This is a genomic window from Phyllobacterium sp. T2-21 (assembly GCF_055378485.1).
Genome location: NZ_AP027912.1, coordinates 2970347 through 3026044, shown reverse-complemented (window position 1 = coordinate 3026044; position 55698 = coordinate 2970347). Strand labels below are relative to the sequence as shown.

Below are 55698 nucleotides of genomic sequence, written 5' to 3'. Positions count from 1 at the left end.
CCGGCTTCCGATAGCGGCTGGCGCAGGATTTCCTCCGTCTTGCCGCGCTCGACGATCTTGCCCTCGGACATCACCATGACCGTATCCGTGATGGCCCGCGCCACGGCGAGATCGTGGGTGATGAACAGATAGGCGATGCCCAGCCGGTCGTTGAGGTCGGCGAAGAGATCGAGAATCTGCGCGCGGATCGACACGTCGAGAGCGGATACCGGCTCGTCGGCAACGATGAGTTTCGGCTCGGTGATGATGGCGCGGGCAATGGCGAGCCGCTGGCGCTGGCCGCCGGAAAACTCGTGCGGATATTTGTCCTTGTCGGCGCGCGGGATGCCGACTCGCTCCAGTGCGCGGTGCACCCGGTCGCGCCGCTCGCCGTCGGACAATTCGCGGTCGAGCAGATAGAGCGGCTCCGCGATCAGACGCTCGGCCTTGTGGCGCGGATTGAAGGAACCGTAGGGGTCCTGAAACACCACCTGCATGTTGCGCCGCACCGGGCGCAGATCGTCCGGCGTCAGCTTGTCGATGCGCCGCCCGGCGAAATGAATCTGGCCGTCGGTCGGCCGGTCAAGCGCCAGAACCATGCGGGCGAGGGTGGACTTGCCGCAGCCGGACCGCCCGACCAGTGCCGTGGACTGCCCCGGCTTGATATCGAAGGTGACGTCGTCCACCGCCCGGAAATCCGGATCGCGGCCGAACAGTCCCTTGCGGCGGCCCGGATAGGTGCGCGTGAGGTTGCGGATCGCCAGCAACGGGCCATCGGGGGTTGCCAGGGTCAGGTGATGCGCCGTGCGCTCCGGTACATGCATGGAAGCCTGTGCCAGCTGGCGCGTGTAGGGATGCGTCTGCTCGCTCAGGATCTGCGTGGTTTCGCCGGTGTCCATGACCTCGCCATGCCGCAGCACGGTGATCGAATGGGCCATGCCCGCGACCACGGCGAGGTCGTGGCTGATCAGCAGCAGGCCCATCCGTTCCTCGTCGACGAGGCTTTGCAGGAGGTCGAGAATCTGCGCCTGCAGGACGACATCGAGCGCGGTGGTGGGTTCGTCGGCAATCAGCAGGCGCGGTTTGAGTGCGCAGGCAATGGCGATCACCACGCGCTGGCGCTGGCCGCCGGACAGTTCGTGCGGATAGCGGCTGAGCGGGAATTGGGTTGAGGGAAGACCGACACGATCCAGAATAGCACGCGTCTGTTCCTCGGCGATGGCGCGGGTTGCGCCGGTATGCAGCCTGATGCCTTCGGCCACCTGTTCGCCGATTGTCTTGACCGGGTTGAGGGCGGTCATCGGCTCCTGAAACACCATGCCGATCTCGTTGCCGCGCAGGCGGCACATCTCCGCTTCGCTGGCTGTGAGCAGATCCTTGCCGCCGAAGTTGATTTGCCCGCCGGTCCGCGCGCCGCCCGGCAGCAGCTTCATGATGCTCAGCGCCGTCATGGATTTGCCCGAACCGGATTCGCCGACAAGCGCGCGGATTTCGCCTGTCCTCACCGAAAGGTCGATGCCTTTCAGGGCCTCGAATGCGCCGATGCGCAGGGTCAGCTTGCTGATTTCAAGCAGATTCATGACCGCTCCCGCCGCATTTTCGGGTCGAGAACATCGCGCAGGCCATCGCCGAGAAGATTGAGTCCGAGCACGGTGATGACGATGGCGAGGCCGGGATAGAGCGCCATGTGCGGCGCCAGGCCGATCATGGTCTGCGCCTCGAACAGCATCCGCCCCCAGCTCGGCATGGGCGGCTGCGAGCCGAGGCCGACATAGGAGAGGCCCGCTTCCGCCAGGATGCCGAGGGAGAACTGGATGGTGCCCTGCACCACAAGAATGTTCATCATGTTGGGCAGGATGTGCTCGACGGTGATGAGCAGGCTGCTCTTGCCTGCTGCGCGGGCGGCCAGAATATATTCGCGCGGCCACAGCGACAGCGCCGCACCACGGGCGACGCGGGCGAAGACCGGAATGTTGAAAATACCGATGGCGATGATGGCGTTGATCGCGCCGGGGCCGAACACGGCCGTGATCATGACGGCCGAGAGCAGGGCCGGAAAGGCGAAGACGAGATCGTTGAAGCGCATCAGGGCTTCATCGATCAGGCCGCCGCGGGCCGCTGCCCACAGGCCGAGCGGCACACCGATGCCGGCGCCGATGACGACGGACACAAAGGCAACGGCAATGGAATTGCGGCTGCCGACCATGATCATCGACAGGATATCGCGGCCGAAATGGTCGGTGCCGAGCCAATGGGCCGAGGACGACGGTTTCAGCTTGCCAAGAATGTCGAAGGAGCCGACGGCATAGGGTGTCCAGACGAAGGACAGCGCCGCCATCAATGCCAGCAGGACCGTGATCGTCAGGCCGATGACGAAGGACCGGTTGGAAAAGGCTTTGGAGATGTTGGCCTGCCATTCCGTGGGCGCGCTCATGAGCGGCCCCGCAGGCGCGGATCGACCAGCGCATAGGAGAGATCGACCAGAAGATTGACGACGATGACCGTGGCGACCAGCAGCATGACGACGCCCTGGACCACGATGAGATCGCGCTGGGTGATCGCCTGGAACACCAGGCGGCCGAGGCCAGGCAGATAGAAGACATTCTCGATGATGATCGTACCGGCCAGCAGAAAGGCGAACTGCAGGCCGAGAATGGTCAGGACCGGGATCAGGGCGTTGCGCAGGGCGTGCCGGTACAGCACCTTGCGGCGGGTCAGGCCCTTGGCGCGGGCCGTGCGGATATAGTCCTCGCCAAGCACGTCGAGCAGCGCGGAACGGGTGACGCGGGCAAGGATGGCGGCCTGCGGCAGGCCAAGCGCGATGGAGGGCAGGATCAGCGATTTGAACCCGGCCCAGACACCGGTATTCCAGCCGGGAAAGCCACCGGCGGGAACGAGGCGCAGGCTGACGGCGAAGACATAGACCAACAGCAGCGCGAACCAGAAATTGGGAATGGCAACGCCGACCTGCGCAATCGCCATCGTGCCGCTGTCAGCCATCGTGCCGCGCCGCGACGCGGAAAACAGGCCGACAGGAATGGCAATGATTGTCGACAGGAACAGCGAAATCAGCGCCAGCGGCAGGGAAACGGCGATGCGTTCGGTGATGAGGTTCAGGACGGGAACCGAATAGGTATAGGATTTGCCGAAATCGCCGACGAGAAGCCCGCCGATCCAGCTAAAATAGCGGACGAGCAGGGGCTGGTCGAGCCCCATCTGCTGCTGCAAGGCCCGCACGGCTTCCTCCGTGGCGTTCATGCCGAGCATCAGCCGCGCCGGATCGCCGGGTACGACGTCCAGCACGATGAACACGACGACGGAAGCGGCCAAAAGCGTCAGGATGCCGATCAGAATCCGCTTCGACACGTAGTTCAGCATGGAAGTACTGACGTGGTTTTTTGATGGATCATTCCGCCCATTTCACTGCGGTCAGGTCATTGGCCGGAATGGGGCCGTTTTCCCACAGTCCTTCGACCTTGGCATCCCAGATGCCGGTCTTCGGCAGCTGGAAGAGAAAGGCGACCGGGGCGTCGGCAGCCAGAATTTTTTGCGCCTGCTGGTATAGTTCGGTGCGCTTGGCCGTATCGGAGGTCGCCTCGATCTGCTTGATCACCTCGCGGAAGGCCGGGCTGGTGTAGTTGAAATAGTAATTGTCGCGGGCGAAGATGTTGAGGTCGTTCGGCTCAGTGTGCGACACGATGGTCATGTCGTAATCCCTGCCTTTGAACACCTGCTCCAGCCACTGCGCCCATTCCACTGGAATGATTTCCGCTTCGATGCCGATTTCGCGCAATTCCGCGGCAATGATCTCGCCGCCACGGCGGGCATAGACGGGTGGCGGCAGTTTCAGCGTGGTCTTGAAGCCGTCGGGATGACCGGCCTCCGCCAGCAGTTTCTTCGACAGTGCCGGATCGTAGGCGGACCCGGCCGTCAGGTCGATATAGGCGGGATGGTGCGGCGGGAAAAACGAGCCGATGGGCGTTCCCAGGCCGAACATGGCGCCGTCGATCAGCGTCTTGCGGTCGATGGCGTGGCCGATCGCCTGCCGGACCTTGAGATTGTCGAAGGGCGGCTTCTGGTTGTTCATGCCAAGGACGGTCTCGCCCTCCGTGGTGCCGATGACCACCTTGAAGCGCGGATCAGCCTGGAACTGCGGCACGGCCTCATAACTCGGGAACACAGGGAACGCCTGCACGTCGCCGGCAAGCAGCGCTGCCGTTGCGGCGGCCGGATCGGGGATGATGCGGAACGTCGCCTTGTCAAGGGCAACGGGTGTGCCCCAGTAGGCGGGGTTTTTCGAAATGACGATCTGCGAGCCCTTGGCCCAGGTATCGAACTTGAAGGGCCCGGTGCCGACGGGCTTTTCCTTGTTGGTATCGGCGCTTTCCGGCGCGACGATGACTGCGGCGGCCCAGCCCATATTGTAGAGGAAGTCGCCATTGGGCTGTTTGAGCGTGACCTTGACGGTCAGCGGATCGACGATCTCCACCGCGTCGATGGCGGCGAACAGCGGCTTTTGCGGATTGACGGATTTTTCGTCACGCGCCCGGTCGAGCGAGAATTTGACATCCTGCGCGTCAAAGGCCGTGCCATCATGGAATTTCACGTCCTTGTGCAGCTTGAAGGTATAGATCTTGCCGTCGTCCGAAACGGTCCAGCTCTCGGCGAGGGCGGGCAGAACCTCGCCCTTGGCATTGATGCGTGTCAGCCCCTCGAACACATTGGCGTAGACCACTTCACCGATCGCCGTGGCTGCACCGGCGGTCGGATCGAGGTGCGGCGGTTCCAGGACGACGCCCAGCACGAGGTCGGTTTTGGCGGCAAGGGATGCGGTGGCGGAAAGCAGGACAAGCGCGCTGGCCGCAAGGGCCGACTTCCAGAATTTGTTCATTCAACGTCTCCCAAGGACTTTGCCGTAAACCCCGTGCAGATCAGCACATTTTTGTTTTGAGAACCATGCCTAGATTGAGCCGGACAGCAGAACTTTCAGGCCGAGCGCCATGACCTTTGCCGACTCGACCATGTCCTCGATGCCCACATATTCGTCAGGCCGGTGGGCGAGGTCGAGAATACCCGGCCCGTAGGCGATACAGTCATGCAGCAGGCCGATGCGGGCGATGTGCTTCTGGTCATAGGTGCCCGGCGAAATGACATATTCCGGCTCCTTGCCGAAGACGTCGCGGATGCCCTGCGCAACGGCGGTGACCACGGGCGCATCGCGCTCGGTCATCAGCGGCTGCACCTCCATGATGTCGCGGATGTTGTAGTGGAATTTCGGCCGCTCCCATTGCAGCCGGTCGAGGATCGATGTCACCTCGCGCTTGACCTCGGCGAGGTCTTCCTCGAGCAGGAAACGCCGGTCGATGGTCAGGCGGCAGGAGTCCGGCACATTGGGCGAGGGCAGGCCGGAATAATCATCGGTCTGGCCGCCATGGATCGAATTGATGTTCATGGTGGAGCGTTTTGCGCCTTCCGGCACCACGGGCATGCGGGTCTGCTTCTTGTCGAGTGCCGGAAACAGCTCCTTTTCGAAGGCATCGAGCACCGCGCCCATGTGGCGCACGGCGCAATCGCCGAGAAACGGCATGGAGCCATGGGCAATCTCGCCCTTGGTCTCGATCTCGGCCCACCAGACGCCGCGATGGCCGAGGCAGATGCGGTCCTTGTTCAGCGGTTCGGGAATGATGACGTGGTCGACGCGCGGTTTTGAGAAAAAGCCCTTGCTGGCGAGATAGGCGACGCCGCCGAAACCGCCGGATTCCTCGTCCACCGTGCCTGAAATCTCGATTGAACCGGCAAAGTCGGGATAGACTTCAAGAAAGGCTTCGGCGGCGATGATCGAAGCGGCCAGCCCGCCCTTCATGTCGCAGGCGCCGCGCCCGTAGACTTTCCCGTCTTTTACCACGCCCTCGAACGGATCGACTGTCCAGCCTTCGCCCGCGTCGACCACGTCGATATGCGAATTGAAATGCACGGTCTGGCCATGTGTCCGGCCGTCAAAGCGCGCGACGATATTGGTGCGCGGATAGCGGTCCGTATCGCCGGGTGTGCCTTCGCCGCGAATCAGCTGGGTCTCAAAACCGCTCTTCTTCAACCGTTGCGCGATAAATTCGGCGCAGGGCGTGTAGGCTTCACCCGGCGGATTGACCGTGGGAAAGCGTATGAGATCACGGGTCAGCGCAACGAGGTCGTCACGGCGCTTTTCGATTGCACGGGAGAGCTTTTCATCCATTGGTATATCAAATCAGCCTTGGCGACGATTTGGCAAGAGGCAACTTCTTGGCAAATCATATGATGCCGTTTTCCTGGTGAGATGTCGTTAGAGTGTTTGGTAGATTGGAATTGTTCTTATAAAACAGGGATTCTGTGACAAGCGAGGCAATCACCCCATGGAAACCGAACCGTACATTGCCCTGTCGGCACCGGTGGGTGACACAATCGCCAAGACAACCTGCTACATGTGCGCCTGCCGCTGCGGCATCAATGTGCATCTGAAGGACGGCAAGGTCCGCTATATCGAAGGCAACCGCGATCACCCGATCAACAAGGGTGTGCTGTGCGCCAAAGGTTCGGCCGGAATCATGCAGCATTATTCGCCGGCGCGGTTGCGGGCGCCGCTGTTGCGCACCGGCCCGCGCGGATCGGGCGAATTCAAGGAAATCAGCTGGGAAGAGGCGCTGTCGCTCGCCGTCGACTGGCTGCAGCCGATTCGTGAGACCGCGCCGCAGAAGCTGGCCTTCTTCACCGGCCGCGACCAGTCGCAGGCCCTGACCAGCTTCTGGGCGCAGAATTTCGGCACGCCCAACTACGCCGCCCATGGCGGTTTCTGTTCGGTCAATATGGCGGCGGCGGGCATCTACACGATCGGCGGCGCATTCTGGGAATTCGGGGCGCCCGACTGGGACAAGACGAAACTGTTCGTGCTGTTCGGCGTGGCCGAGGATCATGATTCCAACCCGATCAAGATGGGTATTTCCAAGCTGAAACAGAACGGCGCGCGGTTCGTTTCGGTCAACCCGGTGCGCACGGGCTATTCCGCGGTGGCCGACAACTGGATCGGGATCAGGCCCGGTACGGACGGGCTGCTGATCCTGGCGATCATTCATGAACTGTTCCGCAACGGCCAGATCGATCTCGATTATCTCCAACGCTACACCAATGCGCCGTGGCTGGTGATTGACGACGAGGGCAAGGAGGATCACGGCCTGTTCCTGCGCGACGATCTTGGCAAGGCGCTGGTGCGCGACCGCAAGACGGGTGCGCTGGTGCGTTTTGACGAGCCGGGACATGTTGCCGATCTCAACGCCGATTTCACCACGGATGACGGCCGCAAGGTGCGCAGCGTCCTGCGGCTGATGGCGGAAAAGTACCTTGATCCGCAATATGCGCCCGATGCCGTCGCTGCTGAAACCGGCGTATCGGCAGCCACCATTCGCGGCCTTGCGGCGGAAATCGCGCGGGTGGCGTTCGAAGAGGAGATCATCCTCGAGCAGCCATGGACCGACATGAAGGGCGAACAGCACGACGCGATGATCGGCCGCCCGGTGACCTTTCATGCCATGCGCGGCATCTCGGCCCATTCCAACGGCTTTCAGTCGGCGCGGGCACTGCATGTGCTGCAGACGATCATCGGCTCCATCGATTGCCCCGGCGGCTATCGCTACAAGCCGCCCTATCCGAAACCGGCCACGGCACATCCGCGCCCGCACGGCCGGGCGGAACATGTCACGCCGGGCAAGCCGCTGGCCGGGCCGCATCTCGGCTATCCGCTTGGGCCGGAAGACCTGCTGGTCGATGCGGATGGCAAACCGCAGCGCATCGACAAGGCCTTTTCGTGGGAAGCGCCGCTGTCCGCCCATGGCATGATGCATATGGTGATCGCCAATGCCCATGCGGGCGATCCCTATCCCGTGGACGTGCTGTTCCTCTACATGGCGAACATGGCGTGGAATTCATCCATGAATACGCGCGGCACCATAAAGATGCTGGAAGCGCGCGACGAGGCGACAGGCGAATACAAGATTCCGAAGATCATCTATTCCGACGCCTATTCCTCGGAGATGGTCGCCTATGCCGATCTGGTGCTGCCCGATACGACCTATCTTGAGCGGCACGACTGCATCTCGCTGCTCGACCGGCCGATTTCCGAGCCGGAAGCCGCCTGCGATGCCATCCGCTGGCCGGTGCTGGAGCCGGACCGCGATGTGCGCGGCTTCCAGTCGGTGCTGATCGATCTCGGTGCACGGCTGAAATTGCCGGGTTTCGTCGATGCACAGGGCGGAGCGCTCTACAAGGATTACGCCGATTACATCGTCAATCACCAGCGCAAGCCGGGCATCGGTCCGCTGTCGGGCTGGCGCGATGCGGATGGAACCGGCGAGGGGCGCGGAACGCCGAACCCGGACCAGCTGGAGAACTATATCGGCAATGGCGCGTTCTGGATGAAGCACATCCCGGAGGAGGCGCTGTATTTCAAGCACCACAATGCCGCCTACCAGCAGTTCGCCATCGATACCGGCTTTTTCGATACGCCGCAGCCGGTGACGATCCAGCTCTATGTGGAGACGCTGCAAAAATTCCGCCTGTCGGCGCTGGGCACCCGCAAGCCGGTTGCGCCGGAACAATACCGGCAGCGGCTGCTCGAATGCTTCGATCCGCTGCCCCTATGGTACCGGCCGTTCGAGGAACAGGGTGTCGATACCGAGGCTTTTCCCTACCATGCGATCACGCAGCGCCCCATGGCGATGTATCATTCCTGGGGCTCGCAGAATGCGTGGCTGCGGCAGATCCACACCAAGAACCCGCTCTATGTGCCCGGCGGCATTTGCGACGAGTTGGGGCTGAAGGATGGTGACTGGGTGTGGGTAACGTCGCATCACGGCCGCATCAAATGCGAGATCGCGCGCACCGAGGCGGTGAACGGCAGGACCATGTGGACCTGGAATGCCATCGGCAAGCGCAGCGGCGCCTGGGCGCTCGACAAGAATGCGCCGGAGGCGACCAAGGGTTTTCTGCTCAACCATCTCATCCATGAACTGCTGCCGCCGAAAGCCGATGGCATGCGCTGGTCGAATTCCGATCCGATCACCGGGCAGGCGGCCTGGTACGATTTGCGCGTGCGCATCGAGAAGGCGGAGGTGGGTGAGGCGGTGAGCGAGCCGCATTTCAGCACCTTGTTGCGGCCCGGCAGCCAGCCGGAACCGGTGGACCAGCTACGTTACGGACAGGAGTGGACGGCATGACCAGCCTGCCGCAAACCCGCAGCGCCAAGAAGCTTGGCCTTGTGATCGATCTCGATGTCTGTGTCGGCTGCCATGCCTGCGTCATCAGCTGCAAGGAGTGGAACACCGGCGCCTATGGCAATGCGCTGTCGGACCAGCATCCCTATGGCGACGATGTTTCCGGCACCTTCCTCAACCGCATTCACAGCTTTGAGGTGGTGCCGGACGGCGGACAGGTGATCGGCGAAGCGGGCGATGCGCGGGTGGTGCATTTTCCGAAATCCTGCCTGCATTGCGAGGATGCGCCCTGTGTCACGGTCTGTCCGACCGGCGCCTCCTACAAACGCGCCGAGGATGGCATCGTGCTTGTCGACGAGGACAAGTGCATCGGCTGCGGTCTGTGTGCGTGGTCCTGCGCCTATGGGGCACGCGAGATGGACCTGGCTGCCGGGGTGATGAAGAAATGCACGCTGTGCGTCGACCGGATCTACAATGAGACGCTGCAGCAGGAGGATCGGGTGCCGTCCTGCGTGCGCACATGCCCGGCCAATGCCCGCCATTACGGCGATCTCGGCGATCCTACATCCGAGGTGTCGGTGATGGTGGCGGAACGGGGCGGTTTTGACCTGATGCCGGAGCAGGAGACGCGGCCGACCAACAAATATCTGCCGCCGCGCGCCCGCACATCGTTGGCCAGCGCCGCGCCGATGATTCCTTTGGCAGAAAACACCGAAGGCGCGCGCGGCTTCTTTGCCTGGCTCGACAAAACGCTGGACCGGATTTGAACATGAGTTTGTTTTTTGACACCCCGAGGATGCACTGAATGCATCCGGCCTATTCGATCATCATCTTCACCACGCTGTCGGGTCTTGGCTATGGCCTTGCGGTCATGCTGGGGCTCGGATTTCTTGACCCGTCGGCATTACCGACCAAGATCGCCTATCTCGCAGCCCTCGCACTGATCAGCATCGGGCTCCTGGCATCGCTCCTGCATCTCGGCAACCCGCAGCGGGCATGGCGGGCGCTGAGCCAATGGCGGTCAAGCTGGCTGTCGCGCGAAGGCGTGATGGCGATTGCCACCTTCGTTCCGCTGACGTCGAACGCCGCTCTGTGTCTGTTCATGAACCGGCAGGATGGCATTCTTGGCCTGATCACCGTGCTCGGTGCGCTGATCACGGTCTATTGCACCTCGATGATCTATGCATCGCTGAAAACCGTGGATTCCTGGCACACCCGGCTGACGCCACTCTGCTTCCTGCTGTTTTCCCTTGCGGGCGGGGCGCTGCTGGCATCCGGTTTCGCCAGACAGAACGGATTGCCGCTGCAACTCCTGGCATTGCTGCTTCTGCTATTGGCACTTGTGGCAAAGATGGTCTGGCGCACGCGGGCAAGGACGCTGGTTCCGCTGTCGACGCCGGAAAGCGCCACCGGACTGGGCGGTATCGGCAAAGTGCGGCTGCTCGAACGCCCGCATGCGCTGGACAATTATCTCACCCGGGAAATGGGATTTCGCGTTGCGCGCAAACACGCTGAAAAACTCTGGGCCATCGCCTTTGTCAGCGGCATTCTGCTGCCGGTTTTGGCGCTGCTGACGGCAATGGCCGTTGGCGGTGTGCCTGGCCTGTTTCTGATGGTCTTTGCTGTTCTTGCGCACCTGCTCGGGCTGTTTGTTGAGCGCTGGCTGTTTTTCGCCGAGGCGAAACACGCGGTGATGAATTATTACTGATGGGTGCGAGCGGCGGGGGCCGTCCGCTTAGGCATTCCAGCGCTTGTGGAACCACATCCATTGGCCGGGATATTCCCGCACCCAGGTTTCGACCTTGTCATTGACCAGCTGAACCGTGCGGGCGATGTCGACCGCGCCGGTTTCGTCGCGCGGTAGTTCCATCTTTTCTTCCAGCTCCAGCCGGAAACGGCCGCCGGGCAGGCGGACGCAGCGTGCGGGATAGACATCGCAATCATATTGCCGTGCCAGCTTGGCCAGAAGCGGATTGGTCTTGCAGGGGCGGTTGAAGAAGGTCGAGGCAACGCCGCGGTGGAATTTCTGGTCGACCAGCATGCCGACATTGCCGTTGGTATTGAGAACGCTGGCCAGCGACCAGGCGGCACCCGCCTTGGACGGCACGAGGTGGCCCATATTGGTGCGGCGCGCGCTGAGGATTTTCTTCGCGACATAGGGATTGTTCGGCGGGCGGAACAGCGCGGTGACGTTGAGATCGAACGTTGCGGCGCAGATCGGCAGCAGTTCGAAATTGCCGGAATGGGCCGTGAAGAAGATATGCGGACGGTCGCTCTCGTCGCGGATGCGCTCAAAGATTTCGCGGCCCTGCACTTCGATCAGGCCCGGCGTGTCGCTGTGCGGATCATAATCGAAGATTGCATCGAGAAAGACATATTCCGCGGTGAGGCGGGCCATGCTGCTCCACATGTCGCGGGCGATCAGCTGCAGTTCTTCTTCGGATTTTTCCGGATAGGCCATGCGCAGATTGGTCATGGCCACACGATGACGTCCCATCAGCGGGCCTATGCGGCGTGCCGAAGCATCGATGAAATTCGTAGCCGCCTTCGCCGGCAGCAGCCGCAGGAGGAACAGCACACCGAAAATCGCATGCGCCGACAGCCAGTAGTTGAATGTCTTCAACTTCTGGCCCCAGCGGAACAGGGCAAGTTTGAATTTCAGATTCATGCGCGGCTCAGTTGACGCGCAGGATGATCTTGCCGAAGACGTCCCGGCCTTCCATCCGCTTCAATGCCGTATCGATGTCGTCGAAACCGACTTCCGTGTCGATGACCGGATGGACCAGACCGCGCGCCATCTTCTGCATGGCATCGGCCATGTTCTCCATGCGGCAGCCGAAGGAGCCGAGCAGCTTCAGCTGCTGCTGGAACAGCATCATCAGGTTCATGCTGGTGGAAACGCCCGAAGTGGAGCCGCAGGTGACGAGCCTTCCGCCGCGCCGCAGCGACAGCATGGACCCGGCCCAGGTATCGGCACCGACGTGTTCGAAGACGACATCAACGCCCTTCTTCTTGGTCAGCTTGCGCACGACGCCTTCAAAGCGGTCTTCGCGGTAGTTGATGACGTGGTCGGCGCCGAGCGCCTTGGCCCTTTCGATCTTTTCGTCGGAACCGACGGTGGTGATGACCGTGCAGCCGATTTTTTTCGCCAGCTGGATCGCCGCCGAACCGATGCCGGAACCGCCCGCATGCACCAGGATGGTCTCGCCGGGTTCGAGCTTGGCATTGTCGAACAGCATGTGCTCGACGGTTCCGAACGTGACGGGGGCAACGGCCGCACCGATCTCGTCGACACCGGGAGGGGCGGGAACCAGCAGGCGGGCCTTGAGGTTCACCTTTTCCTGGGCAAAACCATCGAGATGGAAGCCGTGTACGCCGGAGACATGCTCGCAGAGATTGTCGCGGCCTTCGCGGCAGGGGCGGCACAGTCCGCAGGTCTGCGCGCCATAGATCGACACGAGCTGGCCGGGCAGGAGGCTGGCAACGCCGGGGCCGATGGCATCGACCACGCCGGATGCTTCCGCACCGATGGTCAGCGGCATCTTGCGCTTGGCAAATGCCATGCCGCGCCAGCCCCAGACGTCGATGTGGTTGAGAGCGACAGCCCTGATATTGACCGTTACTTCACCGGGACCGGGCGGGGGCGGGGGTGCAATGTCGACAATCTCGAGCTTGCGGTCTTCGATCAGCTGTAATGCGCGCATATTATCCGTTTTCCTTTTCGGAGAGGGATTAGTGCGGTTCTGCCGTCATGACAAGACACGTATTTTGCCCGCCGAAGCCAAAAGAGCTGGAAAGCACGGCGGAGACGCTGGCTTCACGCTTCACATTGGGCACTACATCGAGCACGATGGCGGGATCGGGATTGTCATAGTTGATCGTCGGCGGGATGGTTCCCGTCCCGATGGTGAGCATCGAGAACACGGCTTCAATCGCACCGGCAGCCGTCAGCGTATGGCCGATCATCGACTTGTTGGACGAGAGCGGCAGCGTGGAAATGCGCTCGCCGAAGACGGTCGAGAGTGCGAGATATTCCATCTTGTCGTTCTCGGGCGTCGAGGTGCCATGCGCGTTGATGTAGTTGATCGCGTCTTCCTTGATGCCGGCGTCGTCAAGCGCGGCACGCACCGCGCCGATGGCCGGCGAGCCGTCGGGCTTCGACCGGGTGCGGTGGAAATCGTCGGCCTTTTCGCCGCAACCGCGCATGATGCCGAGAATCTTGGCGCCGCGTGCAACGGCTGATTCCAGCGATTCCATCACCAGCGCGCCGGAGCCTTCGGCCATGACAAAACCGTCACGATCCTTCGAGAAGGGTTTTGCCGCCTTGTGGGCCGGATTGTTCTGGGTGGATAGCGCCGACAGCAGGGAGAAGCGGACCAGCGCTTCGGCGGAAACCGAACCGTCCGTACCGATGGACAGGACCCGGTCGCTTTCGCCGCGCCGGATGGCCTCGACGCCGAGCTGAATGGCGGTGGCGCCCGATGCACAGGCGGTCGACAGGGTGATCGGCAGGCCGCGCGTGCCGAACGTGTCGGCGAGGCGCTCGGCGATGTAGCCGAATTCGGTTGTATGGAACATGGCTTCCTGCGTTCCGCGGCGGCAGGCGGCGAGAAGCAGGTCATAGCCCGGCTCGCCCTCATTCTTCACCAGAGCGTCGAGCGCGAAGCGGTTGCGCCATTCGAGTTCCACCGGCGGCGCGGCGAGGAACAGCGGTCCGCCGAAATTCTCCGTGTCGAAACCGGCCTGCGCGATGGCTTCCTCGGCGGCAAGCGAGGCCAGTTTTTCCGACAACGCCGACGCGCCTTCGTCGCTCTCCTTGAGGAAATCCACAGTACCGGCGATCTGCGTGCGCAGATTGTCGAGGGCAAAGCGGGTGATGGTGTGAATGCCCGACGTGCCGGAAGTCAGTGCGGCCCAGTTATCCTGCTTGCCCTGTCCGAGCGAGGAGACAACGCCAAGACCGGTGACGGCAACGAGGGGGCGGCCTAGATGGTCAGTATATTTTGACATATGCCAATCTCTCAAACTTTGACGAGGCGAGCGACGCCTTCGCCCCGGGTTGCGCCGATCGAGGTCGCCAGTGCCGTATCGAGACCGCCGGAAGCGGCCTTTTCATGCTTTGCATCGATGGGCAGGAACGCCGTGCCATGAACCAGGCTGAGGGCTGCGAGGCCGACGGCGAGCGGGAACTGTGCTTCGCGCAGATGCCCGATCCTGCCGGCAACGCCGCGCACAGCGGCGGAGGCGAACACATCGAGCGCGGCCTTTTCCGTTGCTGTGATGCCGTGCGCACCGGTTGCGCCGGATACAATCAGCCCGGCGGGCTTGTCGGCGCTGGCAGCGCCAACCAGCTTGGCAATGGTTTCCTTCAGGTCTTCGCGCTTGCGGCGGATCTGCGCGCTGTAGATGCCGTCGATGGCCGCATAGACGCGGGCACCGCGCTTGGCCGCATGGTCGGCGCTTTCGAGAACGAGGAATGCGCCGCCGGAACCGGTGACGATGCCGCCGCCAGGCGTGCCTTCACGCTGCCAGAGCGGTGCCCAGCCATCGGTCTTCAGCATGCCGTTGAGCTCGTAGCCGAGCAGCATGTCAGGGTGTTCGGAATTGTAAGAGCCGCCGACGAGCGCATGCGTGCTCTGGCCGGAGCGGATGCGCGCGGCAGCCGTATCGAGGGCGGAAATGCCGGCGCCTTCTTCGCCCATGAATGTGCGCGACGAGCCGGTCACTTTATGAACGATTGAAATATTGCCGGCGAGCAGGTTGGACAGCTGCGCCAGGAACAGCGTGGGGCGCAGTTCCGTCGTCAGCTTTTCATTGAGCATGGTGCCGAGATCGTTGCGCACGCGCGCTTCGGCCAGAATCTGGGTATCGACGGTGACATCGCGCTCGCCGCCACCGGCGGCAACGACCATGTCCATGGTCGAGCAGAGCGCTTCGTTGTCCTTGATCCCGGCATCCTGCAGGGCGAGGCCGGCGGCATAGGTTCCCAGGCGCTGCCAGGTCTCCATCTGCCGCTGATCGCCGCGCTTCGGGATCTGGTTGTTCCAATCGACCTCACCGAGCGGGTGAACCGTATAGGGCTTGAACGTCTCGCTATCGACGTGCGGACCGGCGGAACCGTTCAGTGCCTGCCAATGGGCATCGGCGCCTTCACCCAGGGATGAAATCAGTCCGATGCCAGTGATAACGACGGTGTTGTTCTGCATTGTCTCGCAACACCGCTTATACGGTGCACCCGGTTAGGTGGATGGTACCACTAGAATGGATTTCCAGAAATCAGGCCTTCTTGGCGGCGACGAGTTCGTCGATCTTGGCGCACAGGTTCTTCAACACGAAATATTCCTCGGTCGGAACCTTGCCGTCATTGACTTCCTGCGTCCACTGCTCGAGCGGGATCTTGATACCGAAGGCCTTGTCGATGGCAAAAACGATGTCGAGGAAGTCAAGGCTATCGATGCCGAGATCATCAATCGTGTGGCTTTCCGGCGTGATGGAATCGCGGTCGATTTCACTGGTTTCAGCGATGATATCGGCGACCTTGTCGAATGTTGAGGTCAATTCAGTTTCCTTTTGCTTCCGGTGCCTCGTAAAGGCACTGATGTCTGATGACGCGGTATCTAGCGTTTTTCACGGCCAAGGGAAAGACCGAATTGCCCTATCCCTTGTTACTCCAGCATATTCCGCCGTCAGTCGAAAATGATCCTGCCCGCAATATGAACCGTTTCACCCGCTTCGGGAGGCGAGACCACCACCGCTTCCGTCGGGCGCGGAACAATGCCGGTCAGTGCGGTTATATTGGCACGGTCGGTCATCATTACCAGATTGCCGGAACTTTTGAATTCCGCAATCATGGCGCGAATCTGGTCAATCTGCGATTGTTTCCCCGTGTCGTCATCCGCCAAAGGTCCAAGCGCGCTGACAATTTCCATGGGCGCTGCGCCGAAGGCCAGCCGGGCGGTTTCCTGCGCGTTGCAGACGGGGCTGCTCAGAACCTTGTCGATTCGCACCGACTTTGCGGCAAAGCGGGCGCCGAGCTTCTGCGCCAGCTGATGACCGCGGTCGGACAGCGTGCGGACCTGCGTGCAGTCGGTGGAAGTGTCCGTGGAGGGGCTCAAACTGCCCGATGCATCGGCGCCCTGCAGCAGGACGGTATAGCCGCCGCGTGTCAGCCTGGCCCAGGCCGCATCGGTCGCCAATGCCGTTGGAATGGATAGGAATACGCCCAGAACGAGCGAGAGTGCCGGAAGGACGTAAAATCGCGAATGCTTCAACATTCAATCTCCTTAGCAGCGCAGATGGGGTTTTGGCCAAAAAAAATAAAGTGAAGAACTTCGATTGCCTTGCGCAGGCACTGTCGCGGGCCTATTGCGGAGACAATGGGTCTCGTTCAAACAATCATCGTGGTTTTTGGAGTGATTGCCGTGGCTTATGCCGCGGCCCACTTCAAGCTGCTCGATGAACGGGTGGGCGACGGGCTTTCCGAATTTGTTTTCATGATCGCCGCTCCCCTGCTGCTGTTCCGCACCATGGTGACGGCGGATTTTCACGGTTCGGCCCCGTGGGGCCTGTGGGCCGCCTATTTCATCGGGCTTGCCGTCGCCTGGGCGCTGTCCGATCTGGCGATCAAGGTGATCTTTGGCCGGGATAATCGCGCCGGTGTCGTTGCCGGGGTTTCCGGCGCCTTTTCCAATCTCGTATTCCTCGGCATGCCGCTCATGCTCGGGGTTTACGGTCAGGACGGGTTTGCCATCCTGTCGCTGATCGTTGCCGTTCACATGCCGAGCGTCATGGCCGCCTCGATCACCCTGCACGAGATCGCGCTGCGGCGGGACGGCGTGTTCCAGGGAGAGGGGAGCCTGCGCACGGTCGTCGTGTCGTTTTTCCGCAGCCTCCTGCGCAATCCCTTCGTTCTCGGCATTCTGGCGGGGTGGCTGTGGCGCTCGACGGGCCTGCACCTGCCATCCGTCGTCGATTCCCTGGTGCAGCTCTTGGGGAGCGTCGCCGGACCTGTGGCGCTGTTCGCCATGGGCATGGGCTTGAAGAAGTTCGGCATATCCGGCCATCTCGCCGCGTCGCTGGTCATCGCGACGATCAAGCTCTTCGTCATGCCTGCAGTCGTGCTGGGGGTCGCGCTGGCCATTGGCCTGCCGCCGTTCACCGCCAAGATCGCCGTGGTGTCGGCAGCACTGCCGGCAGGCGTGAATTCGTACCTCATAGCAACAAAATTCCGGACCGCCGAGGCCCTGGCTTCCAACTCGATGGTCATCGCGACGGCGCTGTCGGCAGTGACAATGGTGTTCTGGGTCACGATAGCGACGCGCTTTTTCGGATAGGGAAGATTGTTGCAGCTTTGACGAAAAAGGAGCAGGGTGACGGTCACGGGCGCCACTCCGGGCTGCCTCTCACGGAACTCACAAAATCAGTGGACCAAACGCTCCGCCTTACATTTCAGGGAGAAACATGATGTTGCAGAAATCCAGCCAGTTCATGAAACAGGCCAATCTGATCAATGGCGAATGGGTGGCCGCAGATTCCGGCAAGACGATTGACGTCATCAACCCTGCAACCGGCCTGAAGATCGGCACCGTCCCCAATTCCGGCAAGGCGGAAACGCGGCGCGCCATCGACGCCGCCGCCGAAGCCTTCAAGACATGGCGCAAGACATCCGTGCTCGAACGCTCCAAGCTGATGCGCAAATTGCACGATGCCATTCTCGACAATCAGGACGCGCTGGCCGAGCTTCTGACGCTGGAGCAGGGCAAATCGCTGACCGAAGCCAAGGGCGAGATCGGCATGTCGGCCGCCTATATCCTCTGGTATGCGGAAGAGGCACGGCGCACCTATGGCGACGTGGTGCCATCCCCGTGGGCCGACCGGCGCATTCTCGTGACGAAAGAACCGCTCGGCGTCATCGGCGCAATCACGCCGTGGAATTTCCCGTCCTCGATGCTTGCCCGCAAGATCGGTCCGGCGCTGGCGTCCGGCTGCACGGCCGTGGTCAAGCCGGCAACGCAGACACCCTATTCCGGCCTGGTCTGGGGCGCGCTGTGCGAAGAGGTCGGCATTCCCAAGGGTGTCGTGAACATTCTCACCGGTTCGGCCTCGGAAATCGGCGGCGAGATCACCAGCAATCCGCTGGTGCGCAAGATCACCTTCACCGGATCGACGGAAATCGGCAAGATCCTGATCAAGCAGGCGGCCGACACCGTGAAGAAGGTGTCGATGGAACTGGGCGGCAATGCGCCGTTCATCGTGTTCAACGATGCGGATCTGAACCGCGCCGTGGACGGTGCCATCGCGGCCAAATTCCGCAATTCCGGCCAGACCTGCGTGTGCACCAACCGTTTCCTCGTGCAGTCCGGCATCTACGATGCCTTCGTCGAGAAATTCGCGGCGGCCACGGACAAGCTGAAGGTCGGCAACGGTCTCGATGCGGGGACGCAGCAGGGACCGCTGATCGATGACAAGGCCGTCGCCAAGGTCGAGGAATTCATTGCCGACGCCAAACAGAAGGGTGGCAGGATTGTCACCGGCGGCAAGCGCCATGCGCTCGGCGGCAGCTTCTTCGAACCGACGGTGATCGGCGATGCCACGCCCGACATGCTCTTCACCACCGAAGAGATTTTCGGCCCTGTCGCGCCGATCTACAAATTCGAGACGGAACAGGAAGCGATCGATCTGGCCAACAACACCCAGTTCGGCCTTGCCTCCTACTTCTACACGCAGGACCTTGGACGGGTGTTCCGGGTTTCGGAAGGCCTGAAATACGGCATGGTCGGCGTCAATGAAGGCATGATCACCACGGTGGAAGCACCGTTTGGCGGCCTGAAGGAATCCGGTCTCGGCAAGGAGGGCGGACATCAGGGTATCGAAGACTATCTCGACACCAAATATATCTGCGTTGGCGGTCTGGGGCTGTAAGTCTGATGCATACGGAAATTTTCGGCCATACGCCCGATGGCGAGGCAGTTCACCGCATCACCATCTCGGGCGGCGGGCTGACCTCCAAAATCCTGACCTGGGGCGCAGTCATCCAGGATTTGCGCCTCAAGGATCACGATCACCCGCTGGTTCTCGGCTATCAGGACTTTGCCGACTATCCCGCGCATTCGCCCTATCTCGGGGCGACCATCGGGCGGACGGTCAACCGCATTCGCGATGGCGAGCTCGTCATTGACGGCCAGACCTTTGCCCTGCAGCGCAATTTCCATGGCATCCACAACATCCATGGCGGCGATGCCGGGGCGGGACGGCGCACCTGGAACGTCGTGGCCGTCGGCCCCGATTATGTCACGCTGACGATCATGCTTGGCGACGGCGAGATGGGCTTTCCCGGCAATCTCACCATCACCTGCACCTATATGCTGGAATCCAAGGGGACGCTGGCCATCCGCCTCGATGCGGTGACCGACAAGCCGACGATCTGCAATCTGGCGCATCACAGCTATTTCAATCTCGACGATGGCGGCCTGACCGACGTGCTGGATCATCAGGTCAAGATCGGCGCCGAGGCTTACCTCGCCGTCAATGGCGATCTGCTTCCCGACGGGCGCGTCCTGCCTGTTGCGGGAACGGCGCATGATTTCCGCGAATACCGGACGATCCGGCGGGAAGAGGACGGCAAGCAGGTTGTCTATGACAACAATTTCTGCGTTTCCAGCCAGCGCCGCCCCCTGCAGTGGGTGGCATCCGCCAAGGGTGCGCGCAGCAACATCGAGATGCAGGTGCTGACCACGGAGCCGGGTGTGCAGTTCTACGCGGCCAATACGCTGGGCGGGCGACCGCCGCTCGGCCTGACGGGGCAGACCTATGCCGATTATGCCGGGTTCTGCTTTGAAGCGCAGAACTGGCCGGATTCGACGCATTTCCCGTATTTTCCGCAGTCGATCCTGCGTCCGGACGAGACATACAGCCAGATGACCCGCTACACCTTCAAGAAGCACAAGGTTTAGATCGTGGTGCGTGGTTCGACAAGCTCACCATGAGGGAGGGTGAGGATTGCAGGGAGCTATATTCTGCAGCGTCTAAGATTAGCTTTGCAGCCCGTCCAGTCCCCTCATGGTGAGCTTGTCGAACCACGCGTGACAGTGCTGCCGCTTCTAGCGGCTGAAGGCCTTGCGCGCTTCCCCCATCGGCGCCAGTGCGCCATGGAACTCAACGACCCGCGCCGCGACCCGGTGGGCGCGGGCGGCGGCGTCAACGGGCTCAAGACCGGCCAGACGCGAAGCGATGTAACCGCCGTTGAAACTGTCGCCGGCCCCCGTCGTGTCCACGGCGTTGGCGCGGACGGCGGGGACGCGGCTTTGCCGGTCGTCCACAACCACGAGCGCCGGGTCGGTGCCGTCCTTCACCACGATTTCCCGCACGCCATAGCTGGCGATGCGCGCGGCGGTTTCTTCGGGCGTGGCATCGCCGAACAGGGCATTTTCATCGGGGAAGGTCGGCAGGGCGATGTCGGCGACGTGGTAGGCATCGATCAGCGCCTGTCTGGCCGTCTCGGCGTTTTCCCACAGGCGCGGCCGGTAATTGGCGTCGAAGGCGACGAGCGTGCCCTGACGGCGCGCATTGCTGACGGCGTTCAGCACGTTCTGGCGGCTCTTCGGGCTCAAGATGCCCATGGTGATGCCGGAGAAATAGATGATCTTGCGCCCATCGAGGCTGAGCGCCAGGGCCTGCGGATCGTCGCCGAGATGGCGGGCGGCGGAATCGTTGCGCCAATAGGTGAAGGATCGTTCGACACCCGTCAGCGTGATCGCATAAAGGCCCGGGCGTGCACCGGTTATAACCGGGCTATGGGCGGTGTTGATGCCGTTTTCCGCGAGGAAGGCCCGCTGCTTGAGCGAGAACGGATCGTCGCCGAAGGCCGTGACGTAATCGACGGCAAAATCGGCATCGGTGAGGGCGCGCACATACCAGCTGGTGTTGAGCGTATCGCCGGCAAATCCCATGCGCCACTGGTCGCCATTGGCTCCCGACAGCTCAATCATACACTCGCCGATGGCTGCAAACCCGCCCATGAAAACCTCCTCAACATGCATCCGGTGCGACTGATATACGAGTGTGATGCCGCTGTCATTTGTTAAAAATACCGGCTGTCATCAAGACTTAAACATGCGATGTTAGACGGCAAACGCATTTGCACGACACAGAAGGAGGTTGCGTTGTCCCGCGTTACGACAATTGATGAACTTGAGGTCATTTACGGCAATGGCGCGATAGCGGAAGCATCGACCGCCAAGGTGGCGGACCGCATCATTCCGGAATACCGGCAACTGATCGAAGGTTCGCCCTTTGTGGCGCTGGCAACGAGCGGGCCGGAGGGGCTCGATTGCTCGCCGCGCGGCGATCTGGCCGGGTTCATCCGCATCCATGACGAGCGCACGCTGATGATGCCCGACTGGCGTGGCAACAACCGCATCGATTCGCTGCGCAATATCGTGCGCGACCCGCGCGTCGCCCTGCTGTTCCTCATTCCCGGTCTCAACACGACCTTCCGTGTGAACGGCCGGGCGTTCATCGATACGGATCAGGCGCTGCTGGACAGCTTCGTCATGGATGGCAAGGCGCCGCGCTCCGTTCTCGTCATGGAAGTCGAGGAAGCCTATTTCCAGTGCGCGCGGGCGCTCATCCGCTCGGAATTGTGGAACCCGGAGAAATTCCGCTCGCCGAAGGAATTCCCGACACCGGGCCAGATGCTGGCGGCGCTGAGCGAAAACCGCGTGGGCGGTGAAACCTACGACAATGAATGGGCCGCACGCGCGGCCAAAACCATGTGGTAGACTGCATCAATCCAATGGAGGCGTTCGGTGAAACAGGTGAGTGCTTCCAATCCGGTGACCGGAGGTAGGAACTGGCTGCCGTTCCGCTCGCTTGCGGGATGGAGGCTGTCCGATCTCAACGGCGATGTCATTGCCGGCCTGACACTGGCGGCCATCGCCATCCCCGAACAGATGGCGACGGCACGCCTCGGCGGTTTTGCTCCCGAGATCGGTTTCTTTGCCTTCATTGCGGGTTCGCTGGCCTTTGCCATCTTCGGCGCCAGCCGCCATCTCTCCGCCGGAGCTGATTCAACCATCACGCCCATCTTTGCCGGCAGCCTTGCACTGCTGGCCACCAGCGGCTCGCCCGAATTCGGTCTGCTGGCGGCGGCGCTCGGCCTGATTGTCGGACTGATCGTTGTGGCAAGTGGCATCTTCCGGCTCGGCTGGATTGCCGATCTCCTGTCGGTGCCGGTCACGACGGGCTTTCTCGCCGGCATTTCCATCCACATCATCATCTCGCAATTGCCCGGCCTTCTGGGCATCGCCGCGCAGTCGGGCGATGTGTTCCAGCGTGTCTCGGCAACCATTGCCAGCGCTGGACAGATCAACGCGTACAGCGTTGCCATCGGGGCCGGTGTGTTCCTGATTGTGTTCCTGTCCGAGCGGATCAATGCGCGGATACCCGGCGCCCTGCTGGGGCTTGTCGTCTCCACCCTTGCGGTGGTGCTGCTCGGCCTGCAAAGCCGCGGCGTGACGGTTCTCGGCCCGCTTCCCAACAGCCTGCCGCATGCTGCCCTGCCGCAGATCGGTTTTGAGCAATTGCGCAGCCTGCTGCCCCTCGCATTGCTGGTCGCCGTGGTGGTGATGGTGCAAACGGCGGCCACGACACGGTCTTTCGTGTCCAAGAATGGCGCCGCGCCCGACGTCAACCGCGATTTTGTCGGCGTGGGGGCAGGCAGCATCCTGTCGGGGCTGTTTGGCGCCTTTCCGGTCAATGCCAGCCCGCCGCGCACGGCGATTGTCACGGAGACCGGCGGGACGTCGCAGGTCAGCGGCCTGATCGCTGCGGCGATTGTCCTGGCGCTGGTGGCGTTCGGCGGCCTGCTGCTGGCGAGCGTGCCGCACGCTGCCCTGGCGGGCATCCTGCTCTTTGTCGCCCAGAGGATCATCCGCTGGCCGACGATCATTGCCGTGTACCGCGAGGCGCGGGGCGAATTCGGCCTGATCCTCATCACCATGGCGGCCATCGTCGCCTTGCCCATCGAATCGGGGGTGACCATCGGCATCGGGCTGTCGCTGCTGCATGGCCTGTGGGCCGTGATGCGCGCCCGCCCCATCGAGTTCGAAAAAGTGCCCGGCAGTTCGATCTGGTGGCCGCCGAGCGCCGCCAAGGACGGCGAGAAGATACCCGGTGTGCTGGTCGTGGCGTTCCAGGCGCCGCTTTCCTTTGTCAACGCCGATGATTTCAAGCGCGGTCTGTGCAGCACCATCGATGCGAGCGGGCCGGCGCTCAACCTCGTTGTCCTCGAGGCCAGCAGCATTATCGAGATCGATTACACGGCATCGCAGGCCCTGACGGACGTGATAAACTACTGCCGGAACGCCGATGTGAAATTCGCCATAGCCCGGCTGGAATCGGTCCGGGCGCAGAATGCCCTGTCCCGGTTCGGGCTTATCGCCTCGCTCGGGCCGGACAACATCTTTCACAGTGTCGATGATGCCATCCGAAAACTGGCACCAAACCAAGGGGAACGATGATGCAGATATCCGGAACAAGAGAACCCATTGTAACGCCGGTTGCGATCAAGGATCTGCGGCCGACCCAGATCACCGTCGGCATGCGCGAAGTGGACGAAAAGCGCAAGAAATGGCGCCAGCAGAAGGGCGCGAAGGGCGGCAAGTTTCTCGGCGAACATATGATCCCCGTGGTGCTTGGACCGAACAGGCGCAATTACGTCATCGACCATCACCATCTTGCGCGCGCACTGCACGAGGAGGGGGTAAAACACATTCTTGTCACTGTCGTCAGCGACCTGTCATCGCTGGAGAAGGATGCGTTCATGGTGGTTCTCGACAATCGCGGCTGGATGCATCCGTTTGATGCCGAGGGCAAACGCCGTGACTATGCGGCCATTCCCAAGGCGATCAAGGATCTCGACGACGATCCGTTCCGCAGCCTTGCGGGCGAACTGCGCCGTGCCGGCGGCTATGCCAAGGATACCACGCCGTTCAGCGAATTCCTCTGGGCGGATTTTCTGCGGCGCCGGATAGGCCGCAAGGCCGTGGAATCTGATTTTGATGCCGCTCTCAACCGTGCCCTCAAGGAAGCCAAGGGCGATGCCGCCGGTTATCTGCCTGGCTGGTGCGGGTCGGTGACGGATTAGGAATGAATTGACGCTTGGCATTCCCATCGTGCGTGGTTCGACAAGCTCACCATGAGGGAGGTGGTTTGGCTGCATGCCAATCGCGAACGTCGCAGAATAAGGCTCCCTGCAACTCTCGACCTCCCTCATGGTGAGCTTGTCGAACCACGCACCACGCGCGATGCAATCGACTGCCGATAACTAGACCATCGACTTGCCGTCGATTGCGATCTCCATGCGGTCGGCGGCAAAGCGGCTTCTGGCATATTCAATGGGATGGCCGTCCATATCGACATTGATCGCCGTGGAGACCAGAACGATGGCGCCCGGCGACAGGCGCAGGTGCCGCAAATCCTCCGCATCCGCATGGCGCGCGGCAATGATGGTCGATTTGCGCAGATAATCGTCAATGCCGGCCGCCTTCAGGGCGGCGGTGATGGAACCTGACACCCGGTAATCCTCGACCACGTTGGGCACCCGCGCCGCATCGAACCAGGCGGTGGCGCAGGAAACGGGATTGCCGTCCGCCGTGTGCATGGAATCGATCCTGATCACCTGGCCGCCCGTCATGCCGAGGGCTGCAGCGACTTCTCCCGCCGCGTCCTCGATGCGGTGACCCAGCAATATGCCTCTGGTCTCGCGCACCTGCGTCGCCAGGATTTCGGAAAACCGCGTCCGCTCGCCGATGCGGTAGGTCAGCTTCTTGCTGTTGGCGACGAAGGTGCCGCGGCCCTGTTCAGCCCGCAGCACGCCTTCCTTGGTCAGGGCGGCAATGGCGCTGCGGATGGTGTGGCGGTTGACCGCGAAGCGTTCGGCCAGGGTTACCTCCGGCGGCAGCCTGGCGCCGCTCGGCATTTTCCCCGCCGTGATGTCGCCGCGGATCTGGTCGGCAATCTGCCGCCAGATGGCAACGCCGCTGTTGCGGGTAATGAATCGCGCGGATTTCACGTTTTGTCATGCTCCTGTCATTGACGGGATTTATAGGTGTGTTTATTGTCTATTTGTATAGATAAATAGACAAATCTGAGCGAGATGTCAATGATCAAAGAAAATATACAGTCCACGGAAACCGGCAGCGCGCCGGATCTGCAGCGCAAGGCCGCCATGGCCCTGCTGGCGCAGGCGACCGCGCCTGAAATAGCGGCCCTGTGGGCCGGATGGGGCGACAAGCCTGAGATAGAGACCCTGCGCGGCCCGGAAACCGGCCTCGTCATGCTGCGCGGCCGTATCGGCGGCGGCGGCGCGCCGTTCAACCTGGGCGAGGCGACAGTGACGCGCGCAACGGTGCGGCTCGGCAATGGTGCCGTCGGCCATGCCTATGCGCTCGGCCGGCACCGCGAGAAGGTGCGGCTTGCCGCCGTCTTCGATGCGCTGTGGCAGCAGCCGGAGTGCCGCGATGCGGTGGAGCGCGCGGTGCTTGCGCCGATTGCCGATCGTCTCGAACGCGACCGCACGTCGAAGCGCGCCGAGACCGCTGCGACCAAGGTCGATTTTTTCACAATGGTACGGGGTGACGACTGATGCGTTCCGACACACAAATCTTCGAGGGCGGTTTCAGCGACAGCGTGCTGAACGCACAAACCGTTTTCCGGGCGCTAATGGACGCCATGGCCAATCCCGGCCGGATCGTGGACGTGAGCGATCTCGCCGTGCCGCCTGCACCGCTGACATCTCTGGCCGCGTCGATTGCCGCAACCCTGTTCGATCACGACGCAACCGTGTGGTGCGACCGGGCGATCTCCGGTTCAACGGCGTGCGCGGGATGGCTGAAATTCCATACGGGCCTCGAATTGACGGATGACACGGCGGAAGCCGATTTTGCCCTGATCAGCGATGTGGCAACGATGCCCTCGCTTGAATCCTTCTGCCGCGGCACATCGGAATACCCTGATCGTTCGACGACGCTGATCCTGCAGATCGATGGTTTCGACGGCGCGGACGCGCTCGTTCTCGAAGGGCCGGGGATCAAGGATTCCATGGCGTTCTCACCCAGCCAGCTGCCGAAAATGTTCATCGATCAATGGATCGCCAACCGCGCGGCTTTCCCGCGCGGTGTCGACCTGATCTTTGCCGGCAAGGGTGCGCTTGCCGCGCTGCCCCGCACCACGCGCATCAAGAAGACGGAGGCCTGAACCATGTATGTTGCAGTCAAGGGCGGCGAAGCCGCCATCCGCAATGCGCACAAGCTTCTGGCCGACCGGCGCCGCGGCGACCGGGATGTGGCGCCCATCCAGCTCGATCAGATCGTCGAGCAGATGTCGCTGGCCGTCGACCGGGTCATGGCCGAGGGCTCGCTCTACGATCCTGAACTTGCGGCGCTCGCCATCAAGCAGGCGCGCGGCGATCTGATCGAGGCGATTTTTCTCGTGCGTGCCTACCGGACCACATTGCCCCGTTTCGGCTATACCAAGGCGCTGGAAACGGCGCAGATGCAGATCGAACGGCGCATTTCCGCCACGTTCAAGGATCTTCCCGGCGGGCAGCTTTTGGGCCCGACATTCGATTACACGCACCGTCTGCTCGATCCTGAGCTTGCCGTGGATGCACCGATTGAAGCGCCGGACCAGCGCGACGAACCGGAGGTTTTCACGCCGCGGGTCACCGACATCCTCGGCCATGACGGCATGATCGAGGAAGATGGCGACCTGCCGGAAGGCGCAGTTGCGGGCGACTTGACCCGCGAACCGCTGACCTTTCCGCTGGAACGCGATCTGCGCCTGCAGGCGCTGGCACGCGGCGATGAAGGTTTTCTGCTCGGGCTCGCCTATTCGACGCAGCGCGGTTATGCCCGCAGCCATCCCTTTGTCGGTGAAATCCGTATCGGCGAGGTCGAGGTTGAACTTGAGGTGGCAGAGCTGGATTTCCCGCTGACGCTCGGCACCATCCGGGTCACCGAATGCCAGATGGTCAACCAGTTCAAGGGATCGGCAAAGCAACCGCCACAGTTCACGCGCGGCTATGGCCTGGTGTTCGGCCAGAGCGAGCGCAAGGCCATGTCGATGTCGCTGTGCGACCGTGCCTTGCGGGCAAGGGAGCTGGGCGAAGATATCACCGCCACGGCGCAGGACGAGGAATTCGTCATTTCCCACAGTGACAATGTGCAATCGACGGGCTTCGTCGAGCACCTGAAATTGCCGCACTACGTGGATTTCCAGGCCGAACTCGATCTGATCCGGCGCATGCGCGCCGAACACGAGCGCAACCGGCTCGCCGGCGTCGAAACCAAAGAGGCAGCAGAATGACCGATCTAGCGACCTATAATTTCGCCTATCTGGATGAACAGACCAAGCGGATGATCCGCCGCGCCATCCTGAAAGCCATTGCCATTCCGGGCTATCAGGTACCGTTCGCCTCGCGCGAAATGCCGATGCCCTATGGCTGGGGCACAGGCGGCGTGCAGGTGACCGCCGCCGTTCTCGGACCGGACGATACCTTGAAGGTGATCGATCAGGGCGCCGATGACACGACCAATGCCGTGTCGATCCGGGCTTTCTTCCAGAAAGTCGCCAATGTCCGCGTGACCACGAAAACCGCGGATGCCACGATCATCCAGACGCGCCACCGCATTCCCGAAGCACAGCTGCAGGCCGGACAAATCCTCGTCTATCAGGTGCCGATCCCCGAGCCGCTGCGGTTCCTCGAGCCGCGCGAGACCGAAACGCGCAAGATGCATGCGCTGGAAGAATACGGCCTGATGCACGTCAAGCTCTATGAGGACATTGCCCGCCACGGCCATATCGCCACCACCTATGCCTATCCGGTGAAGGTCGAGGGGCGTTATGTGATGGACCCGTCGCCGACGCCGAAGTTCGACAACCCGAAGATGCATATGTCCCCGGCATTGCAGCTTTTCGGGGCAGGGCGCGAAAAGCGCATCTATGCGGTTCCGCCCTATACGGAAGTCGTCAGTCTCGATTTCGAGGATCATCCCTTTGAAATCCAGACATTTTCCCAGCCTTGCGCCCTGTGCGGGGCGAAGGGCAGCTATCTGGATGAAGTCATCCTCGATGACAAGGGCGGCAGCATGTTCGTCTGTTCGGATACGGATTTTTGTGAAGACCGGCAGGCCAAGGGGCACCGCGGTGCGCTGGCGGCAGATACGGCAGAGGCAGCGGAATAATCATGAGTGATACACCTCTCTTGAAGGTCAAGGACCTCTCCAAATTCTACGGCAGCCGCATCGGCTGCCAGAATGTCTCGTTCGAGCTGTGGCCGGGTGAAGTGCTGGCGATTGTCGGCGAATCCGGCTCCGGCAAGACGACATTGCTCAACTGCCTGGCGACACGTCTTGCCCCGTCGGCGGGCTCGGTGGAATACCGCATGCGCGACGGCCAGTTCCGCGATCTCTACCGGTTGAGCGAGGCGGAACGCCGCTTTCTCATGCGCACAGACTGGGGTTTCGTGCATCAGAATCCGGCCGATGGGCTGCGGATGACCGTTTCCGCCGGTGCCAATGTCGGCGAGAGGCTGATGGCCATCGGCGACCGGCATTATGGCAATATCCGCGCGACGGCCACCGACTGGCTGGGCCGGGTGGAAATCGCCTCCGACCGTATCGACGACCAGCCGCGCGCCTTTTCCGGCGGCATGCGCCAGCGTCTGCAGATTGCCCGCAACCTCGTCACCAATCCCCGGCTTGTGTTCATGGATGAGCCGACTGGAGGGCTTGATGTGTCGGTGCAGGCGCGTCTGCTCGATCTGTTGCGCGGGCTGGTCAGCGATCTCGGGCTTGCGGCCATCGTCGTCACCCACGATCTCGCCGTCGCCCGGCTGCTGTCGCACCGGATGATGGTGATGAAGGATGGCCATATCGTTGAAACCGGTCTGACCGACCGGGTGCTTGACGATCCGCAGGCGCCTTACACCCAGCTTCTCGTTTCCTCCATCCTGCAGGTCTAGCATCATGCCAACACCTCTCGTTGTTTCCGATGTCGCCAAGAGCTTCACCATGCATCTGCGCGACGGCATCCGTCTGCCCGTGGTGGCGAATGTCTCGTTTTCCATCAAGGCGGGTGAATGCGCCGTGCTCGGCGGTCCGTCAGGGGCGGGCAAAAGCTCGATCCTCAAGATGGTCTACGGCAATTATGCCGTCGACCGCGGCCAGATCATCGTGCCCTATGGCGACCGGCTGGTCGATCTTGCCAGTGCCGATCCGCGCACGGTTCTGGGCGTGCGCCGCGACATGATCGGCTATGTCAGCCAGTTCCTGCGCACCGTGCCGCGCGTGTCGGCGCTCGATGTCGTTGCCGAACCGCTGGTGGCGCGCGGCATCGACCGCACCGAAGCGCGCGACAAGGCCGCAGCCCTGCTTGCCGGGCTCAATCTGCCCGAACGGCTCTGGTCACTGCCGCCTGCCACCTTCTCCGGCGGTGAGCAGCAGCGCGTCAATATTGCGCGCGGTTTCATCACCGATCACCCGATCCTGCTTCTGGATGAGCCCACGGCTTCGCTCGATGCCAAAAACCGCGAAGTGGTCGTTTCGATGATCCGCAGCAAAAAAGAAGCTGGTATCGCCATGCTCGGGATTTTCCACGACGAGGATGTGCGCGAGGCCGTGGCCGACCGCATCATCGACGTGACCGCATTTGCCGTACAGAGCGAGGCAGCATGACCCGGCTTTCCCCAACACCGCTCATTCACGCGACAGCGCACGTCGAGGACAGCGAACTCGGCCGCTACACGGAGATTTCCGAGCGCTGCCGCATCAGTGAAACCAAACTCGACGATTATTCCTACATCATGCAGGACGGTGCGGTCTGGTGCGCCACGATCGGCAAGTTCGCCAACATCGCGGCGAGCGTGCGGATCAACGCGACCAACCATCCGACCTGGCGGGCAACGCTGCATCACTTCACCTATCGTGCCGGTGACTACTGGGACGATGCCGGTCCGGAAGAGTCGTTTTTCGAATGGCGCCGGACCAATCAGGTGCGTATCGGCCATGACGTCTGGATCGGCCATGGCGCGACGGTTCTGCCCGGCGTTACCGTCGGCGATGGCGCCGTGATCGGGGCGGGGGCGGTGGTCTCACGCGATGTTGATCCCTATACGATTGTCGGCGGTGTTCCCGCCCGCAAAATCCGCGACCGTTTCGACAAAAAGACGGCGGAACGCCTGCAAACACTGGCGTGGTGGGACTGGGATCATGCCCGCCTGCGTGGTGCTCTGGATGATTTTCGCGCCCTCGATATCGAGGCATTTCTGGAAAAACATTCAGGCTGACTTCTGCTTTCCCCAGTTGTCACGTAAGTGCAATAAAAGTGCCATCGCACCTTCACACTAGGGCTTTAGGACAGGGCAATACCAACAAGGATTGGCCTATGCTGAAGATTGAAAACGTGACGCGTCGTTTTGGCAGCAATATTGCCATCGACAATGTCAATGTTGAAATCCCGCAGGGGCAGATGGTCGGAGTCATCGGTCGCTCGGGTGCAGGCAAGTCGACGCTGCTGCGCATGATCAACCGCCTGATCAACCCGTCCGAAGGGTCGATCATCTTCGACGGCAAGGATGTGGCCAAGCTCAACGGCTCGGCGCTGCGAGCCTGGCAACGCGATTGCGCGATGATCTTTCAGCAGTTCAACCTTGTTCCCCGCCTCGATGTCCTGACCAATGTCCTCCTTGGGCGCCTGAACCACCGATCCACCATCAAAAGCCTTCTCGGCATATTCTCACGCGAAGAACGTGCCATGGCAATCGCCGCCCTCGAGCGGCTCGATATTGCCAAAACCGCCCTGCAGCGGGCCGGAACACTCTCCGGCGGACAGCAGCAGCGGGTCGCCATCGCCCGGGCGCTGATGCAGAACCCCAAAGTCATTCTCGCCGACGAACCCATCGCCTCTCTCGATCCGCGCAATGCGCAGGTGGTGATGGAATCCTTGCGTGACATCAATGAAAAAGAGGGCCTTACCGTCATCACCAACCTGCATACGCTCGATACGGCGCGGCATTTCTGCGAGCGCATCATCGGCATGCAGGGCGGCAAGGTGGTTTTCGATGGCACGCCCGACGATCTGACCGAGGCTGCCGCCCGCCGCATCTATGGTGCGGATGGCCTGAAGGATGCTTTCTCGGAAGCCATCACATCGACAAGCATTGCGCGTCATGCGCCGACACCAATCCCCGAATTAGAGGCCATACTGGCCGCGCGTTGAGCGCAAACGGATCGGCTTGCCCACGTAACGGGCTCAAGTCCACATAAAAAACTCTGGAAGCTTTGACAGGAGAGATAGTCATGTTGCTTAAGAAAGCCCTTATGGGTGCGATTGCAATCAGCGCCGTGTTTGCAGGCTCGATGGCTCGTGCCGAAAACCTTGAGACCTTTCGCGTCGGTATCATCGGCGGCGAAAACGAAGCAGACCGCCTGCGCAACTACCAGTGCATCGTCGACAAGCTGCCAAAGGTTCTCGGCGTCAAGGACGTCAAGCTGTTCCCGGCGACGGATTATGATGGCGTCATCCAGGGCCTGCTCGGCGGCACCCTCGACTATGCGGAACTGGGCGCTTCTGGCTTTGCCAAGATCTATCTGACCAATCCGAAGGCTGTCGAGCCGATCCTGACCACCGTCCAGACCGACGGCGCGACCGGTTACTACTCGATCATGGTTGCCCGCAAGGACAGCGGCATCAAGACGCTGGCCGACATGAAGGGCAAGAAGCTCGGCTTTGCCGATCCAGACTCCACATCCGGCTACCTGATCCCCGTTACCTCGCTGCCGAAGGACATCAAGACCTCGGTCAAGGAATACTTCTCCGAAACCGGTTTCGGCGGCGGTCATGAAAACCTCGTTCTCGCCGTCAAGGACGGCAAGTTCGATGCCGGCACGACATTCGGCTCCGGCGTCGGCAAGTTCGACGAAGGCTACACGTCAGGCAATCTGCGCAAGATGGTCGACAAGGGCCTGATCGACATGAAGGATTTCGTCGAACTCTGGAAGTCGCCGCTGATCCCGAACGGCCCGATCGTTATCCGCACCTCGCTGGATGCCGACCTGAAGAACAAGTTCAAGGCCTTCATGCTCGATCTGCCGAAGAGCGATCCTGCCTGCTTCGCAGCCACCATGGGCGGCGATTTCAAGAGCTATACTGAGGTCAACACCCAGTTCTATCAGCCCATCATCGACGCCCGCAAAGCGCAGATCGGCGGATAAGCCAGACACACATCATCACGGCCAGTTCTGCGGATCTGGCCGTGATTTTGTTTGCGGCACCTTGAAGGATGTTTGCAATGAGCAGAACCGCTTCCCCTGAGTTGTCGTCCGACGGCATCCAGATCGAACGGCACTGGCAGGAGCTTGCCGGACGCCGCCGTGCCTATAGCTGGATCATCGCCATAGGACTGCTGGTCACCATTGCCGGGTCCCTGTGGTTTGCCAATGAATCCAATGCGGGCAAGTTCTTCGACCGTTTGCCGCATCTCTTCGATTTTGCCGGTGATCTGGTTCCGCGCGACGGATGGGAAGTGTGGCGCGCCATGTTCGATCTGCCGTCGCCCTATTTCGACGGAAGCCTGAAATATGACTACCCCGAAGGGCGGGTCTATCTCTTCGGCGGGTTCTACATGCCCGAATATTTCTACAAGATGCTGGAAACGCTCAATATCGCGATCCTGGCGACACTTGCCGGTTTCATTTTCGGTTTCATGATCTGCTTTCTCGCGGCCAAGAATCTCGTGAAGAACCGGTTCATCCGGTTTGCCGCCCGCCGTTACATGGAAATCCTGCGTGCCTTTCCGGAAATCGTCATTGCCGGTTTCTTCGCGGCCATCCTGTCGCTGGGGCCGATCCCTGCCATGTTCGCCGTCGGCATCCACACGATCGGCGCTCTCGGCAAACTGTTCTTCGAAGTGGTGGAGAATGCCGATATGAAGGCGGATGAGGGGCTGCGCGCCGTCGGTGCCAACTGGTTCGAGCGCGTCGGTTTCGGCATCGTGCCGCAGGTCATGCCGAATTTCATGTCCTATGCGCTGCTGCGGCTTGAGATCAATGTGCGCGCCTCGACCATCATCGGCGCCGTTGGCGGCGGCGGTATCGGCGAGGAGCTGCGCCTGTCCATCGGACGCGGCCATCAGGCCAAGACGCTGGCGATCATCCTGCTTCTCTTCGTGACGATCATTGCCGTGGATCAGTTTTCCGCATGGCTGCGCCGCCGCCTCGTGGGCGAGCAGGCCTTTGCCGTCGGTGGTTAGGATATTATCATGAGCGCTATCACAGCCGATACCATTGCCGATTTCGAGACGCGGTATCCCGCCGTTTTCAATCCGCCGTTCTGGCGCCGTTTCATGCCTGTGCTGATTGCAGCGGGCATCGTGGCCTATGTGTTCTATTGCTGGTGGTTCTTTTCCATCGGCACCGTGCTTGCCGGCGGCCAGTGGCAACGTGCCGAACTCTATGCCCGCGATTGGGTGTCCTATGCCATCAAGACCACGGTTCGGCCGGGGCCGACGGGCGCGACCGTCAGTTATCCCCGGTTTTCCGAGCTGGGCGACAATCCGAACCCGAGCTGGGTGGTGAAGGACGGCAACAATGTCGCCATCCTCTTCGGTTCGGACAAGAAGCTCGACATCAACGATCAGCGCGTGATCGTCACGCGGGGCGGCGAGACGCTGACGGTGCTGCTGGCGGCAGACGGCGCCAAGCCGCAGGGGCCGCTGCCGGGCTGGGCAACCCTGAAGGAAGACCAGGTGACGGTGAGTTTCGGCTTTGCCGGGCAGGCCGACATCATTCCGCAGCGGGTCGTGGTGAGCCGCCGGTTCCTCGGCTGGGCGAATTTCGTCTTCGATACGAGTTCGCCGTTCTGGGGCAAGTCCTTTGGCGAGGTGGCCTCGCTGATCGTCAGCGGCGAGCGCATCAAGCCCGAGATGTCGAATGCATCGCTTGCCTTCGACAATATCTGGTTCAACTCCTCATGGCAGCACGGCGATGTCTGGACAAAACTGCTGCAGACCATCGTCATGGCCTTCATGGGCACGCTGATGGCGTCGCTGCTGTCGTTTCCGCTGGCCTTCATTGCCGCGCGCAACATCACACCGAATGTCTTTGCCAACCAGATCACCAAGCGCGTCTTCGACTTCCTGCGCTCGGTTGATATGCTGATCTGGGCGCTGTTCTTCACCCGCGCCTTCGGCCCGGGACCGCTCGCCGGTATTTCGGCGATCTTCTTCACCGACACCGGCACGCTGGGCAAAGTCTATTCGGAAACGCTTGAAAACATCGACGACAAGCAGCGCGAGGGCGTCAAGTCCGTCGGCGCGTCGCCGGCCAGTGTGCAGCGCTATGGTGTCCTGCCGCAGGTTCTGCCGGTTTTCGCCAGCCAGGCGCTGTATTTCTGGGAATCCAACACCCGCTCGGCCACCATCATCGGTGCCATGGGGGCGGGCGGCATCGGCCTGAAATTGTGGGAAGCGATGCGCACCAACACCAACTGGCACAATGTCGCCTATATGGTCGTCCTCATCCTTGTTGTGATATTCATTTTTGACGGCATATCCAACGCCCTACGCTCGCGTTTGACCGGAAAGAGCCAACATTAGAGCAAATTTTGTCTATGCGGAGTCATCCTGCCGGGTGAATAAAACTTGCTCTAAATCTCGACGTTCAAAGGCTTGTCATATTTGAAGCGTAACGCGAGACTGTTCCAGAGGAATCATCCATGCGCTATGCAATCTATTTCACGCCGCCATCGGCCGACCCGCTATTGAAAGTGGCGGCGAACTGGCTCGGCCGCAACGCCTTCACCGGCCAGCCGGTGCGGCCGCCGCAGATCCGCGATCTGGCGCATGAGGATTTTGCCCAGCTGACCGAGTCGGCGCGCCGCTACGGTTTCCATGCGACGCTGAAGGCGCCGTTCCATCTGGCTGACGGGATCGAAGAGCGCGAGCTTCTCTCGGCCCTCATGCATTTTGCCTCCTCCATCGAACCCGTCGAAATTCCAAAGCTGACGATCGCCAATCTTGACGGGTTTTTCGCCCTCGTGCCGGAGGAACCGGTGGACAGGCTGAACCAGCTGGCCAATGATGTGACCGTGGCCTTCGACCGTTTCCGCGCGCCGCCGAGCGAAGCGGAGATCAAGCGGCGGAACCCGGAAAACCTGTCGCCGGCCCAGCGCCGCAATCTGGAACAATGGGGCTATCCCTATGTTTTTGAGGATTTCCGCTTCCATATGACCCTGACAGGTCCGGTTCCCGAGCGTGACCGGCCCAAAATCGAACGTATTCTGAGTGAATTCTTGGAGCCAGTCCTCGAAGAGCCAGTCGAAATCAACAATCTCGCTTTGTTTACGGAAGCCGAGCCGGGCTTCCCCTTTGAAATTCACTCGCTGCATCCGCTGGCCGGAACCAACCGTAGAAAGACTGCCTGATCATGTCCGCCGAATTGATCCTGAACAACGCGCAAATCGTTCTCGAAGATGACGTCATCAAGGGATCTGTCCTGATCCGTGACGGCAAGATTGCCGATATTTCAAACGGGACAGCATCGGGCGGCGAGGATTTTGACGGCGATTATCTCATTCCGGGGCTTGTCGAACTGCACACGGACCATCTGGAAGGCCACTACGCGCCGCGTCCGCGCGTGCGCTGGAATCCGATTGCAGCCGTGCTTGCGCATGATGCGCAGATTGCCTCATCCGGTATCACCACGGTTCTCGATGCGCTGCGCATCGGCCTTGACCGCGATGCTGATATGTCCGCCCAGGAAATCCGCAAGCTGGCCGACGCCATCGAAGACAGCGTGCAGCAGGATCGCCTGCGTGCCGATCACTATTTCCATCTGCGCTGCGAAGTGTCGGTCGCCGACTGCCTCGACGGGTTCCATTATTTCGACAATGACAGCCGCGTGCGCCTGGCCTCGCTGATGGATCATGCGCCGGGCCAGCGTCAGTTCGTCGACCTGGAAACCTATGCCTATTACTACCAGCGCAAGCTGAAGCTGTCCGACCTCGAATTCAACGTGTTCTGCGAGCAGCGCATGGAGGAATCAGCCCGCCATTCCGCACCGCACCGGAAAGCCATTTCCGATCTGTGCCGCGAGCGCGGCATCGTGCTGGCCAGCCATGACGACGCGACGACAGCCCATGTGGATGAAGCTGTGGAGCAGGGCATCCACGTGGCGGAATTCCCGACGACGCTGGAAGCGGCGGCTGCCTCGAAGCAGGCGGGCCTTGCCGTGCTGATGGGCGCGCCGAACGTCGTTCGCGGCGGTTCGCATTCCGGCAATGTTTCGGCGCGTGAGCTGGTCGAACATGGCCACCTCGACATCCTGTCCTCCGACTATATTCCGTTCAGCCTGATCCAGTCGACCTTCTTCCTGAGCGACGTGGTCGAGGGGATTACCCTGCCGGATGCGGTGCGGCTGGTGACCAAGAACCCGGCCGAGGCGGTCGGTTTCGACGACCGCGGTGTCATCGAAGTCGGCAAGCGTGCCGATCTGGTGCGGGTCCGGGTTGACGAGCACATTCCGGTCGTCCGCACGGTGTGGCGCGAAGGCCGCCGGGTGGTCTGATGGCAGCGGCAACGATCGAACGCGCACTCAATCCGGCATCGGCGCCGTTGCGCAACGGCGTGTTTGTCGCCGTTGTCGGCCCGAGCGGGGCGGGCAAGGATACGATCATGGATTTTGCCCGCGACGCATTGCGCGGCCAGCCGGATTTCCATTTCGTGCGCCGGGTGGTGACACGGCCATCGACGGTCGATGCGGAAGACCATGACAGCCTGGGTGAGGAAGAGTTTCTGGCCGCGCAGCGGGCAGGGGCGTTCTGCCATTGCTGGGAGGCCCACGGTTTGCGCTACGGCTTGCCCGTCTCGGTGGACCAGCAGGTTGAGCAGGGCGCGGTGGCCATTGCCAATGTGTCGCGCGGTGTCCTGCCGGCGTTGCGCCAGTCCTATGCCAATTTCATCGTCGTGCACATTACCGCGTCGCCCGAGGTCCTGGCACAGCGTCTGGCCGCGCGCGGCCGCGAGGATGCCGAGGAAATCAAACGCCGCCTGATGCGGGCAGCGCCAAACCCGTGCGATCCCTCCGATGCCGTGATGATCGACAATTCCGGCGAGGTTGCCGTTGCAGGCCGTGCTTTTGTCGCTGTTCTCAGGAAATCGTCGGCATTTGCCGCCGTTTCCGAGCAAATCTGAACTAGTCTCATCCAGACATACAAAAACCGGGGGCAAGCCCCCGGTTTTGTTTATTCTTCAGTCGTTTTAGAAATTGCGCTGGAAGCGGATCGTACCGCCGAAAGCATCATCGTTGCCGCCATTGGCAAGCGAGGTGTCCTTCCGGTCGCCGTCAAACTTGGTGTAGTTCACTTCCGGTGTGATCGTGAAGCCAGGGACGAGCTCGTAAGCAACGTTCAAAGCTGCAGCAACGGTACCTTCCGATTCATAGCCGACGAGACCGTTGATGGTTGCCTTGTCGGAAACCTTGGCGGCCAGTCCGCCCCAGGCCGCCCAGTCGCCATGCCAAGGCGCGAGGAAGTTGCGGTTGACGCGGGTGGTGTCGTAGCCGGACTGATAGCCGCCCATGACGAAGGCGGAGAACGTATCGGTGAACTTCAGGTCGAAGCGCAACTTGCCGGCGAATTCTTCGACGTTGGAGTCGTAACCGCCGATTGCACTGACGCCGCCCCAACCCTGCTCGAACTTCACGCCGCCCATCAGGTGCGGCAGGTAGCTGTCGATGACATAGCCGGAATAGCCGTCATTGGTCGAACCCTGTTCGGCGGCGACGATGACCGAGAAGCCATTGCCCGCGGCATAGGTATAGCTGACCTGGTTGCTTGCCCAGCTGTTGTAGTTGATCACATCGTCATTGATGATGTTGCCGGCGTAATTGGTCCATGAGCCGAAGATTTCGTCGGCAACACCGATGCGGAAGCCGCCAAGCTCAATGAAGGCCTGGGGAATGGTGCCGCCGCTGTTTACGCCATTGGTGTATTCGAAGCGGGTCTGGATGTAGGAACGCAACGTGCCGAGTTCGGTTTCCGAGCGGGCATCGAAGCGGATTTCCGTACGCAGATGCTTGTTCCAGGTGCCGAACTCGCCGCCTCTGTAGACATTGTCACCCGCACCGACATCGTAGCGCAGATAGCCGCCGATCTTCAGGCAGGTTTCAGTACCGGGGATATAGAAGAAGCCCTTGCCATAAGCATCGCAGACGCGAACATACTCAACCGGTTCCGGCTGCGCCACCACGATAGCATCCGCTGCGCGGGCGCCAGTAACGGCAACCAACGCCGCCGCCGAGCCAAGAAGAATAGCTTTGATGTTCATCTGGAACCTCCATGCAAATCGATGAATCTGTTTTAGGCCGGTTTTTATGACGGTGTAAAACTGAAAAATGCCGAACCGGCGGTTCGATAGACTTTGTTGCGGTTTTATCACGCTACTGAATGTACCCTATCAGGCCGGGGCATTGCGGCGCGAAAGCCATGCTCCGGTGGACAAAACGGCCGCCGCGCATTATGAGGAGCGGCGCAATCTGTGACGACGGCCGGGCAAATTCGGCCGTTTGACCGTCACGTTGCCGATCACGCATTGTGCAAACGCGCCAACACCAATCGAAAGCATCCGGACGTGGCAATGACGGCTGAACAGAACAATGGCTACACGCACAACCGCTTTGCGGTTGCGCCGATGATCGATTGGACCGATCGCCATTGCCGGACGCTGCACCGCCAGTTCACGCGCCATGCCTTGCTCTACACGGAAATGATCGTGGCGGATGCGGCCATCCACGGCAATCGCGAACGGCTCCTGGGTCTTTCCAGCGCCGAGCACCCCGTTGCCTTGCAGCTCGGCGGTTCCGATCCGGCCAAGCTCGCCGAAGCGGCGCGGGTAGGGGAAGCCTTCGGTTACCGCGAGATCAACCTGAATGTCGGCTGCCCGTCGGACCGCGTGCAGTCCGGCACGTTCGGTGCCTGCCTGATGAAAACGCCCGGCCTGGTGGCCGACTGCGTCGGGGCGATGAAGCGGTCGGTGTCGATCCCCGTCACGGTCAAATGCCGGATCGGCGTCGATGATCAGGATATCGAACCGGCGCTCGACGATCTCGCTGGCGGCGTGTTCGCAGCCGGGGCCGATGCCCTGTGGGTGCATGCGCGCAAAGCCTGGCTCAAGGGGCTTTCACCGAAGGAGAACCGGGATATTCCGCCGCTGGATTATGACCGCGTCTACCGGCTCAAGCGGCAAAACCCGAGTCAATTCATCGGGATCAATGGCGGCATTCAGACGCTCGATGAAGCGCTTCAGCATTTGAATCATGTGGATGGTGTCATGCTCGGCCGCGCCGCCTACAACAATCCCATGTTGCTCGCCGATGTGGACAGGGCGATCTATGGCGATGCCCGTCCGGCCGCATCGGCCGATGCGATCATCGACCATATGTGCGCCTATGCGGATGAGCATGTGCGGCAGGGCGGGCGCGTCTCGCACATAGCCCGCCATATGGTCGGCATGTTCCACGGTGCCGCCGGTGCGCGGCGCTGGCGCCAGATTCTGTCCACGGAAGCCAACAGGCCGGATGCGGACAGCAGCGTCATCCGCCGCGCCTACGAAGCCGTGCAGGCCGGGTCGGCCGACCAGGCCGCCTGAACCGTCTAATCCGACAGGATCAGGCGATCGCCGCGCACGGAAAAACCGCTGAGGGTGTTGAGGAAATTCATGCCGAGCAGGCTGCCGTCCATGCGGCCCTCCTGCGCGACCATGGCACGGATGTTGCGCCGGAGGATGGCGCCGATCCTGATTTCGTCCAGCATCACGATCGCGGCAGTGGCTGCGCCGTTCGCCGTCATGATCGGCGTCCTGTAGGCCAGCTTGTCCGGATTGAGGCCCGCCCGCCGTGCGTCGTCATAGGAGAGCACGATGGACGATGCGCCGGTATCGACCATGAAGCCGATCGAGGCATTGTTGACCGAGCCCTTGACCTCGAAATGACCGTTTTCGGCCTTGGCCAGCGTCACTGTCACGCCGCCATCGCCATCCCTTGCGGAAATCGGGCTGCCGGGAACGAGCCCCGCCGTGACGCGGTGACCGATATCCTGCAGTTCATAGCGATACTGGTAACCGGCAACCAGAGCCATCAGAATAACCAGCCACATCGCCATGTTGCGCAGGACATGGCTGAGCGGGATGCCGGAGCCGAGCAGGCCTGCCGCAATCACAATGCCCCAGATGCTCATATAGGCAAGGCGCGCGAACTGGTCATTGGCCAGACCCAGCGTCGTGCCGCTGCCATTGTTGGCGATGAGGAGGAGGGTTGTTCCGGCGATGAGGGCGACGATGATCCAGAACAGGCGGGGCATCAGATCTCCTGTTCCTTTTCACGGGCCATGCGGGTGCGCCGGGTTTCGCGGCGCGGGCGGCGTTCGATGCTGTCGAGACGGGCGGCAAGGCCGGCCATGATCGTCCGGCGATTATCCGGCGTCATCGTCAGCCACGCACCGATTTCCTCGCGCGTGCGCCCGCAGCCGAAACAATAGCCGGTCTTCATATCGATGGCGCAGACGAGGATGCAGGGTGACTCGATGGTGCTCATATCCCAGATTTGGTACAGTTAGACCGCAATCACAAGCCCGAGCAAAAGCGAAATCGTTGCCAGTTGCTGCATGGCGCCCAATGTATCGCCGGTCTGCCCGCCGATTTTGTCGCGGCAGAGGGCTGCAAAGCCATAAAACACCAATCCCGCCAGACAGGCGGGTACGATCACGGCAAAAGGTCCCCCGGCTGCGCCATAGCCGATCACGAGGATGACCGCGCCGATGATCAGGCTGAAATTGGCGGCGTCTTCCGTCGGCGTGCCCGCGCTGTCGGCAACGCCGCCGGAGCGGGCGGAGGGGAGCATCTGCCAGAATTTGACCAGGACGGCCCGGCTTGCCGCCTCCGTCGCCACGAGAACGGCGATGGAGGCGATGGGGCTGAGATCGCTGAGAATGTCCATGTAGAAGGCAATGCGCAACAGCACGGAGAGGATCAGCGCCAGCGTTCCGTAGGAGCCGATGGCCGAATCCTTCATGATCTCAAGCCGCCGCGCGCTGGTTTTCCCGCCGTAGAAGCCGTCGGCAGCGTCGGCAAGGCCGTCCTCGTGCAGGGCGCCGGTGACAATGATCGAGGTGGTGACCAGCAGCAGCGCGGTCACGAATTCCGGCAGGTCGAGGGTGTGTCCGACAAGGATGACCACCGCGGCGGGCACGGCGATCAGGATGCCCGCGAGCGGAAAGCCGCGCACCGTGTCGTGCAGCGAGCCCTGATAATCCTCGAACCATTGCGGCGATACCGGCCAGCGCGACAGAAAGGCCAGCGCGCGCATCGTTTCCTTCAGCAGTTCCATGACCTGTTCCCGTTCAGCAAAGCCGACGGCCGGGGCGCGACATTCAATGCCGCCCGATGGCCTTTGCGTTTTGTCTGCCAAAGCTTATAGGACGTGCATCGATAATTTGCCATGAAGACTTGGTTCAAGGAACATCATGACCACTGGCCTGCCATTTGACGATTTCCGCACTCTCATCGAAACCCTGCCCGGACCGGACGAGGCCGCTGTCGCCGCCGTGCGCAAGCGCGATTCGACGCTGACGAAGCCGCCGGGCGCGCTCGGCCGCATGGAAGAAATCGTCGAGTGGCTGGCCGCCTGGACAGGCCGTTCGCGTCCGCAGGTGACACGGCCGCTGGTCGCGGTTTTCGCCGGCAATCATGGCGTCACCGCCAAGGGTGTTTCGCCCTATCCGTCATCGGTGACGGCGCAGATGGTGGAAAATTTCGCGGCGGGCGGCGCCGCGATCAACCAGATCTGCATCGCCAATGATCTCGGCCTGAAAATCTTCGATCTGGCGCTGGAATATCCCACCGCCGATATCACCGAAGAAGCGGCCATGGACGAAAAGACCTGCGCCGCCACCATGGCTTTCGGCATGGAATCCATCGCGGGTGGTACGGATCTTCTGTGCATCGGCGAGATGGGTATCGGCAACACCACCATTGCGGCGGCGATTTTCCATGCCCTCTATGGCGGAACGGCGGAGGAATGGGTCGGACCCGGCACGGGCGCGACCAGTGACGGCATGAAGCGCAAGGCCGATGCGGTGCGCACCGCTGTGGCGCTGCATGGCTCACACCTGAAGGATCCGCTGGAAGTATTGCGCCGTCTGGGCGGGCGCGAGATCGCGGCGATGGCGGGCGCCGTCCTGGCGACGCGCGTTGAACGAATCCCCGTCATCATCGACGGCTATGTCGCGACCTCTGCCGCCGCGATCCTGCATGCGGCGAACCCGGAAGCCATCGATCATTGCCTGTTCGGCCATGTCTCGGCGGAACCCGGCCACCGCAAGGTTCTGGAAAAGCTGGGCAAGAAGCCATTGCTCGACCTTGGCATGCGGCTGGGCGAGGGCACCGGCGCGGCGCTCGCCGCCGGTATCGTCAAGGCGGCGGCGCTCTGCCACAGCGGCATGGCGACATTCGACCAGGCAGGCGTCAGCAACCGGGACTAAGATTTTTGCGCCGCAGCCCCCGGCCAATCAGCCGGGGGCTGGATTGGCGTTGCCGGCCAGCCGCTCCAGCAAATCCCGCACCATGTCCAGCTCCGCTTCCGTAAAGCCGGAGCGCAATCGCGCGTCGTAGGCCATGGCGACACGCCGCAGGCGATGAAACATTGCGCGCCCGCCATCGGTCAGCTCGATCCGGTGGATACGCCGGTTGTCCGGTTCCCTTTTGCGCAGCAAAAGACCTGCCTCCTCCATGCCATTCAAGTGATGCGTCAGGGTCGGGCCCTGGATGCCGACCTCATCGGCCAGTTCCGATTGCATCCGGTGGCCGCCGCGCATCAGCGCCAGCAGGATAAGCCAGACCGATACGGAGCCGCCCTCGACGGCCAGAGCATCATCGAAGGCACGGCTGACAGCTTTGGCCGTGCGCGCGAGCAGCAATCCGATGGGTGGGTGTACGGGTTCCATCATATTACTTTGACATCGAACAGTTAGATATCTATGTATTATCCGATCATGTCGATCAAGATACCAATTCGCGTCAATACGCCAACAGGGAGGTTCATCATGCCAGTCTTTCTGATGATTTTGCTCGCCATTCACGTCTTGTCATCAATATTCTGGGCGGGATCGACGTTTACGCTTGCCCGGACGGGCGGTGCGGGAAGCCAGCAGTTCTTCCGGCCGCAAATGGGGGCGGCGACCGTGGCCTTTCTGAGCGGTGCCACGCTGATGGGGCTTTACCACGGCAGCTGGCTGTCGGGCTCCGAGACGGTTCTCGGGATCGGCATAATCACCGCCATCGCCGCAGCGGGGGTGCAGGGTGCGTTGCGGAAAAAACCGGAGATATCCCACCGCATCGCAGCGGGTCTGCTGGCGGTCACCGCCGTCTGCATGGTGATCGCTCGCTTTGCTGCCTGAGCGGGCAGGTGATACCGCCGGCACGCGGGGCGCGTGCCGGCGGTGCAATGCTGGCTAGAATTCCTTGCCGATTTTTGCGTCGACCGAATGATTGCTGGCGCCGCGGATGACAAAGAAGAACAGGATCGCCGCCCACAGGATGGATTTTTCCGAACCTGCCCAGCCCTGACCCTGCGCGATCCAGTGGAAATAGATCGTCACGGCCAGCACGATGGTGGTGGCAAAGGCTGCCGGGCGCGTCAGGAAACCGAGCGCCAGCAGGATGCCGCCGAAAAACTCCGTTGCCGCCAGCAGCGGCGACCAGAACACGCCGGGATAAAAGCCCAGGCCCTCGACCATTTCGACGGCGCCGAACGGGTTGGCGATCTTGCCCGAGCCGTGCACGACCAGTGCACCGCCGGCAATGACGCGCAGCAGCGTTTCCGAAAATTGTGCGAGGCCGGTGTAGATGCCGCCAAGGGCCGGAATGATCAGAGGACGGTTGTTTCCATTTGCGTTCATGAAGCTTCCCCATATGAACCTGTTGCAATGGGCCAGCAATGGCGGGGTGCCGCATAACGCGCAAATGACAATAAATTGAACCTGAGTATTCTAGGCAACTTTTTTGGCGGTGGCGGATTTCGGTGCGGAATCCATATTTTGCAGGACCCGCGCCCGCGGGAAAACCGCAAGCGCTTCCGTGCCTTCGCGCAATTTAGAGAAGAGGTGGAACTCGCCGTCATGCATGTGCACGAGGGCCTGCACGATGGGCAGACCAAGGCCTGTGCCCTGTTCGGCGTTCTTGATGGCGATGGAGCCCTGGCCGAAGGCGGACAGGACCACCGGGATTTCCTCCGGCGGGATGCCCGGGCCATTGTCGCGCACCGAGACATACTGCCCGCCGCCCGCCGTCCAGCCGACCTTGATGTCGATGCGGCCGTTCTGCGGAGTGAATTTCACCGCATTGGCCAAAAGGTTGAGGACGATCTGCCGTATGGAGCGCTCGTCGGCCTGCATCGGCCACATGCCGGTTTCGAACTGGGGCAGCAGCCGTATCCCCTTGTTGCGGGCCTTCAGATCCATCATGTGGATGCATTCTTCGGCGATGTCGGTCAGTAGCAGCGGCTCTTCGTTGATGGAGTAGCGCCCGGCTTCGATCCGGCTCAGATCGAGGATCTCGTTGATGAGGTTGAGCAGGTGGACGCCGGAGGCATGGATATCCCCGGCATATTCGCGATAGGTGCTGTTCTGTATCGGCCCGAGCACTTCCTTGGCCATGACTTCGGAAAAGCCGAGAATGGCGTTGAGCGGCGTGCGCAGTTCGTGGCTCATGGAGGCGAGAAAACGGGATTTGGCCAGATTGGCTTCCTCGGCGCGGCGGCGGCCTTCGTCGGACATGGCATTGGCCGTTTCCAGCTCGGCGATCAGGGCATCCTTCTCCGCCTGCAGGGCAAGGGAGACGGATACCGAACGGTTGAGCCGTGTCGCCACGAGATAGAAGAAGGCCAGCCCAGCAAACAGCATGATGACCATCGTCGCCTGTATCGGGCTCTGCAGATGGCTGGTGGCGAGGATCGTGTAGGTGATGACCGGCACGGTGAATGCCGCGAGGATGGCCGCGCGCAGGGCCGAACAGATGATGGCGGTAATCGCCATGGCCAGGATCAGGACAACCGCCTGAATGACCGGGAACAGGCTGATGCCGCAGGTGGCGCAGCTCAGAAAGGAAAAATACGCCCATCCCATGCTGGTGAGAAAATGGCCGCCGAGATAGATGATCTGCCAGTTCTTGACCTGTTCGTTGGTGATGCCGATTTTTTCCAGGCGGCGGGCGAGAAGGCCGAGCACCATGTAGAGGCCGATCGTGATGCCGGCCCAGACGACCATGTCCCGGCCAAATCCGGCGAGGACGCCGGCCACGGCGATCAGGGCGATGAACAGCGGCAGCATTGCCGCGTTGACGATCAGCGCGCGGGTGTGCATGAACAGCAGTTCGCGTTCGAAGTGCCTGATCCCGGCATGTTCCATCAGGCGGTCGCGGGCGCGGCGAACCACAACGGACAAATCCTTGTTGCGCGGCAGTTTTCGCCGGTCAACAATGTTTTTGTCTGCACTGATTGCGTCGAGTAATGCCATGCGCCCCGTTCCAGATCGCCGTTTTGTCTGCACTCCGGCAGCATTGCATCGCAAGCCTATTCATAAATGATTAAAAGACTTTCAAATCTGCCCAATCGGCGAGGAGAATCAACCGGCATGGATGGTAGGTCGCAATGAACGGGCGGTTTGGCCGTTATCGCCGGCGGTGGCAGCGTCCTGCGGCGGCGCCGCGTTCGCTCGCCAGGAAACTGGCCGACTATCTGCTCATGCTGGTGTTCTTCGCTCTGGTTGCGCTGCTTGCGGCGCGGTTGTCGGTGCCGCGCGAGGTGCGGGAGATAACGGGCAAGGCCTATGTCATCGATGGCGATACGGTGGTCGTGACGGGGCAGCATGTCCGCCTCAAGGGGATCGATGCGCCGGAACTCGCCCAGCGTTGCGGTGAAGGGCAGGGCGACTATGCCTGCGGGCAGGAGGCGCGGCAGACACTGGTCAGGCTGATCGGTGGCCGGCCGGTCCGCTGTGAAACGAGCGGGCGGGACAAGTACAAGCGCGATCTCGGTACCTGTTTTGCAGGCGATGCCGATCTCAACCGCGCCATGGTCGAGACCGGACAGGCCGTCGCCTATGGCGACTACCGCGACGCGGAAATGCAGGCGCGGACGGAACGAAAGGGGCTGTGGAAAAGTTCTTTCGACAGGCCGCAGGATTGGCGGAAGCTGCACCAGCAGGACGCTGAAACACCGCCGGAGGCGCGGAACCGGCTGGCCGATATCGTCAATGGCGTCTATGACTGGGTGCGTCAGAAACTGGGAGAGATCTGGTGAAACTATATGATGGAGGACGGGCGCCGAACCCGCGGCGCGTGCGCATATTTTTGGCGGAGAAGGGTGTCGAGGTGCCGCTCGTGCCTGTCGACATGGGGGCAATGGGGCATCGCTCGGCCGAAGTGACCGCGCTCAATCCCATGCAGCGCCTGCCCGTGCTTGAACTCAATGACGGAACTGTGATCACCGAGTCCGTGGCGATCTCCCGCTATTTCGAGGAAATCTACCCCGAACCAGCCCTGTTCGGCCGGGGTGCGGTTGGCAAGGCGCTGGTGGAAATGTGGCAGCGGCGGGTCGAACTGCACCTGTTTGCATGTGTGGCTGCTGCCTTCCGCCATATCCACCCGGCGATGGTTGAATGGGAGGTGCCGCAAATTCCCGCATGGGGCGAGGCAAACAAGCCAAAGGCCGTGGCATTCCTGGATATTCTCGACACGCAGCTTGCAACCAACGCCTTCATCGCGGGCGACGACTATTCCATCGCCGATATTACCGGGCTTGTGGCCATCGACTTCTTCAAGCCTGCTCGGATCGAGATGCCCGGCCATGTCACGCATGTGAAGCGCTGGTACGACGCCGTCGCAAGCCGGCCGAGTGCCAAGGCATGAGGCGCTGACCATGCCAGCCCCGGCGCTTGACGTCCTGGCCGCGCAGATCAAGGCATGCCGCCTGTGCCGGGATGCGCCACATTATCTGCCGCCTTTGCCGCATGAGCCCAATCCGGTCTGCGTGCTGTCGCAGACCGCGCGCATCGTCATCTGCGGGCAGGCGCCCGGCATCCGCGTTCACAACAGCGGCCTGCCGTTCAACGACCCGTCTGGCGACCGGCTGCGCGACTGGCTCGGGGTTGATCGCACTGCATTTTACGATCCGGACAAATTTGCAATCGTGCCGATGGGATTCTGTTTCCCCGGCTATGATGAGCATGGCGGCGATCTGCCGCCGCGCAGGGAGTGCCGTCACATCTGGCACGACCAGGTTTTCGCCGCCATGCGCCAAGTCGAGCTTATCCTGACAATCGGCCAGTATGCGCAGGCCTACCATCTGGGAAAGCGCCGCCGTGCCAGCATGACCGATACGGTCGTTCACTGGCAGGATTATTTCGATGCGGCGTCCGGACCCTCGATTCTGCCCCTGCCGCACCCGTCCTGGCGCAACAGCGGCTGGCTGCGCCGGAATCCATGGTTCGAGCAGAACGTTCTCCCTGTGCTCCGGCAGAAGGTCAGGATTCTAATTTGACCGGTTTACGGATGAAATTTTTTTCAGATTTATAAAGTTTAGAATATTTTTCTTGTACGGTGGGGGAATTACGGACCATAAAGTATCCCATTCCAAAGGGACAAGAGATCATGGACAGACTCGACCGAAAAATTCTTCGCCTCCTGCAGGAGGATGCAACGCTTGCGGTGGCTGATGTCGCCAAGAAGGTAGGGTTGTCGACGACGCCGTGCTGGCGCCGTATCCAGAAACTGGAAGAGGATGGCGTGATCCAGCGCCGTGTTGCCATCCTTGATCCTGTCCGCGTCAATACGCGTGTCACGGTGTTCGTGTCGATCCGTACCGGGGCGCACAACAATGAATGGCTGAAGCGTTTTTCCGAAGTGGTGCAGGAATTTCCCGAAGTGGTCGAGTTCTACCGCATGAGCGGCGATGTCGATTATCTCCTGCGGGTCGTCGTGCCTGATATTGCCGCCTATGATGCCGTGTACAAACGCTTGATCGCCAAGATCGACATTCGCGACGTGTCCTCGGCCTTCGCCATGGAGCAGATCAAGTACACGACGGAGCTGCCGCTTGATTACATGAGCATCGAAAAGGAATCGGCCTGATCGCCTCGGGCGTTCAGACCCGCCATGGCGCCTACGGCGCGGTGGTCGCGCCTGCGGCCTTGAGGATCAGTGCAATACTATTGCGCGCGATGCGCTCAAGGTCAGTCCGGGCCGTACCGGCACGGGCGCGCTGCGCAAGGCTGTGCTGCAGGGCGGCAAGCATGTCGGCGACGGCATCGATGTCGGTCGCGGGCGGCAGTTGGGCGTCATCGCGCGCCGCCGCGATCCGGTCGCGGAAGCGCGCGTCCGTCCGTCCAAGAGCGGCAAACAGTTCGGCGCCGATCAATGGGTCGGCTGTCGCCTCGCCGGTGATGACGCTGAGCACGGGGCAACCGAGCGGGCGGTCGTCCCCTTCCGAATAGATGGCAACAATCATCAAAAAATAGTCATTCAGCGCCTTTGCCAGCGAGGGTTCTCCGAAGAGGGCGCGGTTCCAGCGCTCGGCACTGTCCTCGACGTAATGGGCGACGGCCTGCAGGTAGATCGCGCGCTTGTTGCCGAAGGCGGCATAAAGGCTCGGCCGTGCCATTTTCGTCGCCTCCGACAGGTGGTCGAGCGATGTGGCGGTGTAGCCGCGACGCCGGAATTCGAGGAGTGCGGCACCGAGCGCAGCCTTGGCATCGTATTGGCGCGGACGACCGCGGGTGGGTTGTTCTTTCATTTTTGTACCGTATCGCAATAAATTCGTTGCAAAAATTTTTATGCGAAGTAGTCTAAAATTCAGCGGCACGGAAAGCAATCCCTCTCGAAGAAGAGGCGCGCCATTTCTCCGCCTGGACAAAAGGACAATCGATGACTGACAAAATCCGTATCGGCATCAACGGGTTCGGCCGCATTGGCCGGACGGTTCTGCGGGCAGCGATGGCGCGCAACGACGTCGAGATCGTGGCGATCAACGACCTGCTTCCAACCGATCATCTCGCTTATCTCCTCAAATATGACAGCGTGCATGGCGGTTTCCGGGGCAGCGTCGGTGCCTCAGACAGCGCGCTCGATATCAATGACCGCAGGGTCAGGGCCTTCAGCGAACGGGAGCCGGGCGCAATCGGTTGGGGCGAGGCGGGTGTCGATGTGGTCATCGAGGCGACCGGCCGCTTCCTGACGCAGGCTGCCGCGGAAGGGCACCTTTCCGCCGGCGCCGGCAAGGTTCTGCTCTCGGCGCCGCCGGAGGACGACACGCCAGTCTTCGTCATGGGCGTCAACGCGGCCGGCTATGCCGGTCAGAGCATCGTCTCGAACGCCTCGTGCACGACCAATTGTGTCGCGCCGCTCGCCAAGGCGGTGAATGACGCTTTCGGCCTCGAAGAAGCACTGATGCTGACGGTTCACGCCACGACATCGAGCCAGAACACGGTCGACGGCGTGGCGCGCAGGGACTGGCGTTTCGGGCGCGGTATCCTCGAGAACATCATCCCGGCGACAACAGGTGCGGCGCGCATGGTCGGCAAGGTGGTGCCCGAATTGAATGGACGGATCAACGGCATGGCGGTGCGCGTGCCGGTATCTGATGTATCGATGATCGATCTCACATGCCGTCTCAGGGAAAACGTGTCCTACAAGGACATCTGCGCGATGATTCGCACGGAGGCGGCGAACGCGATGGCCGGAATTCTCGCCTATTGCGACGAACCCGTCGTCTCGACCGACATGCGCGGCAATCCGCATTCATCGATCTTCGACGCGCTCGCCGGCATGCAGATTGAAGGCGGGTTGACCAAGCTTGTTGCCTGGTACGACAACGAATGGGGCTATGCCTGCCGTTGCCTTGACCTGGCGGCGCACATTTCGCGCGCCCGGTAGGCTTTGCCGGGGAACCGGCCTGATCGTCTCAGGCCGGTGTCCCGGCGGGTTATTTCTCCAGACGTGCCAGCAGGGATGACGTATCCCAGCGGTTCCCGCCCATGGTCTGCACCTGCTTGTAGAACTGGTCGACCAACGCCGTGACGGGGAGTTGTGCGCCGTTGCGGTCGGCCTCGTCGAGGCAGATGCCAAGATCCTTGCGCATCCAGTCGACGGCAAAGCCGAAATCGTATTTTCCGGCGTTCATGGTCTTGTGGCGGTTTTCCATCTGCCACGAGCCTGCGGCGCCCTTGGAAATGACCTCGATGACCTTCTCGATATCAAGGCCAGCCTTCTTGCCGAAGTGAATGCCTTCGGCCAGCCCCTGCACAAGACCGGCAATGCAGATCTGGTTGATCATCTTGGTGAGTTGGCCCGCACCGGCGGGGCCCATGAGGCCGACCATTTTGGCAAAGGATTCGATGACCGGCTTTGCCCGGTCGAAGGCTTCCGATTCGCCGCCGACCATGACGGTCAGCACGCCGTTTTCGGCACCGGCCTGGCCGCCCGAGACCGGTGCATCGAGAAAATGGAAGCCGCGCTTGCGCGCTTCCGCATCGAGTTCACGTGCCACTTCCGCCGACGCGGTGGTGTGATCGACGAAAATCGCGCCCTTCTTCATCGTATGAAAAGCACCGTTTTCGCCGATGGTGACAGCCCGCAGATCATCATCATTTCCGACGCAGCAGAAGACAAAATCCTTATCCGCAGCGGCTTCTCCGGGGGTCGGTGCATGCTTGCCGTGAAACTCATCAGCCCACTTTTTTGCCTTTTCGCCATTGCGGTTGAAGACGGTGACGTCATGGCCCCCACGAGTCTTCAGGTGACCCGCCATCGGGTAACCCATTACACCAAGACCGATAAATGTGACTGTTGCCATTCCGTAATTTCCTCTGTCAGATAGGCTATGTGTTCGAAGGATTGCGGGAGAGGTTAGGACAATGCGGCGGATCATCAAAGGCCTATTGTGGATTGTTTTTTCCCTCATTCCGCTCGCTCTGATCGCAGGAGGCGCCGGTTACGTCTGGCTGGCCCGTTCGGTGGCCCCGGCCACCGGCGAGATGGTGCTGACGGACCTTGCGGCGCCCGTCACGGTGACGCGGGACAAGAACGCGGTGCCGCATATCGTCGGCAGCAATGTCGAGGATGTCCTAACCGCCCTCGGCTTTGTCCACGCGCAGGAACGCCTGTGGCAGATGGAGGTCACCCGCATGGCCGGGCAGGGGCGCCTGTCCGAAATGTTCGGCGACAAGACGGTTTCCACGGACCGGTTTCTGCGCTCGCTCGGTGTTTATGAATCCGCCGTCGCGTCCGCCGCTTCGCTCGATCCGGCGGACCGCAAGCGCATCGATGCCTATGTGCGCGGCATCAACGCCTTCATCAACAGCAAAGGACGCCCCTTCGCATCGAAATATTCGCCTGAATTTGTCGTCCTCGGCTACAAGCCGGACGAATGGACGGCGGCCGATGTGATCGTGACGCTGAAGATGATGTCCGTGACTTTGGCCGCCAATATCGATCAGGAAGTGCTGCGTCTCAAATTTGCCCGGCTGGGAATGACGGATGCGGAAATCACCGATCTCCTGCCGCCCGTGGCCGATGACACACCGCCGCCGCTGCCGGACCTGAAGCAGCTTTTGGGCTTGCCAAGCGGCCCGATCAGGACCGGCGCTTTGCAAGCCGAACAGCGGTTTGCAGCGCTCAATGCCGTCATGTCGACCGGCGCATCGAACAACTGGGTCGTGGGCGGGGCGAAAACCGAAACCGGCAAGCCCATCCTGGAGAACGATCCGCATCTCGGGCTGACGGCGCCTGCCGTCTGGTACCTGGCGCATCTGGAAGTGAAGAACGCCGATGGCAGCAGCAAGAATCTCGTCGGGGTGACGCTTCCGGGCGTGCCTTTGGTGCTGCTCGGGCGCAATGATCGCATTGCCTGGGGTTTCACCAATACCGGCTCCGACGTTCAGGATATTTTTGTCGAACGGATCAATCCGGCCAATCGGAATGAATATCAGACGCCAGAGGGCTTTGCGCCGTTTCGCAGGCAGCCTGTCACCATCAAGGTCAAGGGCGGCAGTGACGTGACCTTCGACCGGCTGGTCACGCGGCATGGGCCGGTGCTGCCTGCGGACTATCGTGGTCTTGATCATTATCTGCCCGGCAACACGGTTGCAGCGCTGGCATGGACCGCACTTGCCGATGATGACAGAACCATATCGGCTGGCCTGAAACTCTGGGATTTTGCCAGTGTGGCGGATTTCCAGAACGGGATGCGCGATTTCGTCACGCCCATGCAATCGATCGTGATTGCCGATGTCGACGGTAATATCGGGCTGATCGCACCGGGCAGGGTGCCGGTTCGCGATCCGGCCAACCGGATCATGGGACGTGCGCCATCGCCGGGCTGGGATGCAACCTACGATTGGAAGGGCACCATTCCCTATGAGGAACTGCCCCGCAGCTATAATCCACCGGAAAATGTCATCGGCACGGCCAACACCAAGATGGTGGATGCGGCCTATCCGCATTTCCTGACATTCGACTGGGACGAGACATGGCGGTTGGACCGGATCAAGGCGCTGATCTATGGCGCGGACCGGCAATCGATGGAGAGCAACCGCAAGACGCAGGGCGATGCCTATTCCAACGCCTATGCGGTGCTGGGGCCGGTGATGCTCAAGCTGATCGAAGGACGAAAAGACATCGATCAGGCCGCGTTCAAGCAGTTGAGCCAATGGGATTATGTGGAAGACCGCAACCGCATCGAGCCCTTGCTGTTCAATGCCTGGCTGCGCGCGGCCACCAAACGCATTGTCGAGGATGATCTCGGCGAGGCGTTCCCAACCTACTGGCAGGTCCGTGTGTCGGCGATGCTGCGCTGGCTCGGACCCAATCCGGCGCGCGACTGGTGTGATGACCGACGGACACCGGAGAAGGAAACCTGCGGCGACGTGCTTGCCCTGGCGCTGGCCGATGCCCTGAAGGATCTCGATGGCCGCCTCGGAGCGGACCGCTCGAAATGGAACTGGGGCGCGCTGCATTATGCCTATGGGGCGCACCGGCCGTTCGCGCAGGTCAGCCCGCTCGACCGCATCTTCAATGTGGATGTACCGGCCTCCGGCGGGGCTTTCACGCTCGACCGGGCCAAATCGCAGCTCACGGATGAAAGCAATCCGTACCGTGCCACGCATGGCAGCAGCTATCGCGGGTTGTTCGATCTCGCCGATCTTAACCGGTCGACCTATATCCAGACGACTGGCCAGTCCGGCAATGTGTTTTCAGCCAATTATCGCGATTTTGCGCAGAAATGGGCCGATACGCAGGGAATTACCATCCCGACGGACGAAAAGGCCTATCAGGACGGCTTGCTGGGGATCTGGCGGTTGAAGCCGCAGTAAGTCTGTCAGGTGAGCGGCGTCATCACGGCCTTCCGGTAGGCCGGGCGGCTCTTGAGGCGTTCATACCATGCGAGCAGATGCGGGTGGTCGGGGCGCTTGATCGGCATCTCGAACCACGCATAGGCAAAGCAGCCAAGCGGGATGTCGCCGACACCGAAGTCTGCACCGGAGAGATAGGGCTGGGAGGCCAGCGCCGCATCGGCAATGGCAAACATCGCGCTGCATTCTGCCAGACCCTTGTCCTTGGCGGCGTGATCCTGCTGGTCCGGTGCGAGGCGTACCGTGTTCCAGAACACGTCGCGGAAGGGGATGGCGATGCTTGACGTTGCCCAATCCATCCATTTTTCCGCGCTGGCTCGCGCCGCCACATCTTCGATATGCAAGGTCGACTTGCCGTATTTCGCCGCGAGATAGCGCACGATCGTGTTGCTCTCCCAGAGCGCGAAGCCGTCGTCTTCAATGGCGGGCACGCGGCTGTTGGGGTTGATGGCGCGATATTCCGGGCTGGCAACGATGCCATAGGCACCGCCGGCGGGAATATTTTCATAGGGAATGGACAGTTCTTCGGCCGCCCAAAGTGCCTTCTTGACATTGGTCGAGTTGCCGCGGCCCCAGATTTTCAGCATCATTTGTTTCTTTTCGGTCAGTTGAATCAGCGTATCAGATGCCGGGTGATGCGGCGTTCCATCCAGTCCCAGATGTGACGCAGTATTTCCACCAGCAGCAGATAGATGATAGCGGCCCAGAGATAGGCCTGGAAATCGAAAGTCCGTGAATAGGCGAGTTTGGTGTAGCCCATGAGATCGTAGACGGTGATCAGGGCGACGATGGCCGACCCCTTGATCATCAGGATGACCTCGTTGCCATAGGGGCGCAGGGCAACGATCAGCGCCTGCGGCAGGATGACCTTGCGGAATGTGACGAATTTGGAGATGCCGAGGGAGGCCGCGCCTTCCCATTGCCCGAGCGACACGCTCTGGATGGCACCCCGCAATATTTCCGCCTGATAGGCCGCCGTATTGAGCGCGAAGGCCAGGAAACCGCAATACCAGGCTTCACGGAAGAACCACCACAGCCCTATTGTTTCGAGGAAGCCGCGAAACTCGCTGACGCCGTAATACATCAGGAAGACCTGGGCAATCAGCGGCGTGCCGCGGAAGAAATAGACGTAGCCGTAGGCGATCGCCGCGCCGATCTTGTTCTTGGTCATTCGGCCATAGGCCACGGGGACCGACAGGATGGCCCCGAAAATAATGGAGCTGAATACCAGCGTCAGGGTGGTGACCAGGCCCTGCCAGTATTTCGGGCCATAGGTCTGGATGAGAACGATATCCCAGGCGGCATAGAGGTCGAGCAGGAGCCCGATGATCAGGGCGGCCCAGAATGCGACGAGCACATGGCCGATAATCCGCGTCCTGGTCCAACGTTTTGCCGGAGCGGGCGGACGGCTTATCGCGGCTGTGCGGGCATTGAGGAAGCTTTCGGTCATCGCCGCACTCCACTGGCTGTCGTGCGCCGTTCAATGGCATGGATCACGAAGGACGAGAGAATGGCGAGCACCAGATAGATCAGGCAGGCCGTACCGTAGAACAGAAAGGCATGTTTGGTGACGCGCGCCGCAACGCCGGTCTGGCGCAGGATATCCGCCAGTCCGATCGCGGACACCAGCGCCGTATCCTTGAGCAGGATCATCCACAGATTGGAAAGGCCGGGCAGGGCAACGCGGATCAGTTGCGGCAGGACCACTTTCCACATTGTCTGGCCGTAGGAGAGGCCGATGGCATAGCCGCCCTCATACTGGCCGCGCGGGATGGCGCGGAATGCGGAGAGAAAGACTTCGCTGGCGTAGGACGAAAACACGGCGCCCATGGCGAACATGCCGGCCAGAAACGAGTTGATTTCGATGGTTCCGGAAAAACCCAGCAGGACGCCGAGCTTCTGGATGCCGATCTGTGCGCCGAAATAGACGAGAAACAGGGTGAGCAGCTCGGGCAAGCCACGAAAGATC

The 55698-nt window shown here is 61.4% G+C and carries 57 protein-coding genes (2 of these 57 only partly in view); 32 read left to right on the top strand and 25 right to left on the bottom strand.

Going from position 1 to position 55698, the window contains the following annotated elements; genetic code table 11:
• The 5 genes from ACZ5FP_RS15190 to ACZ5FP_RS15170 form a co-directional block, all read right to left on the bottom strand.
• Positions 1–1559, bottom strand: the 5' portion of a protein-coding gene (locus tag ACZ5FP_RS15190; RefSeq protein WP_464661132.1) for an ABC transporter ATP-binding protein. 70 nt of this gene lie to the left of the window's left edge; only the first 1559 of its 1629 coding nucleotides appear in the window; the start codon lies at positions 1557–1559; its stop codon lies off the left edge, out of view.
• A complete protein-coding gene (locus tag ACZ5FP_RS15185; RefSeq protein WP_464661130.1) occupies positions 1556–2413 on the bottom strand; it encodes an ABC transporter permease in 858 nt (285 codons plus the stop codon). The genes ACZ5FP_RS15190 and ACZ5FP_RS15185 overlap by 4 nt, the downstream gene beginning before the upstream one ends.
• A complete protein-coding gene (locus ACZ5FP_RS15180) occupies positions 2410–3357 on the bottom strand; it encodes an ABC transporter permease (protein WP_464661128.1) in 948 nt (315 codons plus the stop codon). The genes ACZ5FP_RS15185 and ACZ5FP_RS15180 overlap by 4 nt, the downstream gene beginning before the upstream one ends.
• Before the next feature lie 28 nt (positions 3358–3385).
• Complete coding sequence (locus ACZ5FP_RS15175; RefSeq protein ID WP_464661126.1) at positions 3386–4870, bottom strand: ABC transporter substrate-binding protein; 1485 nt, start codon at positions 4868–4870, stop codon at positions 3386–3388.
• Between the two features lie 69 nt (positions 4871–4939).
• Complete coding sequence (locus ACZ5FP_RS15170) at positions 4940–6211, bottom strand: acetylornithine deacetylase/succinyl-diaminopimelate desuccinylase family protein (protein WP_464661124.1); 1272 nt, start codon at positions 6209–6211, stop codon at positions 4940–4942.
• Positions 6212–6368: 157 nt separating this feature from the next.
• Here ACZ5FP_RS15170 and ACZ5FP_RS15165 point away from each other — a divergent pair, with 157 nt between their 5' ends.
• The 3 genes from ACZ5FP_RS15165 to ACZ5FP_RS15155 are packed head-to-tail and all read left to right on the top strand — an operon-like array spanning position 6369 to position 10926.
• On the top strand, positions 6369–9221 hold the full coding sequence (locus tag ACZ5FP_RS15165) for a molybdopterin oxidoreductase family protein (RefSeq protein WP_464661123.1): 2853 nt from the start codon (positions 6369–6371) through the stop codon (positions 9219–9221).
• Positions 9218–9985, top strand: a complete 768-nt coding sequence (locus ACZ5FP_RS15160) for a 4Fe-4S dicluster domain-containing protein (protein WP_464661121.1) — start codon at positions 9218–9220, stop codon at positions 9983–9985. Before ACZ5FP_RS15165 ends, ACZ5FP_RS15160 begins: the two co-directional genes overlap by 4 nt.
• Positions 9986–10023: 38 nt before the next feature.
• Positions 10024–10926 carry a dimethyl sulfoxide reductase anchor subunit family protein gene (locus ACZ5FP_RS15155; RefSeq protein ID WP_464661119.1) on the top strand — a complete coding sequence of 301 codons (903 nt, stop codon included), beginning with the start codon at positions 10024–10026 and terminating at the stop codon, positions 10924–10926.
• Positions 10927–10953: 27 nt separating this feature from the next.
• On the opposite strand, the gene ACZ5FP_RS15150 is transcribed toward ACZ5FP_RS15155, so the two are convergent.
• The 6 genes from ACZ5FP_RS15150 to ACZ5FP_RS15125 all read right to left on the bottom strand — a co-directional run bounded on the left by ACZ5FP_RS15150 (position 10954) and on the right by ACZ5FP_RS15125 (position 16492).
• Positions 10954–11886, bottom strand: a complete 933-nt coding sequence (locus ACZ5FP_RS15150; protein ID WP_288192545.1) for a lipid A biosynthesis lauroyl acyltransferase — start codon at positions 11884–11886, stop codon at positions 10954–10956.
• A 7-nt stretch (positions 11887–11893) separates the two neighbouring features.
• Entirely contained in the window at positions 11894–12922 is a 1029-nt protein-coding gene (locus ACZ5FP_RS15145; RefSeq protein WP_464661117.1) for a zinc-binding dehydrogenase, read from the bottom strand.
• A 28-nt stretch (positions 12923–12950) separates the two neighbouring features.
• The gene (locus tag ACZ5FP_RS15140) at positions 12951–14228 is read right to left on the bottom strand and encodes a beta-ketoacyl-ACP synthase (RefSeq protein ID WP_464661115.1); all 1278 of its coding nucleotides are present in this window, start codon (positions 14226–14228) and stop codon (positions 12951–12953) included.
• Between the two features lie 11 nt (positions 14229–14239).
• Complete coding sequence (locus tag ACZ5FP_RS15135; RefSeq protein ID WP_464661113.1) at positions 14240–15424, bottom strand: beta-ketoacyl-ACP synthase; 1185 nt, start codon at positions 15422–15424, stop codon at positions 14240–14242.
• 70 nt (positions 15425–15494) lie between these two features.
• Positions 15495–15776, bottom strand: coding sequence for an acyl carrier protein (locus ACZ5FP_RS15130; protein WP_105732333.1), 282 nt, complete (start codon positions 15774–15776; stop codon positions 15495–15497).
• 128 nt (positions 15777–15904) lie between these two features.
• A complete protein-coding gene (locus ACZ5FP_RS15125) occupies positions 15905–16492 on the bottom strand; it encodes a histidine phosphatase family protein (RefSeq protein WP_464661111.1) in 588 nt (195 codons plus the stop codon).
• Between the two features lie 102 nt (positions 16493–16594).
• Between ACZ5FP_RS15125 and ACZ5FP_RS15120 the strand changes: the two genes are divergently transcribed.
• The 3 genes from ACZ5FP_RS15120 to ACZ5FP_RS15110 all read left to right on the top strand — a co-directional run bounded on the left by ACZ5FP_RS15120 (position 16595) and on the right by ACZ5FP_RS15110 (position 20170).
• On the top strand, positions 16595–17551 hold the full coding sequence (locus ACZ5FP_RS15120; RefSeq protein WP_464661110.1) for an AEC family transporter: 957 nt from the start codon (positions 16595–16597) through the stop codon (positions 17549–17551).
• A 130-nt stretch (positions 17552–17681) separates the two neighbouring features.
• The gene (locus ACZ5FP_RS15115) at positions 17682–19139 is read left to right on the top strand and encodes an NAD-dependent succinate-semialdehyde dehydrogenase (RefSeq protein ID WP_464663295.1); all 1458 of its coding nucleotides are present in this window, start codon (positions 17682–17684) and stop codon (positions 19137–19139) included.
• 5 nt (positions 19140–19144) lie between these two features.
• Positions 19145–20170 (top strand): aldose epimerase family protein, encoded by a 1026-nt coding sequence (locus tag ACZ5FP_RS15110; RefSeq protein ID WP_464661108.1) that lies wholly within the window; start codon positions 19145–19147, stop codon positions 20168–20170.
• 147 nt (positions 20171–20317) lie between these two features.
• Here ACZ5FP_RS15110 and ACZ5FP_RS15105 read toward each other — a convergent pair whose 3' ends face one another.
• Positions 20318–21235 (bottom strand): sugar kinase, encoded by a 918-nt coding sequence (locus ACZ5FP_RS15105; RefSeq protein ID WP_464661107.1) that lies wholly within the window; start codon positions 21233–21235, stop codon positions 20318–20320.
• A gap of 144 nt (positions 21236–21379) precedes the next feature.
• Between ACZ5FP_RS15105 and ACZ5FP_RS15100 the strand changes: the two genes are divergently transcribed.
• Genes ACZ5FP_RS15100 through ACZ5FP_RS15090 form a run of 3 tightly spaced genes read left to right on the top strand, consistent with a single transcriptional unit; the run spans position 21380 to position 24363 of the window.
• The gene (locus ACZ5FP_RS15100; RefSeq protein ID WP_464661105.1) at positions 21380–21997 is read left to right on the top strand and encodes a pyridoxamine 5'-phosphate oxidase family protein; all 618 of its coding nucleotides are present in this window, start codon (positions 21380–21382) and stop codon (positions 21995–21997) included.
• A gap of 36 nt (positions 21998–22033) precedes the next feature.
• Positions 22034–23737, top strand: a complete 1704-nt coding sequence (locus tag ACZ5FP_RS15095; protein ID WP_464663293.1) for a SulP family inorganic anion transporter — start codon at positions 22034–22036, stop codon at positions 23735–23737.
• Positions 23738–23742: 5 nt separating this feature from the next.
• A complete protein-coding gene (locus ACZ5FP_RS15090; protein ID WP_464663291.1) occupies positions 23743–24363 on the top strand; it encodes a ParB-like protein in 621 nt (206 codons plus the stop codon).
• 180 nt (positions 24364–24543) lie between these two features.
• Here the strand turns inward: ACZ5FP_RS15090 and phnF are convergent, their stop codons facing one another.
• Complete coding sequence (phnF, locus tag ACZ5FP_RS15085; protein ID WP_464661103.1) at positions 24544–25290, bottom strand: phosphonate metabolism transcriptional regulator PhnF; 747 nt, start codon at positions 25288–25290, stop codon at positions 24544–24546.
• 84 nt (positions 25291–25374) lie between these two features.
• On the opposite strand from phnF, the gene phnG reads away from it, so the two are divergent.
• The 14 genes from phnG (at position 25375) to phnN (ending at position 37467) form a co-directional block, all read left to right on the top strand.
• Positions 25375–25863 carry a phosphonate C-P lyase system protein PhnG gene (gene phnG, locus ACZ5FP_RS15080; RefSeq protein WP_464661101.1) on the top strand — a complete coding sequence of 163 codons (489 nt, stop codon included), beginning with the start codon at positions 25375–25377 and terminating at the stop codon, positions 25861–25863.
• Positions 25863–26474 carry a phosphonate C-P lyase system protein PhnH gene (gene phnH / locus ACZ5FP_RS15075; RefSeq protein ID WP_464661099.1) on the top strand — a complete coding sequence of 204 codons (612 nt, stop codon included), beginning with the start codon at positions 25863–25865 and terminating at the stop codon, positions 26472–26474. The genes phnG and phnH overlap by 1 nt, the downstream gene beginning before the upstream one ends.
• Positions 26475–26477: 3 nt before the next feature.
• Entirely contained in the window at positions 26478–27584 is a 1107-nt protein-coding gene (locus tag ACZ5FP_RS15070; protein ID WP_464661097.1) for a carbon-phosphorus lyase complex subunit, read from the top strand.
• A complete protein-coding gene (locus ACZ5FP_RS15065) occupies positions 27581–28462 on the top strand; it encodes an alpha-D-ribose 1-methylphosphonate 5-phosphate C-P-lyase PhnJ (RefSeq protein WP_182549213.1) in 882 nt (293 codons plus the stop codon). The genes ACZ5FP_RS15070 and ACZ5FP_RS15065 overlap by 4 nt, the downstream gene beginning before the upstream one ends.
• Before the next feature lie 2 nt (positions 28463–28464).
• Positions 28465–29241: a phosphonate C-P lyase system protein PhnK gene (gene phnK, locus ACZ5FP_RS15060; RefSeq protein WP_091877674.1), complete on the top strand. Its 777-nt coding sequence runs from the start codon at positions 28465–28467 to the stop codon at positions 29239–29241.
• Between the two features lie 4 nt (positions 29242–29245).
• Positions 29246–29953: a phosphonate C-P lyase system protein PhnL gene (phnL, locus tag ACZ5FP_RS15055; RefSeq protein WP_464661095.1), complete on the top strand. Its 708-nt coding sequence runs from the start codon at positions 29246–29248 to the stop codon at positions 29951–29953.
• On the top strand, positions 29950–30564 hold the full coding sequence (locus ACZ5FP_RS15050; protein ID WP_346305461.1) for a DapH/DapD/GlmU-related protein: 615 nt from the start codon (positions 29950–29952) through the stop codon (positions 30562–30564). The genes phnL and ACZ5FP_RS15050 overlap by 4 nt, the downstream gene beginning before the upstream one ends.
• A gap of 98 nt (positions 30565–30662) precedes the next feature.
• Positions 30663–31496 (top strand): phosphonate ABC transporter ATP-binding protein, encoded by an 834-nt coding sequence (gene phnC / locus ACZ5FP_RS15045; RefSeq protein WP_464661093.1) that lies wholly within the window; start codon positions 30663–30665, stop codon positions 31494–31496.
• An 83-nt stretch (positions 31497–31579) separates the two neighbouring features.
• Positions 31580–32491 (top strand): phosphonate ABC transporter substrate-binding protein, encoded by a 912-nt coding sequence (phnD, locus tag ACZ5FP_RS15040; protein ID WP_223613473.1) that lies wholly within the window; start codon positions 31580–31582, stop codon positions 32489–32491.
• 77 nt (positions 32492–32568) lie between these two features.
• The gene (phnE, locus tag ACZ5FP_RS15035) at positions 32569–33528 is read left to right on the top strand and encodes a phosphonate ABC transporter, permease protein PhnE (RefSeq protein WP_464661091.1); all 960 of its coding nucleotides are present in this window, start codon (positions 32569–32571) and stop codon (positions 33526–33528) included.
• A gap of 9 nt (positions 33529–33537) precedes the next feature.
• Positions 33538–34872, top strand: coding sequence for a phosphonate ABC transporter, permease protein PhnE (phnE, locus tag ACZ5FP_RS15030; RefSeq protein WP_464661090.1), 1335 nt, complete (start codon positions 33538–33540; stop codon positions 34870–34872).
• Positions 34873–34991: 119 nt separating this feature from the next.
• Positions 34992–35699 (top strand): DUF1045 domain-containing protein, encoded by a 708-nt coding sequence (locus ACZ5FP_RS15025; RefSeq protein WP_464661088.1) that lies wholly within the window; start codon positions 34992–34994, stop codon positions 35697–35699.
• Positions 35700–35701: 2 nt separating this feature from the next.
• On the top strand, positions 35702–36841 hold the full coding sequence (locus tag ACZ5FP_RS15020; RefSeq protein WP_464661087.1) for an alpha-D-ribose 1-methylphosphonate 5-triphosphate diphosphatase: 1140 nt from the start codon (positions 35702–35704) through the stop codon (positions 36839–36841).
• On the top strand, positions 36838–37467 hold the full coding sequence (gene phnN, locus ACZ5FP_RS15015; protein ID WP_223613474.1) for a phosphonate metabolism protein/1,5-bisphosphokinase (PRPP-forming) PhnN: 630 nt from the start codon (positions 36838–36840) through the stop codon (positions 37465–37467). Before ACZ5FP_RS15020 ends, phnN begins: the two co-directional genes overlap by 4 nt.
• Before the next feature lie 66 nt (positions 37468–37533).
• Here the strand turns inward: phnN and ACZ5FP_RS15010 are convergent, their stop codons facing one another.
• Complete coding sequence (locus ACZ5FP_RS15010; RefSeq protein WP_464661085.1) at positions 37534–38601, bottom strand: porin; 1068 nt, start codon at positions 38599–38601, stop codon at positions 37534–37536.
• A 309-nt stretch (positions 38602–38910) separates the two neighbouring features.
• On the opposite strand from ACZ5FP_RS15010, the gene dusA reads away from it, so the two are divergent.
• Positions 38911–39921, top strand: coding sequence for a tRNA dihydrouridine(20/20a) synthase DusA (gene dusA, locus ACZ5FP_RS15005; RefSeq protein WP_464661083.1), 1011 nt, complete (start codon positions 38911–38913; stop codon positions 39919–39921).
• Positions 39922–39926: 5 nt separating this feature from the next.
• On the opposite strand, the gene ACZ5FP_RS15000 is transcribed toward dusA, so the two are convergent.
• Genes ACZ5FP_RS15000 through ACZ5FP_RS14990 form a run of 3 tightly spaced genes read right to left on the bottom strand, consistent with a single transcriptional unit; the run spans position 39927 to position 41656 of the window.
• Positions 39927–40631: a TIGR02281 family clan AA aspartic protease gene (locus tag ACZ5FP_RS15000; protein ID WP_464661081.1), complete on the bottom strand. Its 705-nt coding sequence runs from the start codon at positions 40629–40631 to the stop codon at positions 39927–39929.
• Positions 40631–40864 (bottom strand): DUF1289 domain-containing protein, encoded by a 234-nt coding sequence (locus ACZ5FP_RS14995; RefSeq protein WP_223612885.1) that lies wholly within the window; start codon positions 40862–40864, stop codon positions 40631–40633. Before ACZ5FP_RS14995 ends, ACZ5FP_RS15000 begins: the two co-directional genes overlap by 1 nt.
• A gap of 18 nt (positions 40865–40882) precedes the next feature.
• Positions 40883–41656 (bottom strand): adenosylcobinamide-GDP ribazoletransferase, encoded by a 774-nt coding sequence (locus tag ACZ5FP_RS14990; RefSeq protein ID WP_464661079.1) that lies wholly within the window; start codon positions 41654–41656, stop codon positions 40883–40885.
• Between the two features lie 133 nt (positions 41657–41789).
• On the opposite strand from ACZ5FP_RS14990, the gene cobT reads away from it, so the two are divergent.
• Positions 41790–42809, top strand: coding sequence for a nicotinate-nucleotide--dimethylbenzimidazole phosphoribosyltransferase (cobT, locus tag ACZ5FP_RS14985; protein ID WP_464663289.1), 1020 nt, complete (start codon positions 41790–41792; stop codon positions 42807–42809).
• A gap of 27 nt (positions 42810–42836) precedes the next feature.
• Here the strand turns inward: cobT and ACZ5FP_RS14980 are convergent, their stop codons facing one another.
• Positions 42837–43274 carry a MarR family winged helix-turn-helix transcriptional regulator gene (locus ACZ5FP_RS14980; RefSeq protein WP_464661077.1) on the bottom strand — a complete coding sequence of 146 codons (438 nt, stop codon included), beginning with the start codon at positions 43272–43274 and terminating at the stop codon, positions 42837–42839.
• A gap of 96 nt (positions 43275–43370) precedes the next feature.
• Here ACZ5FP_RS14980 and ACZ5FP_RS14975 point away from each other — a divergent pair, with 96 nt between their 5' ends.
• Positions 43371–43724, top strand: coding sequence for a hypothetical protein (locus ACZ5FP_RS14975; RefSeq protein ID WP_464661076.1), 354 nt, complete (start codon positions 43371–43373; stop codon positions 43722–43724).
• Positions 43725–43778: 54 nt separating this feature from the next.
• Here ACZ5FP_RS14975 and ACZ5FP_RS14970 read toward each other — a convergent pair whose 3' ends face one another.
• Together ACZ5FP_RS14970 and ACZ5FP_RS14965 are read right to left on the bottom strand one after the other, a co-directional pair.
• Positions 43779–44225 (bottom strand): DoxX family protein, encoded by a 447-nt coding sequence (locus tag ACZ5FP_RS14970; RefSeq protein ID WP_223612889.1) that lies wholly within the window; start codon positions 44223–44225, stop codon positions 43779–43781.
• A gap of 90 nt (positions 44226–44315) precedes the next feature.
• On the bottom strand, positions 44316–45839 hold the full coding sequence (locus tag ACZ5FP_RS14965) for a sensor histidine kinase (protein WP_464661073.1): 1524 nt from the start codon (positions 45837–45839) through the stop codon (positions 44316–44318).
• Positions 45840–45973: 134 nt separating this feature from the next.
• On the opposite strand from ACZ5FP_RS14965, the gene ACZ5FP_RS14960 reads away from it, so the two are divergent.
• The 4 genes from ACZ5FP_RS14960 (at position 45974) to ACZ5FP_RS14945 (ending at position 48453) form a co-directional block, all read left to right on the top strand.
• Positions 45974–46624 carry a thermonuclease family protein gene (locus tag ACZ5FP_RS14960; protein ID WP_464661072.1) on the top strand — a complete coding sequence of 217 codons (651 nt, stop codon included), beginning with the start codon at positions 45974–45976 and terminating at the stop codon, positions 46622–46624.
• Positions 46621–47232 carry a glutathione S-transferase family protein gene (locus tag ACZ5FP_RS14955; RefSeq protein WP_464661070.1) on the top strand — a complete coding sequence of 204 codons (612 nt, stop codon included), beginning with the start codon at positions 46621–46623 and terminating at the stop codon, positions 47230–47232. Before ACZ5FP_RS14960 ends, ACZ5FP_RS14955 begins: the two co-directional genes overlap by 4 nt.
• Before the next feature lie 10 nt (positions 47233–47242).
• A complete protein-coding gene (locus tag ACZ5FP_RS14950) occupies positions 47243–47863 on the top strand; it encodes a uracil-DNA glycosylase family protein (RefSeq protein WP_464661068.1) in 621 nt (206 codons plus the stop codon).
• A gap of 110 nt (positions 47864–47973) precedes the next feature.
• Positions 47974–48453 (top strand): Lrp/AsnC family transcriptional regulator, encoded by a 480-nt coding sequence (locus ACZ5FP_RS14945; RefSeq protein ID WP_105732368.1) that lies wholly within the window; start codon positions 47974–47976, stop codon positions 48451–48453.
• A 31-nt stretch (positions 48454–48484) separates the two neighbouring features.
• Here the strand turns inward: ACZ5FP_RS14945 and ACZ5FP_RS14940 are convergent, their stop codons facing one another.
• Complete coding sequence (locus ACZ5FP_RS14940; RefSeq protein ID WP_464661066.1) at positions 48485–49114, bottom strand: TetR/AcrR family transcriptional regulator; 630 nt, start codon at positions 49112–49114, stop codon at positions 48485–48487.
• 131 nt (positions 49115–49245) lie between these two features.
• On the opposite strand from ACZ5FP_RS14940, the gene gap reads away from it, so the two are divergent.
• Positions 49246–50253: a type I glyceraldehyde-3-phosphate dehydrogenase gene (gene gap, locus ACZ5FP_RS14935; protein ID WP_464661064.1), complete on the top strand. Its 1008-nt coding sequence runs from the start codon at positions 49246–49248 to the stop codon at positions 50251–50253.
• Positions 50254–50302: 49 nt separating this feature from the next.
• On the opposite strand, the gene ACZ5FP_RS14930 is transcribed toward gap, so the two are convergent.
• Complete coding sequence (locus tag ACZ5FP_RS14930) at positions 50303–51172, bottom strand: NAD(P)-dependent oxidoreductase (protein WP_464661062.1); 870 nt, start codon at positions 51170–51172, stop codon at positions 50303–50305.
• Between the two features lie 61 nt (positions 51173–51233).
• On the opposite strand from ACZ5FP_RS14930, the gene ACZ5FP_RS14925 reads away from it, so the two are divergent.
• Positions 51234–53690 (top strand): penicillin acylase family protein, encoded by a 2457-nt coding sequence (locus tag ACZ5FP_RS14925; RefSeq protein ID WP_464661060.1) that lies wholly within the window; start codon positions 51234–51236, stop codon positions 53688–53690.
• Between the two features lie 5 nt (positions 53691–53695).
• On the opposite strand, the gene ACZ5FP_RS14920 is transcribed toward ACZ5FP_RS14925, so the two are convergent.
• The 3 genes in view from ACZ5FP_RS14920 to ACZ5FP_RS14910 are tightly spaced (at most 26 nt apart) and all read right to left on the bottom strand, a layout consistent with a single transcriptional unit that may run on beyond the window.
• Entirely contained in the window at positions 53696–54316 is a 621-nt protein-coding gene (locus ACZ5FP_RS14920) for a glutathione S-transferase family protein (RefSeq protein WP_464663288.1), read from the bottom strand.
• Positions 54317–54342: 26 nt separating this feature from the next.
• Positions 54343–55179: an ABC transporter permease gene (locus ACZ5FP_RS14915; RefSeq protein ID WP_346305437.1), complete on the bottom strand. Its 837-nt coding sequence runs from the start codon at positions 55177–55179 to the stop codon at positions 54343–54345.
• Positions 55176–55698, bottom strand: partial view of an ABC transporter permease gene (locus ACZ5FP_RS14910; RefSeq protein WP_346305436.1) — the 3' portion only. Its footprint extends 188 nt past the window's final position; the window shows 523 of its 711 coding nt (coding positions 189–711); its start codon lies off the right edge, out of view; its stop codon occupies positions 55176–55178. Before ACZ5FP_RS14910 ends, ACZ5FP_RS14915 begins: the two co-directional genes overlap by 4 nt.

Bases quoted from the DNA above. Each gene is read 5' to 3' on its own strand.
- dusA (WP_464661083.1), top strand. From the start codon at position 38,911: ATGACGGCTGAACAGAACAATGGCTACACGCACAACCGCTTTGCGGTT.
- ACZ5FP_RS14960 (WP_464661072.1), top strand. From the start codon at position 45,974: ATGAACGGGCGGTTTGGCCGTTATCGCCGGCGGTGGCAGCGTCCTGCG.
- ACZ5FP_RS15120 (WP_464661110.1), top strand. From the start codon at position 16,595: ATGGGTCTCGTTCAAACAATCATCGTGGTTTTTGGAGTGATTGCCGTG.
- ACZ5FP_RS15150 (WP_288192545.1), bottom strand. From the start codon at position 11,886: ATGAATCTGAAATTCAAACTTGCCCTGTTCCGCTGGGGCCAGAAGTTG.
- ACZ5FP_RS15155 (WP_464661119.1), top strand. From the start codon at position 10,024: ATGCATCCGGCCTATTCGATCATCATCTTCACCACGCTGTCGGGTCTT.
- ACZ5FP_RS15160 (WP_464661121.1), top strand. From the start codon at position 9,218: ATGACCAGCCTGCCGCAAACCCGCAGCGCCAAGAAGCTTGGCCTTGTG.
- ACZ5FP_RS15000 (WP_464661081.1), bottom strand. From the start codon at position 40,631: ATGCCCCGCCTGTTCTGGATCATCGTCGCCCTCATCGCCGGAACAACC.
- ACZ5FP_RS15110 (WP_464661108.1), top strand. From the start codon at position 19,145: ATGCATACGGAAATTTTCGGCCATACGCCCGATGGCGAGGCAGTTCAC.
- phnH (WP_464661099.1), top strand. From the start codon at position 25,863: ATGCGTTCCGACACACAAATCTTCGAGGGCGGTTTCAGCGACAGCGTG.
- ACZ5FP_RS15115 (WP_464663295.1), top strand. From the start codon at position 17,682: ATGTTGCAGAAATCCAGCCAGTTCATGAAACAGGCCAATCTGATCAAT.
- phnE (WP_464661090.1), top strand. From the start codon at position 33,538: ATGAGCGCTATCACAGCCGATACCATTGCCGATTTCGAGACGCGGTAT.
- ACZ5FP_RS15135 (WP_464661113.1), bottom strand. From the start codon at position 15,424: ATGCAGAACAACACCGTCGTTATCACTGGCATCGGACTGATTTCATCC.
- ACZ5FP_RS14950 (WP_464661068.1), top strand. From the start codon at position 47,243: ATGCCAGCCCCGGCGCTTGACGTCCTGGCCGCGCAGATCAAGGCATGC.
- ACZ5FP_RS15170 (WP_464661124.1), bottom strand. From the start codon at position 6,211: ATGGATGAAAAGCTCTCCCGTGCAATCGAAAAGCGCCGTGACGACCTC.
- ACZ5FP_RS14925 (WP_464661060.1), top strand. From the start codon at position 51,234: ATGCGGCGGATCATCAAAGGCCTATTGTGGATTGTTTTTTCCCTCATT.
- ACZ5FP_RS14940 (WP_464661066.1), bottom strand. From the start codon at position 49,114: ATGAAAGAACAACCCACCCGCGGTCGTCCGCGCCAATACGATGCCAAG.
- ACZ5FP_RS14965 (WP_464661073.1), bottom strand. From the start codon at position 45,839: ATGGCATTACTCGACGCAATCAGTGCAGACAAAAACATTGTTGACCGG.
- ACZ5FP_RS15105 (WP_464661107.1), bottom strand. From the start codon at position 21,235: ATGGGCGGGTTTGCAGCCATCGGCGAGTGTATGATTGAGCTGTCGGGA.
- ACZ5FP_RS14915 (WP_346305437.1), bottom strand. From the start codon at position 55,179: ATGACCGAAAGCTTCCTCAATGCCCGCACAGCCGCGATAAGCCGTCCG.
- ACZ5FP_RS15180 (WP_464661128.1), bottom strand. From the start codon at position 3,357: ATGCTGAACTACGTGTCGAAGCGGATTCTGATCGGCATCCTGACGCTT.
- ACZ5FP_RS15050 (WP_346305461.1), top strand. From the start codon at position 29,950: ATGACCCGGCTTTCCCCAACACCGCTCATTCACGCGACAGCGCACGTC.
- ACZ5FP_RS14945 (WP_105732368.1), top strand. From the start codon at position 47,974: ATGGACAGACTCGACCGAAAAATTCTTCGCCTCCTGCAGGAGGATGCA.
- ACZ5FP_RS14975 (WP_464661076.1), top strand. From the start codon at position 43,371: ATGCCAGTCTTTCTGATGATTTTGCTCGCCATTCACGTCTTGTCATCA.
- ACZ5FP_RS15185 (WP_464661130.1), bottom strand. From the start codon at position 2,413: ATGAGCGCGCCCACGGAATGGCAGGCCAACATCTCCAAAGCCTTTTCC.
- ACZ5FP_RS14930 (WP_464661062.1), bottom strand. From the start codon at position 51,172: ATGGCAACAGTCACATTTATCGGTCTTGGTGTAATGGGTTACCCGATG.
- ACZ5FP_RS15140 (WP_464661115.1), bottom strand. From the start codon at position 14,228: ATGTCAAAATATACTGACCATCTAGGCCGCCCCCTCGTTGCCGTCACC.
- ACZ5FP_RS14980 (WP_464661077.1), bottom strand. From the start codon at position 43,274: ATGATGGAACCCGTACACCCACCCATCGGATTGCTGCTCGCGCGCACG.
- ACZ5FP_RS15125 (WP_464661111.1), bottom strand. From the start codon at position 16,492: ATGTTGAAGCATTCGCGATTTTACGTCCTTCCGGCACTCTCGCTCGTT.
- phnC (WP_464661093.1), top strand. From the start codon at position 30,663: ATGCTGAAGATTGAAAACGTGACGCGTCGTTTTGGCAGCAATATTGCC.
- phnL (WP_464661095.1), top strand. From the start codon at position 29,246: ATGCCAACACCTCTCGTTGTTTCCGATGTCGCCAAGAGCTTCACCATG.
- ACZ5FP_RS15145 (WP_464661117.1), bottom strand. From the start codon at position 12,922: ATGCGCGCATTACAGCTGATCGAAGACCGCAAGCTCGAGATTGTCGAC.
- phnG (WP_464661101.1), top strand. From the start codon at position 25,375: ATGTCAATGATCAAAGAAAATATACAGTCCACGGAAACCGGCAGCGCG.
- ACZ5FP_RS14990 (WP_464661079.1), bottom strand. From the start codon at position 41,656: ATGGAACTGCTGAAGGAAACGATGCGCGCGCTGGCCTTTCTGTCGCGC.
- ACZ5FP_RS14970 (WP_223612889.1), bottom strand. From the start codon at position 44,225: ATGAACGCAAATGGAAACAACCGTCCTCTGATCATTCCGGCCCTTGGC.
- ACZ5FP_RS14995 (WP_223612885.1), bottom strand. From the start codon at position 40,864: ATGAGCACCATCGAGTCACCCTGCATCCTCGTCTGCGCCATCGATATG.
- ACZ5FP_RS14920 (WP_464663288.1), bottom strand. From the start codon at position 54,316: ATGCTGAAAATCTGGGGCCGCGGCAACTCGACCAATGTCAAGAAGGCA.
- ACZ5FP_RS15175 (WP_464661126.1), bottom strand. From the start codon at position 4,870: ATGAACAAATTCTGGAAGTCGGCCCTTGCGGCCAGCGCGCTTGTCCTG.
- gap (WP_464661064.1), top strand. From the start codon at position 49,246: ATGACTGACAAAATCCGTATCGGCATCAACGGGTTCGGCCGCATTGGC.
- ACZ5FP_RS15165 (WP_464661123.1), top strand. From the start codon at position 6,369: ATGGAAACCGAACCGTACATTGCCCTGTCGGCACCGGTGGGTGACACA.
- ACZ5FP_RS15065 (WP_182549213.1), top strand. From the start codon at position 27,581: ATGACCGATCTAGCGACCTATAATTTCGCCTATCTGGATGAACAGACC.
- ACZ5FP_RS15025 (WP_464661088.1), top strand. From the start codon at position 34,992: ATGCGCTATGCAATCTATTTCACGCCGCCATCGGCCGACCCGCTATTG.
- phnK (WP_091877674.1), top strand. From the start codon at position 28,465: ATGAGTGATACACCTCTCTTGAAGGTCAAGGACCTCTCCAAATTCTAC.
- ACZ5FP_RS15010 (WP_464661085.1), bottom strand. From the start codon at position 38,601: ATGAACATCAAAGCTATTCTTCTTGGCTCGGCGGCGGCGTTGGTTGCC.
- ACZ5FP_RS15070 (WP_464661097.1), top strand. From the start codon at position 26,478: ATGTATGTTGCAGTCAAGGGCGGCGAAGCCGCCATCCGCAATGCGCAC.
- phnE (WP_464661091.1), top strand. From the start codon at position 32,569: ATGAGCAGAACCGCTTCCCCTGAGTTGTCGTCCGACGGCATCCAGATC.
- ACZ5FP_RS15020 (WP_464661087.1), top strand. From the start codon at position 35,702: ATGTCCGCCGAATTGATCCTGAACAACGCGCAAATCGTTCTCGAAGAT.